General features: G+C 33.9%; 43 protein-coding genes (2 of these 43 cut by a window edge). 26 read left to right on the top strand and 17 right to left on the bottom strand.

Annotated elements, in window-relative coordinates:
* The 6 genes from BIW12_RS00415 to BIW12_RS00385 form a co-directional block, all read right to left on the bottom strand.
* A protein-coding gene (locus BIW12_RS00415; protein ID WP_071186032.1) for an aspartate aminotransferase family protein crosses the window boundary here: on the bottom strand, positions 1–1,017 show its 5' portion. It extends 123 nt beyond the left edge of the window; only the first 1,017 of its 1,140 coding nucleotides appear in the window; it begins with the start codon at positions 1,015–1,017; its stop codon lies beyond the left edge, outside the window.
* Between the two features lie 83 nt (positions 1,018–1,100).
* Complete coding sequence (gene argC / locus BIW12_RS00410) at positions 1,101–2,078, bottom strand: N-acetyl-gamma-glutamyl-phosphate reductase (protein WP_071183297.1); 978 nt, start codon at positions 2,076–2,078, stop codon at positions 1,101–1,103.
* Positions 2,079–2,218: 140 nt separating this feature from the next.
* Positions 2,219–3,412, bottom strand: coding sequence for an argininosuccinate synthase (locus BIW12_RS00405; RefSeq protein ID WP_071183296.1), 1,194 nt, complete (start codon positions 3,410–3,412; stop codon positions 2,219–2,221).
* 84 nt (positions 3,413–3,496) lie between these two features.
* Positions 3,497–4,114, bottom strand: coding sequence for a GNAT family N-acetyltransferase (locus BIW12_RS00400; protein WP_071183295.1), 618 nt, complete (start codon positions 4,112–4,114; stop codon positions 3,497–3,499).
* Positions 4,115–4,563: 449 nt separating this feature from the next.
* The gene (locus BIW12_RS00390) at positions 4,564–5,742 is read right to left on the bottom strand and encodes a hypothetical protein (protein ID WP_071183293.1); all 1,179 of its coding nucleotides are present in this window, start codon (positions 5,740–5,742) and stop codon (positions 4,564–4,566) included.
* A 249-nt stretch (positions 5,743–5,991) separates the two neighbouring features.
* Positions 5,992–7,461 (bottom strand): MFS transporter, encoded by a 1,470-nt coding sequence (locus BIW12_RS00385; RefSeq protein ID WP_071183292.1) that lies wholly within the window; start codon positions 7,459–7,461, stop codon positions 5,992–5,994.
* A 562-nt stretch (positions 7,462–8,023) separates the two neighbouring features.
* Here BIW12_RS00385 and BIW12_RS00380 point away from each other — a divergent pair.
* On the top strand, positions 8,024–8,644 hold the full coding sequence (locus BIW12_RS00380) for a hypothetical protein (RefSeq protein WP_071183291.1): 621 nt from the start codon (positions 8,024–8,026) through the stop codon (positions 8,642–8,644).
* A gap of 388 nt (positions 8,645–9,032) precedes the next feature.
* Here BIW12_RS00380 and BIW12_RS00375 read toward each other — a convergent pair whose 3' ends face one another.
* Positions 9,033–9,572: a hypothetical protein gene (locus BIW12_RS00375; protein WP_071183290.1), complete on the bottom strand. Its 540-nt coding sequence runs from the start codon at positions 9,570–9,572 to the stop codon at positions 9,033–9,035.
* Positions 9,573–10,292: 720 nt separating this feature from the next.
* Between BIW12_RS00375 and rpsA the strand changes: the two genes are divergently transcribed.
* From rpsA to BIW12_RS00345, 5 genes are all read left to right on the top strand, one after another.
* On the top strand, positions 10,293–12,071 hold the full coding sequence (gene rpsA / locus BIW12_RS00365; protein ID WP_071183288.1) for a 30S ribosomal protein S1: 1,779 nt from the start codon (positions 10,293–10,295) through the stop codon (positions 12,069–12,071).
* 289 nt (positions 12,072–12,360) lie between these two features.
* The gene (locus BIW12_RS00360; RefSeq protein ID WP_071183287.1) at positions 12,361–15,012 is read left to right on the top strand and encodes a gliding motility-associated C-terminal domain-containing protein; all 2,652 of its coding nucleotides are present in this window, start codon (positions 12,361–12,363) and stop codon (positions 15,010–15,012) included.
* Positions 15,013–15,043: 31 nt separating this feature from the next.
* Entirely contained in the window at positions 15,044–15,979 is a 936-nt protein-coding gene (locus BIW12_RS00355) for a PorP/SprF family type IX secretion system membrane protein (RefSeq protein WP_071183286.1), read from the top strand.
* 10 nt (positions 15,980–15,989) lie between these two features.
* Entirely contained in the window at positions 15,990–18,113 is a 2,124-nt protein-coding gene (locus BIW12_RS00350) for an OmpA family protein (RefSeq protein WP_071186031.1), read from the top strand.
* A 118-nt stretch (positions 18,114–18,231) separates the two neighbouring features.
* On the top strand, positions 18,232–18,786 hold the full coding sequence (locus BIW12_RS00345) for a fasciclin domain-containing protein (protein WP_071186030.1): 555 nt from the start codon (positions 18,232–18,234) through the stop codon (positions 18,784–18,786).
* 118 nt (positions 18,787–18,904) lie between these two features.
* Here BIW12_RS00345 and BIW12_RS00340 read toward each other — a convergent pair whose 3' ends face one another.
* The 4 genes from BIW12_RS00340 to BIW12_RS00325 all read right to left on the bottom strand — a co-directional run bounded on the left by BIW12_RS00340 (position 18,905) and on the right by BIW12_RS00325 (position 25,953).
* Positions 18,905–20,107, bottom strand: coding sequence for an IS256 family transposase (locus BIW12_RS00340; RefSeq protein WP_071183285.1), 1,203 nt, complete (start codon positions 20,105–20,107; stop codon positions 18,905–18,907).
* Positions 20,108–20,322: 215 nt separating this feature from the next.
* A complete protein-coding gene (locus tag BIW12_RS00335) occupies positions 20,323–20,874 on the bottom strand; it encodes an acyl-CoA thioesterase (RefSeq protein ID WP_071183284.1) in 552 nt (183 codons plus the stop codon).
* Positions 20,875–20,902: 28 nt separating this feature from the next.
* Complete coding sequence (locus BIW12_RS00330) at positions 20,903–22,348, bottom strand: rubredoxin (protein WP_071183283.1); 1,446 nt, start codon at positions 22,346–22,348, stop codon at positions 20,903–20,905.
* A gap of 86 nt (positions 22,349–22,434) precedes the next feature.
* Positions 22,435–25,953 carry a nitrate reductase gene (locus BIW12_RS00325; RefSeq protein ID WP_071183282.1) on the bottom strand — a complete coding sequence of 1,173 codons (3,519 nt, stop codon included), beginning with the start codon at positions 25,951–25,953 and terminating at the stop codon, positions 22,435–22,437.
* 880 nt (positions 25,954–26,833) lie between these two features.
* Between BIW12_RS00325 and BIW12_RS00320 the strand changes: the two genes are divergently transcribed.
* From BIW12_RS00320 to BIW12_RS00305, 4 genes are all read left to right on the top strand, one after another.
* Positions 26,834–28,069, top strand: coding sequence for a CmpA/NrtA family ABC transporter substrate-binding protein (locus BIW12_RS00320; RefSeq protein ID WP_071183281.1), 1,236 nt, complete (start codon positions 26,834–26,836; stop codon positions 28,067–28,069).
* Between the two features lie 122 nt (positions 28,070–28,191).
* Positions 28,192–29,079: a nitrate ABC transporter permease gene (ntrB, locus tag BIW12_RS00315; RefSeq protein WP_083382019.1), complete on the top strand. Its 888-nt coding sequence runs from the start codon at positions 28,192–28,194 to the stop codon at positions 29,077–29,079.
* Positions 29,080–29,182: 103 nt separating this feature from the next.
* Entirely contained in the window at positions 29,183–29,989 is an 807-nt protein-coding gene (locus BIW12_RS00310; RefSeq protein ID WP_071183280.1) for an ABC transporter ATP-binding protein, read from the top strand.
* A gap of 201 nt (positions 29,990–30,190) precedes the next feature.
* Positions 30,191–30,739, top strand: coding sequence for a chlorite dismutase family protein (locus tag BIW12_RS00305; protein ID WP_071183279.1), 549 nt, complete (start codon positions 30,191–30,193; stop codon positions 30,737–30,739).
* Positions 30,740–30,768: 29 nt separating this feature from the next.
* Here the strand turns inward: BIW12_RS00305 and coaD are convergent, their stop codons facing one another.
* Both coaD and BIW12_RS00295 read right to left on the bottom strand, forming a co-directional pair.
* Positions 30,769–31,224 (bottom strand): pantetheine-phosphate adenylyltransferase, encoded by a 456-nt coding sequence (gene coaD / locus BIW12_RS00300; protein ID WP_071183278.1) that lies wholly within the window; start codon positions 31,222–31,224, stop codon positions 30,769–30,771.
* Positions 31,225–31,457: 233 nt separating this feature from the next.
* Entirely contained in the window at positions 31,458–31,820 is a 363-nt protein-coding gene (locus BIW12_RS00295) for a winged helix-turn-helix transcriptional regulator (RefSeq protein ID WP_071183277.1), read from the bottom strand.
* Between the two features lie 121 nt (positions 31,821–31,941).
* Between BIW12_RS00295 and BIW12_RS00290 the strand changes: the two genes are divergently transcribed.
* Together BIW12_RS00290 and ygiD are read left to right on the top strand one after the other, a co-directional pair.
* Positions 31,942–32,820 (top strand): SDR family oxidoreductase, encoded by an 879-nt coding sequence (locus BIW12_RS00290; protein WP_071183276.1) that lies wholly within the window; start codon positions 31,942–31,944, stop codon positions 32,818–32,820.
* Positions 32,821–32,934: 114 nt separating this feature from the next.
* Positions 32,935–33,765, top strand: a complete 831-nt coding sequence (ygiD, locus tag BIW12_RS00285; protein WP_071183275.1) for a 4,5-DOPA-extradiol-dioxygenase — start codon at positions 32,935–32,937, stop codon at positions 33,763–33,765.
* Here ygiD and BIW12_RS00280 read toward each other — a convergent pair.
* Together BIW12_RS00280 and BIW12_RS00275 are read right to left on the bottom strand one after the other, a co-directional pair.
* Positions 33,762–34,547, bottom strand: a complete 786-nt coding sequence (locus tag BIW12_RS00280; protein WP_071183274.1) for a sulfite exporter TauE/SafE family protein — start codon at positions 34,545–34,547, stop codon at positions 33,762–33,764. The genes ygiD and BIW12_RS00280 overlap by 4 nt on opposite strands.
* 70 nt (positions 34,548–34,617) lie before the next feature.
* Positions 34,618–35,253, bottom strand: a complete 636-nt coding sequence (locus BIW12_RS00275; protein ID WP_071183273.1) for a Crp/Fnr family transcriptional regulator — start codon at positions 35,251–35,253, stop codon at positions 34,618–34,620.
* 326 nt (positions 35,254–35,579) lie between these two features.
* Here BIW12_RS00275 and BIW12_RS00270 point away from each other — a divergent pair, with 326 nt between their 5' ends.
* Both BIW12_RS00270 and BIW12_RS00265 read left to right on the top strand, forming a co-directional pair.
* Entirely contained in the window at positions 35,580–35,891 is a 312-nt protein-coding gene (locus BIW12_RS00270; protein ID WP_071183272.1) for a rhodanese-like domain-containing protein, read from the top strand.
* A 43-nt stretch (positions 35,892–35,934) separates the two neighbouring features.
* Entirely contained in the window at positions 35,935–37,515 is a 1,581-nt protein-coding gene (locus BIW12_RS00265) for an NADP-dependent glyceraldehyde-3-phosphate dehydrogenase (protein WP_071183271.1), read from the top strand.
* Positions 37,516–37,587: 72 nt separating this feature from the next.
* Here the strand turns inward: BIW12_RS00265 and BIW12_RS00260 are convergent, their stop codons facing one another.
* Both BIW12_RS00260 and BIW12_RS00255 read right to left on the bottom strand, forming a co-directional pair.
* A complete protein-coding gene (locus tag BIW12_RS00260; protein ID WP_071183270.1) occupies positions 37,588–38,277 on the bottom strand; it encodes an NUDIX hydrolase in 690 nt (229 codons plus the stop codon).
* 194 nt (positions 38,278–38,471) lie between these two features.
* On the bottom strand, positions 38,472–39,047 hold the full coding sequence (locus BIW12_RS00255; RefSeq protein ID WP_071183269.1) for an RNA polymerase sigma factor: 576 nt from the start codon (positions 39,045–39,047) through the stop codon (positions 38,472–38,474).
* Positions 39,048–39,156: 109 nt separating this feature from the next.
* Here BIW12_RS00255 and BIW12_RS00250 point away from each other — a divergent pair, with 109 nt between their 5' ends.
* The 12 genes from BIW12_RS00250 to araA form a co-directional block, all read left to right on the top strand.
* Positions 39,157–40,323, top strand: coding sequence for a FecR family protein (locus BIW12_RS00250; protein ID WP_071183268.1), 1,167 nt, complete (start codon positions 39,157–39,159; stop codon positions 40,321–40,323).
* A gap of 153 nt (positions 40,324–40,476) precedes the next feature.
* A complete protein-coding gene (locus tag BIW12_RS00245; protein WP_071183267.1) occupies positions 40,477–43,776 on the top strand; it encodes a SusC/RagA family TonB-linked outer membrane protein in 3,300 nt (1,099 codons plus the stop codon).
* Positions 43,777–43,806: 30 nt separating this feature from the next.
* The gene (locus BIW12_RS00240) at positions 43,807–45,387 is read left to right on the top strand and encodes a RagB/SusD family nutrient uptake outer membrane protein (protein WP_071183266.1); all 1,581 of its coding nucleotides are present in this window, start codon (positions 43,807–43,809) and stop codon (positions 45,385–45,387) included.
* A 96-nt stretch (positions 45,388–45,483) separates the two neighbouring features.
* On the top strand, positions 45,484–47,097 hold the full coding sequence (locus BIW12_RS00235) for an arabinan endo-1,5-alpha-L-arabinosidase (protein ID WP_071183265.1): 1,614 nt from the start codon (positions 45,484–45,486) through the stop codon (positions 47,095–47,097).
* 359 nt (positions 47,098–47,456) lie between these two features.
* Positions 47,457–49,004 (top strand): alpha-N-arabinofuranosidase, encoded by a 1,548-nt coding sequence (locus tag BIW12_RS00230; RefSeq protein WP_071183264.1) that lies wholly within the window; start codon positions 47,457–47,459, stop codon positions 49,002–49,004.
* A gap of 4 nt (positions 49,005–49,008) precedes the next feature.
* Positions 49,009–49,998, top strand: coding sequence for a glycoside hydrolase family 43 protein (locus tag BIW12_RS00225; protein ID WP_071183263.1), 990 nt, complete (start codon positions 49,009–49,011; stop codon positions 49,996–49,998).
* Between the two features lie 4 nt (positions 49,999–50,002).
* On the top strand, positions 50,003–50,968 hold the full coding sequence (locus BIW12_RS00220) for an arabinan endo-1,5-alpha-L-arabinosidase (protein ID WP_071183262.1): 966 nt from the start codon (positions 50,003–50,005) through the stop codon (positions 50,966–50,968).
* A 103-nt stretch (positions 50,969–51,071) separates the two neighbouring features.
* The gene (locus BIW12_RS00215) at positions 51,072–52,190 is read left to right on the top strand and encodes a glycoside hydrolase family 43 protein (RefSeq protein WP_083382155.1); all 1,119 of its coding nucleotides are present in this window, start codon (positions 51,072–51,074) and stop codon (positions 52,188–52,190) included.
* 117 nt (positions 52,191–52,307) lie between these two features.
* Positions 52,308–54,293: an alpha-L-arabinofuranosidase C-terminal domain-containing protein gene (locus tag BIW12_RS00210; protein ID WP_071183261.1), complete on the top strand. Its 1,986-nt coding sequence runs from the start codon at positions 52,308–52,310 to the stop codon at positions 54,291–54,293.
* A gap of 124 nt (positions 54,294–54,417) precedes the next feature.
* Positions 54,418–56,109: a ribulokinase gene (locus BIW12_RS00205; RefSeq protein ID WP_071183260.1), complete on the top strand. Its 1,692-nt coding sequence runs from the start codon at positions 54,418–54,420 to the stop codon at positions 56,107–56,109.
* An 81-nt stretch (positions 56,110–56,190) separates the two neighbouring features.
* Positions 56,191–56,892, top strand: a complete 702-nt coding sequence (locus tag BIW12_RS00200; RefSeq protein WP_071183259.1) for an L-ribulose-5-phosphate 4-epimerase — start codon at positions 56,191–56,193, stop codon at positions 56,890–56,892.
* Positions 56,893–56,924: 32 nt separating this feature from the next.
* Positions 56,925–57,671, top strand: partial view of an L-arabinose isomerase gene (gene araA, locus BIW12_RS00195; protein WP_071183258.1) — the 5' end (the start) only. The gene runs 762 nt beyond the window's last position; 747 of the gene's 1,509 nt are visible here — the first part of the coding sequence; it begins with the start codon at positions 56,925–56,927; the stop codon falls past the right edge of the window.

Genomic DNA, 57,671 nt, shown 5'->3' with positions numbered 1-57,671 from the left:
AATGTATTTTTCAATAATCATTTTCTTTCTCAAAGCACTCACGTCAAAGTCAAATTCAACTCCTAACATCAATCCTCTTCCTTTTACTTTGATGATTTCAGGAATTACTTTAATCGCTTCAAAAAAGTATTCTGATACTTTGTTGGTGTTTTCTATCAAGTTTTTACTTTCGATAACATCCAAAACGGCAATACCGGCAGCACAAGCCAAATGACTTCCGCCGAAAGTAGTTCCTAATAATCCGTAGCTTGCCTGGAATTTAGGAGAAATCAAAACCCCTCCAATAGGGAAACCGTTCCCCATTCCTTTAGCAGTAGTTACAATATCCGGATTGATTCCGTGGTGTTGGAAAGCAAAGAATTTTCCGCTTCTTCCGTAACCTGATTGTACTTCGTCTAAAATTAAAACTACATCATGGGCTGCACAGGCTTTTTCCAAAGCTTGAAAGAACTCCGTTGTTCCTTGATCTAAACCACCAACACCTTGAATTGGTTCGATGATTACAGCACAAACATCGCCTTTTTTCAATTCTGCTTCTACCAAATCAATTTGGTTCAAAGGCAGGAAAGTAACAACTTGTTGCGCGTTTAATGGTGCTACAATTTTTTTGTTGTCGGTTACAGCAACGGCTGCAGAAGTTCTTCCGTGAAATGAATTGTCAAAAGCAATTACTCTTGATTTGTTCGTGTGGAAAGAAGCTACTTTCAAAGCATTTTCATTGGCTTCAGCACCAGAACTACAAAGGAATAAGCTAAAATCAGTTAAGCCGGAAGCTTTTCCTAATTTTTCGGCTAATTCTACTTGTAATGGATTCTGAATCGCATTTGAGTAAAAACTCAAATTATCCAGTTGCTCTTTCACTTTAGCAACATAATCCGGTTGTGTATGTCCAATAGAAATTACTCCGTGACCAGAGTATAAATCTAAATATTCGATTCCTTTATCGTCTGTAATCGTGCAATCTAAAGCTTTTACAGGCGTGATAGGGTATAATGGGTAAACGTCAAATAAGTTCATTTTTTTATTTTTTAGTTTGTTGTTTTTGGTTTGTCGTTTATAGTTGTTGAATAAAACCAAAAACTATAAACGACAAACTTTTTTTAGAATCCGCTTGGTTTCAAATGCAATCCTGTAGTCTCTTCCAGTCCAAACATTAAATTCATGTTTTGAACAGCCTGACCAGAGGCGCCTTTGAGTAAATTATCAATTATTGAAGTAATTAAAACCCGGTTTCCTTTTTTCAATAAACTAATAATACATTTGTTCGTTTGTACTACTTGTTTCATGTTGATGTTAGTAGTAGTAACCGTTACAAAAGGTTGGTCAGCATAAAAAGCTTCGTATTTAGCAACCAAATCTTCTAAACATTCTTCCGATTTTGTATATAAAGTGGCAAAAATCCCTCTTGGAAAATCCCCTCTGTTTGGTATAAAAATTAATTCATCAGAGTAATCCGCTTGCAATTGATTGATGCTTTGGTTGATTTCGCCCAAATGTTGGTGCTCAAATACTTTGTAGTGAGATAAATTGTTGTTTCTCCAGCTAAAATGTGAGGTAGCAGCTAAACCAACTCCCGCACCAGTACTACCAGTTGTTGCGTTGATGTGAACATCTTCAGTCAATAATCCATCAGCAGCCAATGGCAATAAAGCCAATTGAATAGCTGTAGCAAAACAACCTGGATTGGCAATATAATTGGCGTTTTTAATGTCGGCTTTGTTCAGTTCAGGCAATCCGTAAACAAAAGATTTACCGTTAAAGTCTTTGTCTTTTATTAAACGGAAATCATTTCCTAAATCGATGATTTTTGTATTATCTGAGAATTTGTTGTTTTCCAAGAATGAAATTGATTTTCCATGTCCTAAACACAAGAAAAGTACATCAACATCAGGATTGATAACATCTGTAAAATTCATTTCGATGTCGCCCATCAAATCGTGGTGTGCCACATAAAGTGGTTTTCCAGCGTTTGTAGTGCTGTAAACAAAATCTAATTTAGCATTCGGGTGAAACATTAGAATTCTAATTAATTCTCCTGCCGTATATCCCGAACCACCTATTATTCCAACTTTAATCATAATCTCTTTTTTTTATTTTAAACCATTAAGAAATTAAGATACATTTAGTTTTATGAAACTTAATTTCTTAATGGTTTAAAAAGTGTTTGTCAAAGTCTTTGTGAAAAAACTTTAACTTTTATATTTTATTTTAATGAAAATTACTCGTAAGTTTCATTGTTTACAGATGAAAATATGTTTTGAGCATTACCTAAGATTTTGATAAATCCTTTAGCATCTTCAGATGTCCAGGCATTGTTCATTTCTCCATATTGACCAAAACCGGTATTCATTAAATCATTGTCAGATTCGATTCCGTCTAATGAAAAATGATATGGTTTTAACGAAACAAATACTTTTCCGTTAACTGTTTTTTGAGTATCTTCAAGGAAAGTTTCGATGTTACGCATTACAGGATCTAAAAACTGACCTTCGTGAAATAACATTCCGTACCAGTTTCCTAGTTGTTCTTTCCAGTATTGTTGCCATTTTCCTAAAGTATGTTTCTCTAACAAATGGTGTGCTTTGATGATAATCAGTGGAGCAGCAGCTTCAAAACCAACTCTTCCTTTGATTCCAATAATAGTATCACCTACGTGAATATCTCTACCGATAGCATAAGCACTGGCTAATTTTTCTAAAACAACAATGTTGTTTGAAGGTTTGTCAGCTACACCGTTTACGGCAACTAATTCTCCTTTTTTGAATTCTAAAATTACTTTTTCTTCACCTTCTTTTTGTAATTGAGAAGGGTAGGCCTCACTTGGTAAAGGTTGGCTTGAAGTCAAAGTTTCTTTACCTCCCACACTGGTTCCCCAAAGTCCTTTGTTGATAGAATATTGTGCTTTTTCCCAAGAATAGTGTACTCCGTTTTTAGATAAATAATCTACTTCTTCCTGTCTTGATAATTTTAAGTCACGGATAGGAGTGATGATTTCAATTTCGGGAGCGATAGTTTGGAAAATTAAATCAAAACGAATTTGGTCATTTCCTGCACCAGTACTTCCGTGAGCAATAGCAGTAGCCCCAACAGATTTAGCATATTTTATAGCTTCGATTGCCTGAAAAACACGTTCAGCACTTACTGATAATGGGTAGGTATTGTTTTTTAAGACATTTCCGTAAATTAAATACTTGATGGCTTTGTCATAATATTTATCTAAGATAGTAAGGTTAGCATGCTTAGCACTTCCTAACTCATAAGCTCTGTCTTCGATAGCTTTTAATTCGGCATCATCAAAACCTCCTGTATTAATTAATACGGTGTGAACTTCATATCCTTGTTCATTTTTTAAATATTTAAGGCAATATGAGGTATCTAGACCTCCACTATAAGCTAATACAACTTTTTTCATTTTTCTTGATCTATGGGCTATTTACTATTCTTTTAGAAGTTTCGTATTTAGCTGATTATATATAATTTATTTTATTCGTTTTACTTATTCTAAAAACAATGCTTGCTTGATTTTTTTTAATCTGTTCCAAATCCTAACATTGAATGGATGTTTAGGTGGATCTTTTGGTTTTTCGGCAGGATCATAAAGCATTCCGGTGCACAAACACATTTTATAATCTTTGCTTTTTAGTATTTCAAAATTAGTACAGGTTTTACAACCGGACCAAAATGTAGGATCGCTGGTTAGTTCAGAAAAAGGAACAGGTTTGTATCCTAAATCGGAATTGATTTTCATTACAGCTAAACCGGTTGTGATACCAAAAACTTTGGCACCAGGGTATTTTTTCAAAGAATAATTAAACACAAAGGTTTTAATTTTCTTGGCTAGACCTAGATTTCTAAAATCAGGATGTACAATCAATCCAGAATGGGCAACAAACTTACCGTGTTGCCAACTTTCGATATAGCAGAAACCTGCAAAATCACCGTTTTTATCCAATGCGATAACGGCATCTCTGTTTTCCATTTTTTTCTGGACATATTCGGGAGTTCTTTTTGCTATTCCGGTTCCTCTCAATAAGGCAGACGTTTCTATAGTATCACAAATAATTTGTGCATACTTAAAATGTTCTTCCTGAGCTATAACAATAGAGATATTCATTTCAAAAGATGAATTTTGGGTTAAAAAATGTGAAATAATTATATTTTAATACGGAACCTTTTTTGAAATTGACTGCAAAATTAACATAATAAAACCAACAAGAAAAAATGTAGGAATATAAAATGTGTAAAATTTTGTTTTTAGGATATGTAAATCCAACAAATAATGGCTGTAATTTCAATTTTGGTACTGATAAAAAATAATGAATTGATTTAGACAAAGAGTATTTAGATACTAAACAAGTATCCGTACTTCGGGCGAAGTAACAGGCCTGTCTATCCGTGACAATGAGGTAATATGTACACTTTTGTAATTCATTGATGCAAAAGTACACATATTTTTCAAACTGAACATGGTTTTATAATTTATTTTAACATTTGAGTTTTTGTACTCAAACGTTTGTAAATCAAATAATTGTGTTTTATTCGGTAGGAGAAGTTCTGAGGGTTTTAAATTTTGTTTTTTACCAGAATCCCTTTCAATTTAGATTTCAAATCTTCACCAGTGTTGTAGATCATTTGTTCGTTACTTGGAAACGGAACTAATTTTCGATTAAAATAAGAATAATAAGATTCTTCAGTAGCTCTTTTATCGCCTTTGTAAGTGGCATAATCATTTTTAAAAACAGATTCAGAAGTCAGTGGAAAAGATTGTAAAAGCTGTTTATTTTTAAAATCGATATAATCCACATTAGCAGTAATTTGAGAGGCTTTAAACTGATTGAATTCCCTAATTCGAATCACAATAGTTTTTAAATTATCTACTTTGATTACTTTTCCAAGGCTGTCTTTTACCGGTTTTCCGTTTTTGTCCAAAAGATCTTTGACACCATCTTTGATTATTTTTTCTTTTACAAATTCTTTCTCTTTGATTTGTTCAGGTGTGATGTTGATATCTTTAAAATTAACAACAATTTGATAATCGTATTTGATTTGTTTTTGTAAAGTATTGTGAAAAATTGTCCATTTGTCATTCATTCCAAGGGTGTTGAAATCCAGTAAATCGTTTTGTAAATCCACCGGAATTACCATATTAGTTTGATTGCGCAAGGCTACGGTAACGTAGTATCTTCCTTTAATCAAGGCCTCTTCCTGCAGTTGTAAGGTGTTTTGGTAGTTAGGATTAATTTGGTTTAAATATTCCAAATCGTCATAAGCTTTTCTAATGTCCATTTTGTTAGTTGACTTTAATAAGGCTTTGCTGTTGTCATATAAATATTTAGACAGGGCATTTTTGCTTTCAACGATTTGTTTGTTGTAATTGTCGAAAGAAAATTTAGCATTCTTTCCTTCTTTAAGAAGTTGTAAAGGAAGTAAAGGTTTTATTTTTTCCTGACGACGGTCTAATTGAATATAAGTGTTGTAAATTTTTTCAAGATTAGACGGATTTTTGTCTTGCTCGAGTAAGTTCAAGCTGTTTAAATCTCTTTCTTTGGCTTTAAAAAAAGCTTCTTCAAGAAGATATACATAATCCTGATTTCCTTTTTTGTCTTTATTCGAACGCAAATTATTTACGGCGTTATCAATGGCTTCGTCATAATTTCCTGAAGTCAACATATTGCGGGTTTGTTTTACGCCACAGGCAGTTATGAAAATTAAAGTGATAAGTAAGAGTAGGTGTTTTTTCATGGTCAAAATTTTGGACAAATATATTTTTAAAAAATTAATTTATTCGAATTATTAAGTAGCTGTTTGAATTTATTTTAAATAAAAGAAATTTTCTTTCCCTAGTACCTAAACGGAGGGAAATTTCTTTGAAATTCATTGAAATTACACCCTTTAGGATTTTTGGGAATTAATTTTGATGAATTTTATGCCAAATAAAAAGCCACCAAAAATGAATTTGATGGCTTTCGGAAATATAAAAAGGTTTGTGTGTTAGTGAGCACCGCCTTCGGTTTCCACATAGGAAACTCCTTGTTTTTTGAGGATTTTAGGGCAATAAAAACCATAAAAGGCTAAATAGCCAAATCCTAAAAGAGGTATGATGTAGGAGAAATGTGTCCAGGAAATCCCAAAAATTCCCTCAGGGTTGCTTAGGTCAAAATCGCAAATTCTTCCCTGAACCAGCGGAATTACCCCGCCTCCTAAGATCATCATAATCAGGAATGAAGAAGCTTTTCCGGTATTTTTTCCTAAACCTGCAATGGCTAAGTCAAAAATTGAAGGCCACATTATAGATAAGAATAATCCTCCTGAGATAAAAAAGAATTTCGCAATTTCTCTATCCGGATAAATTAATCCCATTAACATCATTACTAATCCTGAAATACCAAAAAGCATTAATGTTTTTCCGGCATTTTTTCCACCAATGAAACTAATCAGGATAAAAATTAAAATCCAAATAGGATAGATATAGAAAGCATCGACTTCGTGTTCGGCAAAAATATTGGTAGCTATAATAACTCCAAAAGCAAGGGCAGGAACAATAAATTTAAGTGCCATCGTGGTTAGTTTGGAAGTATTAAATACGTTTACCCCTCCATTCCAGCGGCCTATCATTAAGCTTCCCCAATACAAAGCAATAAACGGAGGGATGGATTCTTCTAAGATATTTCCAAATTCGGCAGTTTTTAATAAGGCGGGAAGATTACTGATGATGCTCACTTCGGTTCCTACATAAATAAAAATAGCAATCATTCCTAAATACAATTGAGGATAATCGCTAATAGCAAATTTTTTATTACCTGCTTCTATTTTTATTTCTTCTTCTTTTGCAGGATCTTCAATTTTAGAAAAAAGCATAAAAAGTGCTACCAGAATAAATGCGCAACCTAGGATGATAAAAGGAAGTTTGATATCTTCTAACGAAAGTGCTGTTTCTTTGCTGCTTCCCATTCCAAATAATGCAATTCCTAACAAAATAGCTCCAATAGTGGTTCCGAATGAGTTGACACCACCAGCTAATGTTAAACGATGCGCTCCGGTTGCGGGGCTTCCCATTTTAATAGCCAATGGATTGGCTACAATTTGTTGAATCGAAAATCCCAATCCTACGGTGAATAAAGCGGTTAGAAAGAAAGGAAAACTTTCCATTGTGGCGGCAGGAACAAATAAAAATGAACCAAAAGCAGAAAGAGTTAAACCGGCAGCCAGTGTTTTTTTGTATCCAAATTTTTGTAATACATCTGATTTTAGAGAAACCAGAAAAAAGATAATAGAACCCACAAAATAAGCTGCATAAAACGCCCAAGCTACTAATTGGGATTGTACCTGCGACAGCGTAAAAACCTTTTTAAATACCGGTATCAAAATATCATTGGCTGAACCAACAAATCCCCAGAAAAAAAATACGGTAACAAGGGAAATAAATTGCCCCCATTTGGTTTGTAAATTTTCAGAATTCATAATTTTTTAGTTGATTTTTTTAGTTTAGTGTTTTTTTTATTAGTGATGTTTTGCGTAAATGTATTTTTATTTTTTTTCAGTTCAAAAAGTTTAATTTTCTTTTTTGGAGTAAAATGTCGGTTTTTCGACGAAACGCATAAATATTACATGTTTTCGACTGAATTGTACATGTTTTTGTTTTTATCGAGTGTAAGTTTTTTATTTCTTTTAAATAAAAGATCCTGGTTGGGATTTGATAAACAGTTAATGCTTATGCTGTGGAACCGGCTGTGTATAATGGTTTGGGGGAGTTGTTGAATAAGTAGTAAAATAGAATGATTTTTGTGATTTGAGTTTTTAAGAGCTTTTACCGCAAACTTGTTATCCTGACAGGGAAGGATCTTAGCAAGTTGTTCTGTGTGTGTGTGTTGTACTGTTATAGTTAATCAAGATACCACACGAAAGGATTGGTGCGTGGTCTGGATTCTAGCACAATCTGAAGGAGAGGTACTAGTGGAATACTTTAGAAATAGGAGAATAGTTTTTTTTATAAGATTTTTTTTAATTTTGTAAAAAAAATAAAATGATTAAAAATGTTCTCTTTTTTCTATTGTTTCTTATTATTCTTTTTTCTTCTTCATCTTGTAGTCGTGGTATTTATCAAAAAGAAATAGTAACTCAAACAACTGGAATTGATTTTTCAAATGGTAAATGGCTTTTGGGAAATATAGATGTAGATTATGATGTTAAAGATAAGCTGACACGAAAGGTTGTAAAAGACTTTTCAAAGTATTTAAATAATAGGTTGGTGAATTCGATAAATGAGAGTTCACTTTTAATAGCAAATAATGTTCCTTTAAATCCAAGTAAATCAATGATTTTAGATTTAAAAAAAGGAACAGGTTATGATTATTTTATAAATATTAAGTACTTTAATGAGAAAAAACACTCTTTAAATTCTATTGCGGGAAAATATGTTGACAGGTTTACAGTTGATAAGTATTATTATACGAAAGATTGGAATCATTACATTGTTCAATTAGAAGTTTATGATTTAAATCTCGCGCAGATTATTTATTCTCAAAGAGTGCGGGGAGCATTGGGTGATAATACTGGAATAACTACTTCAAAACCAATTAAAGGAATTGTAATTGGATGTTATCAGATGATTATGAAAGATATCGATAAGAAATCTCGAAATTAAATTTTTTACTCAACGATAGGGGAAGATGTAGAAGAACGCAATTATGTTGATACACACCGAAGCAATTTATCTTTAGTAAAACCCGAAGAAGCTATTGAAATTAATAATTCTTATCTAAACGAGAAGAACAATTTGAACTGGTGTTAGATTTGGTAAAGGAAAAGTGTTAGGAAGCTGAATAAAAGGAGTTGGTGAGTGCTAACTCTTTTTTATTGTCTATTGATGGTGTGATTGAGTGTTGAATTTTGCTGTTTTTTTGCCGTAAACTTGTTATACTGGCAGAAGAACTTTTTGAAAGATTATTTCAAATATAATTTCTAGGATTAAGGATTATAGTTAATCAAGATGCCACAAGAAAGGATTTGTGCGGTAGCGTGGGTTAGTTTTTTTAGTTAGATTCTGCAATTTCAATCCTGAATTTTGCTAATTCAGTTTGTTGATTAAGCGGGTTGCTCATAAAACTCCAAGTCATATATAATAAAAATGTTTTTTCAATTTCTTTACCATGCATATTTGTATATTTTATGTGTAATTCCAATGGAGGATATTCCATATCACTAAAATGGTCATCTTCTAAAATTTCCTTCGCCTTGTATAGCCAATACAAGTCCAAATAACTTGGAGGAATTCTAATCGTGTTTTTTCTGTTTTCAATTGAGTATGGTAAAATGAAATTAAAATAGTTGCCAAAATTTTCATCATCAACCAAATAAAACCAATCAATATTTAACTTTTTCGATGAAATTGAAACTTCATTTTCGTGTAAAACACAATCAATTAAAGGGTTTTTCTTTGATTCTAATACGCTTTTAATTCCATTAAAATTCACAAACCAAGACCAACTAACTTGTTTAGCAGCAGCTAAACCAATATTGCTAATGTCAATTGTGAGTTCATTATATCCTTGTTTAGGATCTGTTTCCAACATTTTTTTCGTTGAATAGTAAAGTGAAAACATATCGTTTTCATCTTCTTCATCTTTATCATATTTATAAACAAAGAACTCAAGATTTGCGATATTTACATCGGGATGATAACTATGTTCTCTTTGTTTTTTTATTTCTCTGACAGTAATGAATGTTACTATTGTTGTCAGTAGAGCTGAAACCGCTGATATGGAATTAATCCAATCTGTAGCCGTAAAATTTGTTTCTGTCGTTATACAATCTATAAAAAAATGTTATCATAATAGTTTTATTTGTGTGATAAAAAAAAACAGAAAACCACCCGTTTTTAGGCAGATAGGAGTAATAGTTGTTGTATTTTCTTTTAAATATATCAAAATATCTTTACAAAATACCTTCTAAAAACAAAACGAACTAAATAGCCCTGATGGAAGCGGCATCCTCTTGTCTCGTCCCAAAAGACGAGACAAGAGATAGAGCGGACAGCAGGAGGGAAGTGCTTTGAAAACGAAGTCGTTATGCTCCTAAAAATGTAAAAAAGTGTACAAATGACGTTGAGTTTGGGTTTAGTGGTGATTATCAGCGGGATTTGTTTTGTAGTTACATAAAAAAGAATTAATTTTGCGCACCTTTTGGTGAATAAGAGTTTCCTTTAGGTATCAACTAATTATACAAACAACTTCTGTTGTTTTCTATCACATCAAGAAACTCGAGAGAATGCAGAATACAAATTTTTTATCAGCATGTCTGAACAAATTAAATCACAAGAAGAGTTTTTAGCAAATTTTAACTGGCACAACTTTGAAGAAGGTATTGATGCAGTAGATGAAAAAAACTTATTAGAGTTTGAAGAACTAGTATCTAAAACTTTCATCTCTACTGACCAAGAAGAAGTAGTTGAAGGAGTTGTAGTTAGAATTACTGATAGAGACGTTATCGTTGATATCAATGCTAAATCTGAAGGTGTTATTTCTTTAAATGAATTCCGTTACAATCCAAACTTAAAAGTAGGTGACAAAGTAGAGGTGTTAATCGACATCCGTGAGGATAAAACAGGTCAATTAGTATTATCTCACCGTAAAGCACGTACTATTAAATCTTGGGATAGAGTTATTGCAGCTAATGAAACTGGAGAAATCGTTAATGGTTTCGTTAAATGCAGAACTAAAGGTGGTATGATCGTTGACGTTTTCGGAATTGAAGCGTTCTTACCAGGATCTCAAATTGATGTTAAGCCAATTAGAGACTACGATGTTTATGTAAATAAAACTATGGAATTCAAAGTGGTAAAAATTAACCACGAATTCAAAAATGTTGTTGTATCTCACAAAGCTCTTATCGAAGCTGATATTGAAGTACAGAAAAAAGAAATCATTGGTCAATTACAAAAAGGACAAGTATTAGAAGGTGTTGTTAAAAACATTACTTCTTACGGTGTATTTATTGACTTAGGTGGTGTTGACGGATTAATCCACATTACTGACCTTTCTTGGTCAAGAATCAACCACCCATCTGAAGTTCTTGAATTAGACCAAAAATTGAACGTTGTAATCCTTGATTTTGATGATGAGAAAACAAGAATTCAATTAGGATTGAAACAATTAAACGCTCACCCATGGGATGCATTAGATGCTAACTTAACTATTGGTGATAAAGTTTCTGGTAAAGTAGTTGTAATCGCTGATTACGGTGCATTTATCGAAGTTGCTGAAGGTGTTGAAGGTTTAATCCACGTTTCTGAAATGTCATGGTCTACTCATTTACGTTCTGCTCAGGATTTCGTAAAAGTAGGTGATGTTGTTGAAGCAGTTATCTTGACTTTAGATAGAGACGATCGTAAGATGTCATTAGGTATCAAACAATTGACTCAAGATCCATGGACTGATATTACTTCTAAATACCCTGTAGGTTCTAAACATTCAGGTATCGTTAGAAACTTTACAAACTTTGGTATTTTCGTAGAATTAGAAGAAGGAATTGATGGATTAATCTACATCTCTGACTTATCTTGGACTAAGAAAATCAAACACCCATCTGAATTTGTAAATGTTGGTGAGAAATTAGACGTAGTTGTATTAGAATTAGATGTTGACGGACGTAAATTATCTTTAGGTCACAAACAAACTACTGCTAATCCTTGGGATCAATACGAAGATTCTTTCGCTGTAGGAACTATCCACAACGGAGAGATTTCTGAAATTGTTGACAAAGGAGCTACTGTAGAATTCGGAGATGATATCGTTGCTTTCATTCCTACTCGTCACCTTGAAAAAGAAGACGGAAAGAAATTGAAAAAAGGTGATTCAGCTGATTTCAAAGTAATCGAATTCAATAAAGAATTCAAAAGAGTAGTTGCTTCTCACACTGCTATCTTCCGTGAAGAAGAAGAGAAAAATGTGAAAGCTGCAACTGAAAATACTTCATCTGCATCTACTACTAATGCACCAGCTGCAACTTTAGGAGATAACAATGATGTATTAGCTGCATTGAAAGCTAAAATGGAAAAATCAGAGAAAAAATAATTTCTTAGATTTTCTAAATATTGAAAGTCCCGATAAAATCGGGACTTTTTTTATGCTCATTTTTTTAAGTTTTTTAGGAGAAAAGAGTTTTATGTAATTTTAGTAAGGATGCTGCGTAATTATAAGGTTTAATGGCTTTGATTTTGAGTTTATTAAAAGTATAATTTCTTAAAAATATTGATTTCAACCGTTTTTTGATGCATTTTGTCGAATTTTTTAGATATTCTTGATGCTTTATTTCTTACATTAGCATTGTGTTACCCCAATAATCTAATCTAAAAAGTACAGTATGGCAATAAATCTACTTTCTTTTATTAAAAATAATCTTCTAAAATTCTCTGTTTTTCTTCTATTTATCTTATCTTCAAATAGTTATTCGCAATGTGCCGGAGAAGATAGCAGTGTGACGATTTGTAATATTCAGGATCCTGCTAACAGCAATATTAATCTTTATAACCTTTTAGGAGGAAGTCCGGCAGCGGGCGGAACTTGGATTGATAACTCAAAACCTCTGGAAGAGAGTATTTTTAGTGGAATATTAAATGCCCAGGCATTACGAAGCAGTGGTATTTATACTTATACCTATGTTCAGGATCCATCAAGTTGTGCTGATAACGAAGCTACGGTTACTTTAAGAATTGGCCCTTATGCGGGTGTTCCCAGTCCTAACGTTTCTACTTGTAATGATGTAGAGTCTTTTAATTTATTTCTTGCTTTTGATGGTACAAAATTAGCTCCACAGCAAAATGGAACATGGAGAAACAGTGTTACTAATGCACTTTTACCAGGAAATACAATTAATCCAAAAGCTTTAGGGGAAGGAAATTATTCCTATACTTATACCATCCCGGCTTTAGACAGCTGTCCTGAACAGTCAGCTACGGTTTTTGTAACCGTTTTTAGAAAACCATTATCCGGAACTCCTTCCAATTTACTATTGTGTAGCAATAATGATTTGACGTTGTATAGAAATGTAAACTTGAATGATCTTTTATCAGCAGAGGATGCGGGTGGGAGATGGACAGATGTTTCTGGAACAAATCAGATAACAAGTCTAGCAGATAATAGAATAGATGTTGAGAGTATTTATAATACTTTTGGAGCGGGAACTTATAATTTTACTTATACCGTTTTGTCCTCAAATCCTATTTGTACTAATTCACAATCAACCGTTCAGATTGTTATTGAAGATCCTTTGGATTTTACAGGAAGCACTCTGGTTGTAAATTCAGATATTTGTGAAAACCTTATTCCTACAGCAACTTACAATGGCATTTTGACCAAGGGACCGCAAGCTATTCCTAATGGTAATTATGATGTTAGTTATAGTATTTCGAATGGAACTACTACAAATTTCATAACTGTTAATGGTAATTTTGTCAATGGCAATTTTGTTTTTGATATAGATGAGGATAATGAGTATCTTCTAGCCGTAGGCAATTATACTTTTACAATAACAAATATTGTCAACACAGCCAGTCGTCGTGCTTGTACTAATATTTTAGGAACTATTTCGGATATTTTAAATATTAATCCTTTGCCAAGAATTAATAATGCTACCGTAACCATTGAACCAATATGTAAAGGACTGGATGCTCTGGTTGAAATTTCAGGAAATACTAATTTAACAAATGGAAATTACAGAATTTCATATAATCTTTCCGGGGATAATGTCGCTGCAAGTCAGCAAACGGATTTTACGGTTACAAATGGAGTGGCACAATTTTCAATTCCGGCTACTCTGATTCCGAATGTTGGAGTGAATTCAGTTTTGAATTTTACTAATATTATTAATTTAACCAGTGGTTGTTCAAATCCTGTGGCTTTATCAAAAGCTTTTACTGTTAAGCCATTGTCAAATGTTGCTGCGGTTGCTTTAAATGCAAATAATATTTGTTTGGGTCAGGATGTCAGTGTTCAGCTTTCCGGATTAGGAACTTTGACCAATATTACCGTTGATTATTCTTTAACAGATGCTAATACTATGGCTAATCAAAATGTTATCCTTACAGTTAGCGCAGGGAATGCCAGTTTTACAATTCCTGCTTCAGCTCTTGTAAATACAGGAAATACAACAATTACGCTCAATTCTATTTTAGATAATTCAAATGGTTGTAGTTCAGTTGTTTTGAATAAAACCAAAACATTTGTTGTAAACAGTATTCCTAATAATCCTGCAGCTAATAGTTTTAGTTTTTGTAAAAATGATGTGAGAACAATAGCTAATTTGACACCAAGCGGAGCGCAATACCAATGGTTTGATTCGGTTTCATCTACCACAGTGCTAAGTGCTTCAACGGTATTGGTTACAGGAACTTATTATGTAAAAGAAGTAAATTCAACTACTACATGCGAATCGGGGAGAACAGCAATTTCAGTAACTATTAACGAATTAGATGCAGTTGTATTGGATACTGATGGTCAAAACTTTTGCGGTTTAGATAATCCTACAATTCAAAACTTAAGTGACAGGGTTTCGGCTAATGAAGAATTAGTTTGGTTTGATGCTCTTGAAAATGGAAATCAATTGATTGCCAATACAGCTTTAGTTGAAGGAAAAACCTATTATGCTTACAATTTTTCAAGTACAACTAATTGCTATTCGGACGCACTAGAAGTTACAGTTTCACTTTCAAACTGTGACGTTCCTGATGATTTCTTTATTCCCGACGGTTTTTCGCCAAACGGAGATCAAAAAAATGATGTTTTCAGAATTAAAGACATTGAATTTATCTATCCTGACTTTACTTTAGAAATTTATAATCGTTATGGGAATTTAATGTTCAAAGGAAATCGTACTAAAACCGAATGGGATGGTCGTAATTCAGATTACAAAATAGGGGTTGACGGAATAGCGCCTAATGGTGTTTACTTTTATGTTCTTCATTTTAATAAAGGAAATAAAAAACCAACTCAGGGAAGACTTTACCTAAACCGATAGCTGATTTTGTTACATTAAAACTAAACTTCGAATGAAAAAAATAATATTAAGTATCAGTTTCTTACTGTTGGTAATAAAAGTAGCTGCACAGCAAGACCCCGAATATACGCACTATATGTACAATATGAATGTTGTGAATCCGGCTTATGCCACCGGAACACAAGCCATGTTAGATTTGGGAGTTTTGTATCGATCGCAATGGGCAGGAGCCATAGGAGCCCCTAAAACGTTTAACTTTTTTGGGCATATCCCTTTGAATAAAAAAGTCGAAATGGGTGCTTCCATAATTTCTGATGACATAGGCGACGGAGCTTTGAAAGAAGATAATTTCTATGCTGATTTTGCTTATGTACTTGATGTGAGTACTAAGGCAAAGCTGTCTTTAGGATTAAAAGCCGGTTTTACTTCGTTTAAAACTAATTTTAATGGCTTTGTGTTAGAAACAGGCGATTCTTCTACCGATGAGGCATTCTCGGAGAATAGGAGTACTGTTTTTCCAAACATTGGTGTTGGAGCCTATTATTTTACCGATAATTATTATTTAGGATTGTCGGCACCTAATTTATTTTCGTCTAAGCATATTGAAGAACGCTCAGGAATTAATGCTTTTGGTTCTGAGAAAATTCATTTGTTTTTTACAGGAGGATATGTTTTTAATTTGTCGGATACCTTTAAGTTGAAACCGGCATTTATGACTAGGATGGTTCAGGGTTCGGCAGTTTCATTAGATCTTTCGGCTAATGTTTTGTTCAATGAAAAATTCGAATTAGGAGCTGCTTATCGATTTGATGATGCGGTAAGTGCCTTAATGAGTGTTAAGGTTTCGCCAAGTATTAGTGTAGGTTATGCTTATGATTATACTACTTCTAATTTTGGACAGTTTAACTCGGGAACGCACGAAGTTTTTGTTTTGTTTAATATCGATTTGTTAGGCAAAGGATTTGATAAATCACCAAGATTCTTTTAATATGATAGAAATGAAAAGAATATATCTTATTTTAATTGTATTGACTTTACAATTTGCTCAGGCGCAAACACAAGATTTACAAAGAGCCAAACGCTTATTTGAACGAACGTATTACAGCGAAGCGATTCCGCTGTATGAGTCTATCATGAATAGCAATCGTTCTTTTGAAGTGGTTAAAAACCTGGCTGATTCCTATTATTATACCAATGATTATGCAAATGCGCAAAGGAACTATCGCTTTTTGATAGCTAGATTTGCCGAAAATCTTGATGCTGAATATTATTTTAGATATTCTCAAACCTTAAAAGCTTCAGGCAATTATGATGAGGCTAATAAAGTAATGCGTGATTATTTTTTGAAAGCCAACAATCAAAAAGCTATTGAAAATCTTGAAAAAGAGAATCTGATTCTTGAGAATATTTCGGCTTTAGGCAATCGTTTTGATATAAAAAATATGCCAATCAATACATCAAATTCTGAGTTTGGAGCAGTAAAATATGGTGACAAATTGGTTTTTTCGGCAGTAATAAGAAAGCCTTATACTTTTGAAAAAGTATATAAATGGAATAACGAAAGTTATCTCGATTTAATGTCGGTTTCGCTTAAAAATCCTAAAGCCGATTCAATTCGAAAATTTGCTATCGAATTGGCTACACCTTTACATGAATCCAATGCGGTTTTTACTAAAAACGGAAACACCGTTTACTTTACCCGTAACAATTCTAATGATGGTGTAAGAGCTAAAAACGAAAATAAGATTTCGACTCTAAAAATTTACAAAGCAGAATTAGTTGATGGAAAATGGCGAAATATAACGGCTTTACCGTTTAACAGCGACAATTATTCGGTAGAACATCCTGCTTTGAGTAATGACGAGAAAACCTTGTATTTTGCATCGGATATGCCGGGTTCTTTGGGGTCATTTGATATTTACAGTGTTGCTATTTTAGGTTCTGATTACGGAACACCAAAAAATTTAGGAGCAACTATTAATACCGATAAAAAGGAGCAATTTCCGTTTATTTCAAAAGATAACAAACTGTATTTTTCGTCTAATGGTCATGCCGGTTATGGTTTTATGGATGTTTTTGTTTCTGAGATTAAAAACAACGATTTTGCGAAGCCGGTGAATATTGGTTTGCCGGTGAATTCAGGATATGACGATTTTTCGTTTGTAATAGATTCCGATACCCAGCACGGTTATTTTGCATCGAACAGAAAAGGCGGAAAAGGCGGAGATGATATTTATGAAATTAATGAAATTCAGCCTTTAGTGGTTGAAAATTGTATGCAGTACATTTCGGGAATTATTACTGATATTGACAGTAAACTTCCTTTAGCAAATACCAAAATAGTTCTTCAGGACGCTAAAAATAAGGAAATAGAAAGCAGTATCACTTCAGCCGATGGACGTTTTTCTTTTACAGTAGATTGTGAAAAAAGTTATTCGGTTCAGGCTTCTAAAGAAATGTACACGAATGCTTCCAAATTCTTGAAATTGTACAAAAACAGAAAGAAAGTGAATGATGCTTCGATGGCTTTAAAATCATTAGAAGTTATTAAACAAGAAGAATTAGCGGTTATAGAACAAAAGAAAAATGAAGCTAAACTTCTTGCTGAAAAACAGAAAAAAGAGGCAGCAATTATTGCCGAAAAGGCAAAAGTAGAAAAAGAAGCTGCGGTTAAAAAAGCTATTGTAGAAGCCGAAATCAAGAAGAAAGAAAAAATAGCAGCTATTGTCGCTGCTGAGAAAGATGTAGTAAAAGACAAAGAAAGATTGTTAATTAAAACCGATCCTATTTACTTTGATTACGATTTATGGTACATTCGAAAAGAATCTAAACCTATTTTAAATCGAGTAATTGAGTTGATGAAAAAATATCCTGATATGGTAGTTGAAATTGGTTCGCATACGGATAATCGTGGAAATGATAAGTACAATTTAGATCTTTCTTCTAAAAGAGCCAATTCGACCAGAGAATATTTCCTTAGTCAGGGAATTCCAGCCAAGCGAATTTTTGCTAAAGGTTATGGTGAAACCGTTCAAATTGTAAAATGTGTGCCAAGTGAATCTTGTACCGAAGAACAACACGAATTGAACCGAAGAAGTGAATTTGTAATCAAGAATTTGTAATAATAAAATACCGTTGATACTAAAGTGAGGTTCTGTGAATCTCACTTTTTTTTAATTTTTTAAAACCAATAAAGAACTACTGTCGTAAATGCTTTTATATAACCTAAAAAAAACATTTATGAAAACTACAAAATTTTTATCAGTAGCCTTTTTTGCCCTGGCATTTGGAGTCGCTTCTTATGCTCAAAAAACAGTAATGGTAGGTGGAGCACCTATGTATCCTACTAAAAACATTGTTGAAAATGCTGTGAATTCTAAAGATCACACCACATTAGTAGCTGCGGTAAAAGCAGCCGGATTAGTTGAAACCTTACAAACATCCGGGCCGTTTACTGTTTTTGCACCTACCAATGCCGCTTTTGAAAAATTACCTGAAGGTACTGTCGAAAGTTTATTAAAACCGGAAAGTTTAAAAACCTTGCAAACCGTTTTGACCTATCATGTGGTTGCAGGAAAAATGAATGCTTCTGATGTTGCTAAAGCCATTAAAGCCGGAAATGGAAAAGCTACTCTAAAAACAGTGAGTGGTGGAACTTTGACAGCTTGGATGAAAGGAAAAAAAATATACATCACAGATGAAAACGGATCAATGTCCGAAGTTACAATTGCAGATGTAAATCAGTCTAACGGAGTAATTCACGTAGTTGATACTGTTTTATTGCCAAAACAATAGTTGTTTGTTAATTTAGATTGTTGAGAATGACAAGTTGGAGTTTATTCACTTGACTCATTCAAAATCAAAAAGACACTATCCCAAAAAGTGTGTAAGTTGAAAAGTTAAGGCTTCGTTTTTATAATCGGAGCCTTTTTTCAAATATAAGGGTAAATTGGTTTAAAACAATTCCCCAATTTTGAATAGGCATTGACCATTTTTTGGTCGCTTCTTTTAAAGCCAAAAATACCGATTTTAATACAGCATCATCTGTTGGGAACGACATTTTATTTTTAGTGTATTTTCTAATTTTTCCGTTTAAGTTCTCGATTAAATTTGTTGTATAAATGATTTTTCTAATTTCAATTGGAAAATCAAAAAATACGGTCAATTCATCCCAGTTATCTCGCCAGGATTTAATTGCATAAGAATATTTGGATTCCCATTTGTCTGCAAAATCGTTTAAAGCCAACTCTGCTGCTTGTTTTGTTGGAGCGTTATAAATATGTTTCATATCGGCAGTAAATTGTTTTCTATCCTTCCAAACAACATATTTACAAGCGTTTCTAATTTGATGAACCACACAGATTTGTGTTTGGGATTCAGGAAAAACACTTCGGATTGTTTGAGTAAATCCATTTAAATTATCGGTAGCTGTAATAAGTATATCTTCAACGCCACGGGCTTTTAAATCAGTCAAAACACTCATCCAAAAGCTACTGCTTTCATTCTTACCAAGCCACATTCCTAAAACATCTTTTTTACCATCTCTGTTAAGCCCTACAGCTAAATAAATAGTTTTATTGATAACTTTCGAACCTTCTCTAACCTTAAAAACAATACCATCCATCCAAACAATTAAATAAAGCTCTTCTAGTGGCCTGTTTTGCCAAGTAACTACTTCATTTGTAATTGTGTTGGTAATACGTGATATAGTCGAAGAAGACACTTCAAAATCATATACCTCCTTGATCTGTTCTTCAATATCACTAACACTCATGCCTTTAGCATAAAGTGAGATGATGACATTTTCAATACCTTGGGCTATATTTTCTCTTTTAGGAACAAGCAGGGGATTAAAGGAAGAATCTCTGTCACGAGGAACTTTGATTTCTTGTTGACCAAAAGAGGTCTTTATTTTTTTAGTTCCGTGTCCGTTGCGATAATTACCCTTAGTGGTTTTATCGTGTTTTTCATTGTCTAAATGAGCATCAAGTTCGGCTTCGAGCATATGTTCAACAGCTCGTTTGTGCATCGTTTGAAAGAATGAGGTTAAATCTTCTGCATTCTTGAAGGATTTATAGAAATCCTTGTTGTTTAATAAGTCGTCTTTGTCAATCATAATTATGTAAGGTTAAAAATAACAAAAAGTTATTTCCGAAAAATATTTTTGAGCTTTTTAAAGGAGCTCAAATATTTTTCAGAATAACTTTTCAACTTACACAGTTAGTGAGACACTACCATCAAAAAGCACAGTATTACACTGTGCTTTTTGCGTTTTAGATGTTGTTTATAGATTCGGCCGTTTTAGTAAACGGTCGAGTTTATAACAACATTTTATTTTTCAAAGTCAACTTTTACTTTGAATTCGTTTGATTTTAAAATATTTTCGATAGAACCAAAAGTGGCAATGGTTTTTTGGTATTCTTTTTCTTTTTTCAGGGCAATTTGTCTCAAGGCATTTTGAAAACGGCTCACTTCTTTCAGCGTGGTTAAAATTAAACCCGGAACGGCTGTGTTTTTTCCTTCTTTATCTTTGGCCACCATTGTAAAATAAGAAGAATTGCAATGTTTAATAACTCCGGTTTGAATGTTTTCGGCTTCTACACGGATACCAATAATCATCGAACTGTTTCCCACATAATTTACGCTGGCTTTCATGGTTAGCAGTTCGCCTACTTCAACAGGTTTCAGAAAGTTTACGGTATCAACAGAAGCTGTAACGCAATAATTTCCTGAAAATTTAGAACCACAGGCAAAGGCAATTTGGTCCATTAGCGATAAAATATAACCACCATGGATTTTTCCACTGAAATTAGTGTGCGAAGGCAACATTAATTCAGAGATTGTTATTTTTGAAGAATCGACAGTTTTATATTCGGTACTCATAAATGTTGTTTTTGGGTAATTTGCGATTTTAAATATCTTGTTTTTCAGCTGTTAAAAGTACAAAATTAGATTTTGGAGATTCGCATAAAGAACAGCAATAATCAACAGGCAAATCATTGAAGAATACTCCTTTTTCAATTCCCTGAACAGCATCGCCATATTCTGAATTGTAAATAGTCAAACATTCTGAACATTGGTAAATATCATGTTCTTGTTTTTCTTTTTTAGTGGCTGCTGCCGCATTGTTTTCAACCGGAGTATTATTTCCTAATTCGTTAAAGTATTTTTTACTTAATTCGATAAGTATACTAGGCAATTCAAGTTTGTCAATATCTTGGGTATGAATGATGTATTCACGGGTGTTAGGATCGAAATGTTTGGCATACAAAACATTGTAAGTATCCCTGATCTTTATGGATTCCAAATCTTTTGGTAAATTATTCTTTTCGATAACAATCGAAGTGAAATAATGTCCCTCGCGGTTGTAATCAGAAATACCAAAGGTGAGTCCGTAAGTACTGATGTCAAATTGATCTAATGTTCTAACCAAAAAAGTTTTCAGATTTAGAGACCAGTCGGTAGCTACAGGAAGATGCCAGTTTAATTCTAAAAGCGAATGACGCACATTAATTCCTTTTTTCCCCAGGAATTTTTCCCAGTCTAATTTTCGGTCTTTTGGAATTCCTTTTATAATGAAGGATTTCCAGGGCGTGATACATATTTTTCCGATTTTACAATCAAAACATAAATCACACATTTCTTTTAGGAATTCTAAATCGTAAAGGTTGTTTCTCCAGTATAATCCAAGCCAGTATTGATCAATTCCCAAGCGGTTCATTCCTTCGTAATACGGAAAAGGATAAAACGGAACATTTAAGGCTTTGTCAATAGTTCGGTTATTGGTGTCTAAATTTTCACTCACAAGGTTGAAAATCATCTCGATACCTATTGTAGGTTCTTCGTTAACAATGCGTTCGATTTCATAATAAATTTTAGAAATATCCCAGCTGTAAATCAATACAGGATACACTTCCATGCGCTGCCAGTTAGGCAAACGAATGTATAAATACCAATAATCTTCATGTTCAGAAGCAATAAAGTTGATATGTCCTGTAAATAGAGGAACAAGCTGTTGTTTTGGGTCGGTTATGTTTACCTTTAAAACCGGCTGTTCTTTGAATTGTTCTAATACATACAGGAATTTATTACCTGTAAGCCAGGGTGTATTTCTGAAAATATCAGTAGAAACATAAGAAGAAACAATGTTGTTTCCGCTTTGTTCATTAGGATAAACGATATGTAATTTGCCATTATTTTCCGTTTCCGAATATTGAAATCCATCAGGAAAAATAATGTCTTGTCGGGAACCAAAAGAAATTGTTTTTAGCCCTTGTGCCATACTCATGTTTACAATATTTCGTAATTCCCCTGGCGAAATAACGCCTCCTTTTACTATTAATCGTGTTAATTCCATGTTCTTGTTTTTTTAGTCCTTAGTCCTTAGTTTTTAGTCCTTAGCTGTTTGAAAAACTAGGGACTAGGTACTAAGGACTTTTTAACTTATTTACACTTTGCTAAAATCTCTTTTACTTCGGTTTTACAGCTACCACAACCTAATCCGGCTCCGGTTGATTTGCACAATTCTGTGAAATTAGTTGTTCCTGCTTTGACAGCTTCTTCGATGTTTCCACTTCCTACCTGGCTGCAAGAGCAAACTAGTTTCCCCACAACAGGCTTGGCAGAAGCACTGCTGCCTCTCAACAACTGATTACGTTTGTCTGATAATTCGATTTTGCTTTCAATCATGGTTTTGAATTCGGCAAATTCATTTTTATCTCCCATTAAAATAGCTCCTATTAACAAATCGTCTTTAACGATACATTTTTTGTAATAACGCTTTTTCAAATCGGCAAAGACAATTTCCTCGTAACTATCGTCATTTTCAGGAATACTAACTTCTCCAATACTACAAAGGTTGATGTCTTCCAGTTTTAGAATATTCATTAATACCGAACCTTTATAGAAACTGCTAATATCTCCGGCTAAAAAGTTAGCCAAAATATCAGCCTGTTCTTCGGCAGCTGAAGTAATTCCGAATAGTTTACCATCAAATTCGGCAATTTCTCCAATGGCAAATACATCAGGATTAGAGGATTGTAAATACTGATTGACTTTTACTCCGCGTCCGCAAGCAATACCGGATTCTTTGGCTAGTTCTATATTTGGAATTGTTCCAATGGCATATACAATAGCATTAGCCGTTAAAATACGTCCACTTTTTAGCGCAATTTCCAGTTCATTAGCATTATCAGTTTCGAAAACTGTACTTACCTCATTATCAAAATAGATTTGAATATCCCGAAGTTGTACTTCTTCAGCTAATAATTTGCAGGAAATACGATCTAACTGGCGCTCCATTAATCGGGAAGCTCTTTGAATTATGGTGATTTTTACTTTTTTATGTTTTAAGGCAGCTGCTAATTCCAAACCTAATAAACCGCCACCTACAATTACTACGTGTTGTTCTTCCGGTGCTAAATTAGTGCTGTCTAAATAGTCCTTCAATCGGTCAGCATCTTCTTTTTTACGCATTGTAAAACGTCCCGGCAAGTGCAATTGCGCATTTTCCGGAACAAAAGGACGGCTTCCTGTAGCAAGGATTAGGTTGTCAAAAGTATGTGTTTCACCACGACTATCCGTTATTGTTTTAGCAGTAGTGTTTATATTCTCTATACCTACTGATGATTTTAAAGTAATATTGAGTTTACTTAAACCTTCCTGATCTTTTACTTTTAATAAGTTTTCCCAGGACAATTCATTGGTAACATATTCGGGTAATAATACACGATTGTAAAACGGATTGGCTTCATTAGAGAAAACAATAATTTCATCCTTAGCATTCAGTTCTCTGTAATTTTGGATGAATCTAAAAGCAGCTGCTCCGGCACCTACAATAGCAATTTTTTGAGAAGGTTTTTCATATTTTGCTACGGCTACCGCAGTATATTTAAAATCAGGTTCTTTAGAAACAGGGTCAATTAGTGTATTGGTCAGGTTATTGGTTCTGTTTAAATCGTTGTCTAATTGTTTCCCCCAGTGCATTGGTAAAAAGACAACTCCTTCCTTGATAGTGTCAGTTACGGTGGCTTTGACACGAACTTCTCCGTTTTTACTGCTCACCACTACAATATCTCCGTTTTCTATTTCGGCTTTAAAAGCATCGATAGGATTGATTTCTAAAAACGGATTCGGAATGTGTGATAGCAATCGGGATACTTTTCCTGTTTTGGTCATTGTATGCCATTGATCTCTAATGCGTCCTGTGGTAAGTATAAAGGGATATTTATCATTAGGTTGTTCTGAAGTATTTTCAATTGATACAGGCAAATTGAAAATAGCTTTTTGAGAAGGCGTATAAAACTTTTTATCAGTAAAAAGGCGAGGTGTTCCCGGGTGTCCATAATCAGGAACAGGCCATTGAAAAGTACCTTCGTGTTTTAAACGGTTGTAATTCAGAAAAGAAATATCAATATTGGTGTTTTTTGTCATTTGACAATATTCCTTATATACTTCTTCTGATGTGTTGAAATTGAATCCGTTGAAGCCCATTTTTTTAGCAAAACGGGTTAGGATTTCAAAGTCAGGCAGTGCCTCTCCTGGTGCGTTAATTCCTTTAGGTAAATAGGAAATACGTCTTTCTGAGTTGGTCATTGTTCCTTCTTTTTCTAACCATCCGGCTGCCGGTAATAATAAATCGGCAAATTTAGCCGTATCAGCATTATGAGATATTTCCTGAACCACTACAAATTTGGCATTTTGCAATGCTTTTTCCACTTTTCGGGAATCGGGTAAACTCACCATTGGATTAGTACAAATAATCCAAACAGCTTTCATTTTTCCGGATTCTAAGGCTTCAAACATTTCGGTAGCAGTCAATCCCGGTTTTTCCGAAATACTATCTACTCCCCAAAAATCAGCAACTTCCTGACGGTGTTCCGGGTTGTTTAATTCCCTGTGAACCGCTAATAAACTGGCCATTCCACCTACTTCTCTTCCCCCCATGGCGTTAGGTTGTCCTGTTAAAGAGAAAGGTCCTGAACCAGGTTTACCAATATGTCCGGTTAATAAAGAGAGGTTTAATAAGGCAGTGTTTTTATCAACGCCCACAGCACTTTGATTCAGTCCCATTGCCCAAAGTGAAAGAAATCCTTGAGCTTTACCAATTAAATCAACAGCTAAATCAATTTCTTTGATTGAAATACCACACAGTTGTGATGCTTTTTCCAGTGAAGTAGAAAGTACTAACTTCATGTAAGCATCAAAATTTTCGGTGTGTTGTTTGATAAAATTAGTATCCATGTAGCCTTTTTCAATAATTCTTTTGGCTAAGGCATGGTATAGTATAATGTCGCTTCCCGGAAGGATTTGCAAATGTAAATCGGCAGTTAGGGCAGTATCGGTTTTTCTTGGATCGATAACAATAACCTTTACTTTTGGGTTTTTCTCGCGGTGTTGTTCTAAACGTCTGAATAGGATAGGGTGGCACCAGGCCGGATTTGCTCCCGTAATCAGGAAAGTATCAGCTAGTTCAATATCTTCATAAGCAATAGGCACGGCATCTTCTCCAAAGGTTTTTTTGTAACCCACCACAGCCGAACTCATACATAGACGAGAGTTGGTGTCAATATTATTTGTTTTCAAAAAACCTTTTACCAATTTGTTTACCAAATAATATTCTTCGGTAAGACATTGTCCGGAGATATAAAAACCTACAGAGTCAGGACCATATTTTTTTATCATTGAAGAAAACACAGCTGCGGCACGATCTAAACCATCGTCCCAGCTTACACGCTCCATAGGGTGCGATTTGCTCCAACGCATTTCAGGATAAAGAATTCTATCAGAAGTATCGTTAGCTACATAATGTAGGTTCATTCCTTTTGAACAAAGCATTCCTCTGTTTACAGGATGGTCTTTGTCTCCTTTTACCGTTACTCCATTGCTGGGATCTTTGCTTACAATGATTCCGCATCCTACTCCACAATATGAACACGTAGTTTTGATTTCTGAATTTTGCATTATCATCGGTATTTTTTAATTGCGAAATCTTTTTAAATAGTAGATACTATTTTTAAAATGTAAAAATACGTATTTATTACGTATAAGTACGTAATTTTTTTAAAAAAAAATGCAAGTTTGCCAAATAACTAAAAGAAGTCTAAAATAATGCTTTTTATCTTTTTTTTGGTTCAAAAAACAATTATTAATTCAAAAAACAAATGTTTAGTCTGCTGTCAATTTTTATTTATTCGAAAGTAAATTCATGATTGTATCGTTTGTGGTAAATCTAATTTTCGATTTATTTATTAGGTAGTTGCAAATAAAAAAGTGTTTTTGAGTATTTTGTTCTATTAGTTTGATAATGTGTGTTTTTTGTTCTGCTTTTGATTGGTTTTTGAGTTTTATATTTATTGTTAGAATAGCATTCTTATAGTTTATAGTAGTCTATATATAATAAGGTGTAATTTTCTAAAAGACGGTTTTTCGTTTTTAGCTTTGAAATTTAAGGATGCTCAATTTTGAATTTTGCCACTTAAAATATTTTATCAGCACACTGATTTTTCTTTATCTATATATTATAGCTAAGCCGTTTCTTTTTTTTGAATATAAATTTGACTGCAAACAGCTATTTCCAGCTGTTATTTTTAATTATACGTATTTTTCTTTTTGCGAATAACTAGTTATTTTTAGTTTTTCGGTGTGTACTTAATTTTTGTTTTTCCTTGTGTTTATTGGGTTTTGTTCTTGTTTCTTGCGTTTTAGCAAGGTTTTGAATGATTTTTAATATTGGATTTACTGTTTTAAAAAGTTGTTTTTGACTGGTTTTTAGATGATTTTTAAGTATTAGTACTTACGTACATTTGCTTCATACAAAACATAAATCATTAAAATTGTAAAAATGGAAAAATCAACTCAAAAAACAGCAAAGTTCTTTTCAAGAGTCCTATTAGCGGCTATAGTAACAGTGTTTTCTTTATCTGCAATGAAAACAAATGCGCAGGCAGGTGAACCAATTAAATTAGGATTCATTCCTTTAACAGATTGTTCGCCTATAGTTATGGCTAAAGAATTAGGTTTATTTAAAAAATACGGTGTAAATGTAGTGGTAACAAAAGAGTCTTCATGGGCTAATGTTAGAGATAAAATCTTAACAGGAGAATTAGATGGGGCACACTGTTTGTATTCAATGCCTTTTTCAGTTTACACAGGAGTAGGTGGAAAGGCTGGTTCAGAAATGAAAATTGCCATGATGCTTAACTCAAACGGACAAGCTATTACCTTATCAAATGATTTTTGTGGAAAAGTAGGTTTTAAAGATATGGCTAAGGTAGCTCCGGTAGTAGCTGCTAAGCTAAAAGCCGAAAAAGAAGTAACTTTTGCGATGACTTTCCCTGGAGGAACGCATGATTTATGGCTTCGTAACTGGTTAGCTGCGGCTGGAGTAAATCAGAAAACATCTAAAATTATCACTATTCCGCCTCCGCAAATGGTGGCAAATATGAAAGTAGGAAACATGGATGGATTTTGTGTAGGAGAGCCTTGGGGTGGTGTTGCAGCTATGCAGGGAATTGGTTTTACACAAATTGCTACTCAAGACATCTGGAAAGACCATCCTGAAAAAGCATTGGTAGTAAACAAAGATTTTAGTGCTAAAAGAAGAGAAGATCTTAAAAAAGTAATGAAAGCCATTTTAGAAGCTTGTATGTGGTTAGATGTTCCTGCAAATCGTAAAAAAACAGCAGATATTATTGGAAAAGCACCTTATGTAAACGCTAATAACGATGTTATCCAAGATCGTTTGAATGGAGAATACAACTTGGGTTGTAAACTAGGACAAAAAATATACAAAGGAGACCAAATGGTTTTCCATAAAGGCGGATTGGTTAATTTTCCTCGTAAATCTCACGCCATTTGGGCTATGGCACAATATGTAAGATTTGGATATTTGAAAGAAGCACCAAATTACAAAGCGATTGCAGATAAACTAATTCTACAGGATTTGTATAAAGAAGTTGCTGCAAGTATGAAAGTAAAAGTACCTGCTGATGATATGAAACCATTTTCACTTACTATGGACAAAACGGTTTTTAACCCAGCAAATCCAGCAGCTTATCTTAAAGTTGTAAAAAGATAATAAAATAAAATAGCAAATAATCCCTCTCGAAGGGGAGGGATATTTGAAAAAGCATCCCCAGAATAAACAAAAACAATTAAAAAAAAACATTACAAGGAAGTTAAACTAAAAAAGATTGAATCATGTCAGAAAGAGAAATAGTAGCAGTAGGAACTTATGAGGAGGTAAAAGCAGCTTCGGTAGCCACTTCTCAAAGTGAAGAAAACAAAAACGAAAGATTAAGTGCATTAGCTGATAAGCTGTTAGAAAAATCAAAATCATTGCTTTTTGCAGCATTAGGATTGTTCATCGTTGGTGGATTGTGGGAGTTATTGAGTAGTATTACAAAAGATGCTCTGCCGGGTCCAATAGCAACATTAACGGTTTTATACGAAATGATTAGTGATCCGTTTTACGATTATGGTCCTAACGACAAAGGAATCGGATTGCAATTGTTTAACTCTATAAAAACCGTATTATTAGGTTTCTTTTTAGGCTCATTAGTAGCTATTCCAATAGGGATATTGATGGGAGCAAGTACTGTTTGCAAACAAATTTTTTACCCTATCGTACAACTTTTAAAACCGGTTTCGCCATTAGCATGGTTCCCAATTGGTTTAGTGGTATTCAAAGACACAGGTTTAGCAACTATTTTTATTGTATTTATTACGTCGTTATGGTCAACATTAATTAATACTTCTTTTGGTATTGCATCTTTGCCTCAAGATCATAAAAATGTAGCCAAAGCATTTGGATTTTCTAAAATGAGATATTTAACTAAAATTTTAATTCCATTTAGTTTACCTCACATCATTACAGGTTTACGTTTGAGTATCAGTGTAGCTTGGTTAGTAATTGTAGCTGGCGAAATGTTATCAGGAGGAGCCGGAATTGGATTTTTTGTATGGGACAGCTGGAATGCTTTAAGTCTTGAAAAAGTAATATCAGCCATTATCATCATTGGTGTAGTAGGATTACTTTTTGATAAATTATTTACTTACATAGAAAACAAAGTGGCTTACAAAGCGTAAAACAAAGTGACTAAGGTACTGAGTTGCTATGACTCTAAGTTTAAAAAAAAAACTTATAACCTGAAATCTAAAATCAATAGTCTAATATCTAAAATTGAATATCATGAGTTATTTAGAAATCAAAGATTTGGAAATTTCATTTCCAACACCAAAAGGAAAATATACAGCCGTAAGAGATATTAATTTATCCATCCAAAAAGGCGAAATCATATCTATAATCGGACATTCAGGTTGTGGAAAATCAACTATCTTAAATGCTATTGCGGGAATGTTAACACCATCAGCAGGTTCAGTAGTACTAAACGATCAAAACATCAAAGGTCCGGGACCTGACAGAGGAATTGTTTTTCAAAACTATTCGCTTTTACCTTGGTTGACTGTTTATCAAAATATATTTCAGGTAGTAGATTCGGTAATGGAAGGTACTGCTACAGAAAAGCATGAAATTGTAGAGAAGAATCTAAAAATGGTAAATTTATTCGAACACAAAGATAAATTACCAGGACAATTATCAGGAGGAATGAAACAAAGAGTGGCTATTGCCCGTGCCTTTGCCATCAATCCGGGAGTTTTATTGATGGATGAACCTTTTGGAGCATTGGATGCTTTGACCAAAGGAACCATGCAATTAGAAGTATTAAAACTATGGAATTTGGATAATCGTGAAAAAACTATTGTGATGATTACGCATGATATTGAAGAAGCTTTATTCTTATCGGATCGAATTATAGTTTTGAATAATGGGCCATCCTCAACTATCAAAGAAATCGTTGAAGTGCATTTGCCAAGACCAAGAAACAAAATCGAAATTGTAAAAATGCCTGAATATATTGAGCTTAGAGATAAGTTGTTGCATTTATTAACAGATCATTTCTCTATTGAAGATATGGGAATGAAATATAAAAATTAGTTTAATTTGTTTTGTTTGTTTTTTAAATCCCTATTGTAATCCAGCAATAGGGATTTTTCAATAGAATTAATTTGTTTCCAATGTATAACTTAACCCAAATTCAGCATTAAAGAATGCTAAATCGGGGTTTACCCCTTATGGAATCATTAGTTTGCTTTTGCAAAGCTTTTAATGGTTAATTCGGGTTTAAAATAATTTCAGATGAATAACACAATTTTTGACTTTGTTGGCGGAACAATAGGAGAATGGAAAGTAATAAAAATGACAACCATAAAAGGAGATAATTTGCCTGATATTTCCTATATTAATAAAATTTCAAGTTCTCTGATTAAAAATGATGAGGGGATTTGGACCTTAAAAGGAATTGTCAGTAACCTAAGATACACGGAGAAAGCCGAAAAAGAGCAATTAGTAGCTATTCAGGAAGATTTAGGCAGGCCATTGGCAACTCATGCTGCATTTATTCCTTTGCGAAAATCGGCTGAATGGTGGAATCTCGCTCAGGATGAGAGAAGAAAAATCATGGAAGAGAGTTCTAAACACACTCAAACAGGACTAAAATATTTACCCGCCATAGCTCGAAAATTATTCCACAGTAGGGATATTGGTGAAGCTTTTGATTTTTTAACCTGGTTCGAATACGCTCCTGCTGACGAAGAAGCTTTCGAAGAATTATTATATGCACTAAGAAAAACGGAAGAATGGAATTATGTCGATAGGGAAGTAGATATCCGATTAATCAAAGTTTAAGTTCGAACTCCCATCTCCCATCTCCCATCTTACTTTGTTCTTACAGCTTTTGGAACTAATAATTCATATTCTCCGCCATTTCGAAGTACATCTCTTACTATGCTTGAACTAATGTAGGAAGTACTGGCTGCGGTTAGTAAAAATACCGTTTCTATTTTTGATAATTGTCTGTTGGTGTGCGCTATGGCTTTTTCAAATTCAAAGTCGGCAGGATTACGCAAGCCTCGAAGAATGAAATTAGCGTTGATTTTTTTACACAAATCAATAGTCAGACCTTCATAAGTTATTACAGAAACCTTTGGTTCGTCTTTGAAAGTTTCTTCAATAAAACGTTTTCTTTCTTCCAGAGGGAACATATATTTTTTCTCAGCATTCACCCCAATGGCAATAACAATTTCATCAAAAAGTGGAATTCCTCTTTTGATAATATCTTCATGACCTAAGGTAATTGGATCAAACGATCCCGGAAATATGGCTTTTCTCATTTGTGAGAGTTTAAGATTCTGAGCTGCTAAGTTACAAAGTTTTTTAGGAGTTAATTTAGGTTTTTATGACTTCAATGTTTTAGGATTTAAAAAAATACAGGAGAAAAGATTGTTTTTTGTTTATTTTCTATTGAGTAATCTCGAAATAAAGGTTTTATGAAAAGTCTTGATATTGATAAAAAAAGATAAAACTTTAATTGTGGTGTTTTTAATTACTAAAAACAGACTTTTTATTAAACTTTAGTTAATGTTGCTTCCCGATGTTGCAAACCCCATTCCAGCATTTTGTCCAATACATCACTCAATAATTTTCCTGATTCGGTCAACTCGTATTCAACCATAATTGGAGTCGTATCATAAACGGTGCGTTTGACCATTCCGTTTATTTCTAAATCTTTCAATTCTTTAGATAACATTCGTGGAGTAATTTTTGGAATATTACGTTGAATATCTGTAAAACGTCTTTTCTCAAATAATAAGGAACCTATAATAGGTAACTTCCATTTACCGCTAATCACATTTAAAGTATCATTAACGGCTAATACAAACTGAATCGGGCAGGCTTTGGCTTCTTTGAAACTGATTGTACTTTCCATAATCTGTTGATTTTGTTATTACTATACAAAAGTATATCGATATATTTTAGTACTTTAGTATATTTTGTATAGCAAATGTAGTTAACTTTGAATAAAAATTAATCATAAAATCTTAAAAATAATGAGTGCAAAAATTTTAGTTACTGGGGCTACGGGAAATTTCGGAAGATTAACAATCGATTTTTTATTGAATAAAGGAATTGCTGCAAATACTATTTCGGCTTTGGTTAGAGATGAAGCAAAAGCATTAGATTTAAAGCAAAAAGAAATCAACCTGAGAATAGGGGATTATGATAATTATGACTCTTTGTTAGCAGCATTTCAAGGAATCGATAAATTATTATTAGTTTCAGGAACTGATTTGGTAAACCGTGGTAAACAACAATTAAATGCGGTTAAAGCAGCAAAAGAAGCCGGAGTCAAACACATTTTATATACTAGTTTCGAACGTAAAAATGAGACTGAAACATCTCCGATTGCTTTTTTAGCCCAATCGCATATTGATACAGACAATGCAATTAAAGCAAGTGGAATCAGTTATACTATTTTTAGAAATAATTTATATTTGGATGTACTACCGATGTTTTTAGGAGAAAAAGTATTGGAACAGGGAATCTTTTTTCCTGCCGGAGAAGGTCAGGCCGCTTATGTTTCGAGAAATGATTTAGCCGAAGCAGCTGCCAATGTATTGATTTCTGGTAAACACGAAAATAAAGAATATGCTATGAATAATGTAGAAAATTATTCGATGAAAAACGTAGCGGATACTTTGAGTGAAATTACGAATTCAACGGTAAGCTATACAAGTCCAGGTGTTGAAGTGTATTCAGATGTTTTGACTAAAGCTGGTGTTCCCGGAGAATATGTTGGAATGTTTGTAGGTTTTGGGGAGGCCATCAAACAAGGAGAATTTCAGGCTGAATCCAGTGATTTAGAAAAACTATTAGGTAGAAAACCAGTAAGTCTAAGTGATTTTTTGAAACAGCTTTATGGTAAATAATATATTTAGACTAAAAAGTTTGTAGTCATTAATCAAACACAGATTACACAAATTGCACCAATTTAATTAGTGCTAATTTGTGTAATTTGTGTTTAAAATAAAATATATTTGTTTATGAACACACTCAACGACCTACATAAAATTTCAAGTACTTTTTCGAATACCGAAAAAATGCCCGTTTTGTTTCTGGGGCATGGAAGCCCGATGAATGCGATTGAAGAAAATCAATTTGTGGCGGGTTTTAGAAGTATGGCTAAAACGTTACCGCAGCCGAATGCTATTTTGTGTATTTCGGCACATTGGTTTACCAAAGGGACTAAAGTCACCGCAATGGAAATGCCAAGAACGATTCATGACTTTGGAGGTTTTCCTAAAGAATTGTTTGCCGTACAGTATCCTGCCAAAGGAAATCCTGATTTAGCCATTGCTACCAAAGAATTATTATTGCCTGCCGAAGTTGAACTCGATCACGAATGGGGTTTGGATCACGGTGCCTGGAGTGTAATCAAACATTTGTATCCTGAAGCGAATGTTCCGGTGATTCAGTTGAGTATTGATTATTCAAAATCGCCACAATACCATTTTGAGTTGGCACAAAAATTAAGTGCTTTGCGACATAAAGGTATTCTTATTATAGGTAGCGGAAATATTGTACACAATTTACGCTTGGTTGATTTCTATAATATGGATGTAGATAATTATGGTTTTGATTGGGCAATAGAAGCCAGAGAAAAAGTGAACTCCTATTTATTAGACGGTAATTTCCAAGCTTTGATTAATTATGAAAAACAAGGACAAGCTTTGCAATTAGCCATTCCTACACCGGAACATTATTTGCCTTTAATTTATACTTTAGGATTAAAAGAAAAGCAAGAAGAACTGAGTTTGTTTAATGATAAATTACTGGGAGGTTCTTTGAGTATGACTTCAGTGAAGATTGTTTAAAAGAAAAGCTCCTTAGTAATAATATAAATTCCCATAATCAATACAAACCATCCAAAAACAGGTTTTAGTTTGCTGCCGTCTATTTTTTTAGAAAGAAGAATTCCAATAAACATTCCTATAAATGCCATGGCTGAAATCAGTAACAGGAAGCCATAATCGATAGGAGTGTTAAGGTATAAATCGCCGGCGAAACCGATGGCTGAATTGATGAAAATAATTAATAGTGAAGTTCCTACGGCTTGTTTCATAGGTAAGTTGGCAAAAAATAACAAAGCAGGAATAATTAAAAATCCGCCACCAGCTCCCAGAAATCCAGTTACAATTCCTACTAAGGCACCAATAATAGCCAGCTGACTGTAGTTGATTTTATGGTTTGTAATCTCAGTTTTGTTCTTTTTTATCATTGATATCGATGCTCCGATCATTAGAATGGCAAAGACAATCATAATTAATAAATCTTTGGAAACAGCATAAGAAGCAACCGTAAATAGTGTAGAAGCAATTTTTGGAAAGATCACTTCTCTAATAATCAATATCGAAATAACAGACGGAACTGCAAAATATAATGCCGTTTTTAATTTAAGATTACCTAATTTATAATGACTGTAACCGCCATAAAAAGCAGTTATTCCAACAATAAATAATGAATAACTTGTCGCTAACTCAGGATTGATTTTAAATAAGTAAACCAAAATAGGTATCGTGAGAATTGATCCTCCGCTGCCAATTAATCCTAATGAAAGTCCAATGATAATAGATGCAAAATAACCGAAATATTCCATGTTGTAATTTTTTTTACAAAGGTTGGAACTATTTAGGCTAGTCACAGTAACATTTGTCACATGGATTTTTTTACATCAATAATTCAATTTGGTTACGGTGTAAGTTGACTAATCCGCGCTGTTCCATTTTTTTTAATAAACGCGAAATGACTTCTCTGGACGTATTTAATTCAAGGGCAATTTCCTGATGCGATAAGTTGATTTCTTTACAACCACAAGCTTTTGCATGACGTTTTAGATAGAATTCCAATCGTTCGTCCATAGCTCGAAACGCAATGTTATCAATGACTTCCAGAACTTCTTCAAATCGGGTGCGGTAGGTGTAAATTACAAATTCGTACCAAGTGCGATGATTCATCATCCATTTATCCATTAAAGCAAGCGGAATACTGATGGCTTCGACATCTTCAACTACCTTAGCGGTAATTTGGCTCGTTTGATTTTTTGTCGAACAAATTAACGAAATTGCGCAGGCTTGCCCGGGTTGCAGGTAGTACATTAAAAACTCTTCGCCATCTTCGCCTTCACGATAAATTTTTAATTGTCCTTTAAGGATTAAAATGGTGTTTTTGATGTATTGTCCTGTTCGCATAATGACATCTCCGGCTTTAAAATATTGATAGCTGGAATTGGCTTCAATTTCCTGAATAAGTTCATTAGAGAAATTTGGAAAGGCTTTTTTTATTGTAATGGTTTCTTCTGACATGATGGTGAAATTTTAGGCTACATCTTATTAATATGATGGATTTTTGTGCAAAATTCTAAGACTTTGGTAAAAGTAATTAAAAAAACGTGACATTTATTAGTTGATATGCTAAGAATAGTTGGCTGAAATTTAAAATAGCAAATTGAAGATATTGCATTTCTAATGGGAATAACGCGTTGTTTTTTAACAAAATATTAAGTGATTGTAAAATTTGTTGATTATTGTAAGCTCACTAAAACGTTTTCTTTAAAATATTCTCTAAATCAAATTTGAGGAGTCATTTTTTTATAAAAACATCGTATTTTTACAAAAAACACAACATTATTATGAATTTAACACAAGAAGATTGGATTGCTCAACTCGAAGAAGATGAGAATGCAGTAATTTTAGATGTCAGAACAGAAGACGAATGTGACGAAGGAATTATTCCTAATGCTATCAATATTGATATTCATAAAGGTCAGGGTTTTATTTCTGAAATAGAGAAATTAGACAAAAGTAAAAATTACTATGTCTATTGTCGTTCTGGTGCCAGAAGCGCAAAAGCATGCGAAATCATGAATGAATTAGGATTTGAAAATGCCTATAACTTATTGGGAGGTATGTTAGATTGGGATGGAGAAGTAGTTGCTCCCTAATCACTAATACATTTTTTAACACTAACTAAAATATTAAAACTAGATGAATTCAATACCGGAAGAGTTTAAGATAAAAACATTATTACACCAGGATACTTATTTAGTTGATGGCGAGTTGAAAAAATGGACAGGAAAGACAACCGAGGTTTTTTCTACTATTTCTTCTACCGAAGAATATGCTCCTACTTTGTTAGGGACCATTCCGTTTATGGGTGAAGAAGAAGCGGCAGAAGTGGTGAATTCAGCTAAAAAAGCGTTTAATAACGGTCAGGGTTTATGGCCTACTATGAAAGTAGCTGATCGTATTAAGTGTATGGAAAATTTCGTTACACAAATGAAAACTACCCGTCAGGAAGTAGTAAAGTTGTTAATGTGGGAAATTGGAAAAACCTTAGGCGATTCTGAAAAAGAATTCGACAGAACGGTAGATTATATTTACGATACTATTGAACATTACAAACAATTAGACAGAAGTAATGCTCATTTTACAAAAAGCCAGGGGGTAAATGCGATGATTCGCCGTGGGCCTATTGGAGTGGTTTTGTGTTTAGGACCTTACAACTATCCTTTGAATGAAACTTTTTCATTACTGATTCCTGCTTTGATTATGGGAAATCCGGTAATTTTCAAGCCTGCTAAAAACGGAGTATTGTTAATTTCACCTTTATTAGAAGCTTTTAAAACCAGTTTTCCAAAAGGTGCTATAAATATCGTTTACGGTAGAGGTAGAGAGATTGCTTCTCCAATTATGAAATCAGGAGTGGTAGATATTTTGGCTTTAATTGGAAACAGTAAATCAGCGATTGCATTGCAAGATCAGCATCCAAATAAAAACAGATTGCGTTTGGTTTTAGGATTGGAAGCTAAAAATCCAGCTATTATTTTACCGGATGCCGATTTAGATTTGGCAATTTCTGAATGTATTACAGGAACTTTATCTTTCAACGGTCAGCGTTGTACAGCTTTGAAAGTGTTGTATGTTCACGAATCGATTGCTGAAGAGTTTAATAAGAGATTCTCTCAAAAAGTGGATGAACTTATTTTTGGAAATCCTTGGGACAAATCAGTTTCATTGACTCCGCTTCCGGAAACTGAAAAACCGGCTTACATTCAGGGATTAATTGATGATGCTACTGCAAAAGGAGCTAAAATTATCAACCAAAAAGGAGGAGAGCATTCTGAAAATTATATTTTTCCAGCAGTTTTATTCCCTGTGAACAAAGAAATGCGCGTATATCATGAAGAGCAATTTGGACCTGTTGTGCCAATTATGACTTTCAAAGATATTCAGGAGCCATTAAACGATATGGCTGAATCTAATTACGGTCAACAAGTAAGTTTATTTGGTAAAAATATCACAACTATTGCACCGCTTATTGATGCTTTAGTAAATTTAGTATGTAGAGTAAACCTGAATAGTTCTTGCCAACGTGGACCAGATGTGTATCCGTTTACAGGTCGTAAAGACTCTGCAGTAGGTACATTAAGTGTTTTTGATGCCTTACGTTCATTCTCTATTAGAACCTTTGTGGCTTCTAAAGACAATGCTTACAATAACGAAATATTACAAGAATTATTAAATAGTAAAGAATCAAACTTTATTAATACTGATTATATCTTGTAGTACTAACTAAAACTAACTAAAAACAAGAAAACCGTTTCGATTATTTTCGGAACGGTTTTTTTATGTTTTGGATTATAAGTTTAAAACAAAATGATTGAGTAATTTAGCGTCGTATTTTTCTTTGTCAAACATATAAAGATAAGAGCCTTTTCGGGACGATAACATGTCTTTTTCGTTGAGTTTTACCAGAATATCTAAAGAATTGATTTTGCTGATAAAATTACGTTTGTCTAATTCTTTGTCTAAAATGGCTTCGTACAATTCCAGTAATTGACGCATGGTAAATTTTTCAGGTAAAAGCTCGAATCCTACCGGTTTTGTTGAAGTTCTGTAACGCAATCTTCTTACTGCATGAGCAACCATATCATCGTGATCAAAAATTAATTTGGGCATTTTTGATATATTAAACCATTCGGCATGGTAATTCCTGATTAATTCAGTATTGTGATTTTCAATATTGATAAGTGCATAATAAGCTACTGAAATAGTTCTCTCTTCAGGATCCCGATCTACTTCGCTGTAAGCATAAAATTGTTCCATGTAGATGTTTTGTAATCCCGTATAATGATTCAAAACCCTTATAGCGGCATCATTTAAAGACTCACTTTTCTTTAAAAACCCTCCCATTAAAGACCATTTTCCTTTTTCGGGAGCAAAATCTCGTTTGATTAGCAGGATTTTTAATCCCTCTTTGTCAAAACCAAAAATGATACAATCAACTGATAATAAGACTTTGTCTTCGGTGCTATAATTATTTAACATCTTAGTTGTTTATTTTGGGGTAAATATACTTACTTCTAAAAAAGTATCATAATTAATATAGAATGAATACTTCCTGATTTTTTAAAGAAATCGTTGGATTTTACTAAAAACCATTTGAATTCAATATTAATTAGCATAAAAAATGCCTGAAAACTTCTATTTTTTAAAGATATAAAACTAAATCTTGATAACAATTATCCAAACATCAAAAACAAATAGATATTTGTGTTTTCTCCCAAAGAATTACGCAATATAGCATAGGCTTTTGTTATATGAGCTTCAACTGATTTGATAGAAAGGTTTTTATACTCGGCAATTTCTATATTAGTGAGTCCTTCTTCTTTACTTAATAAAAAGATTTCCTTACATTTAGGTGGGAGATTTTGAATTTCTCTTTTGACCAATTTGATGATTCGTTCAAGTGAATGTTCATCCTCATTTTCTACAATAGCATTAAGAGCATCAATATATTTTTTTTCCAGAGGATAAACCGCTTTTTGACTTCGATATTGATCAATAAACTCATTGTAAACGGATTTATACAGAAAACTGATAAGTACAAAATCTTCTTTTAGATTTTCGCGTTTGTTCCAGATACGCATGAATACATTTTGAACAATATCTTCAGACAGACTACGATCATGAGTAAAATTATAAGCATAGACGCATAGTTTATGGTGGTAAGTATTTACCAAATAAGTGTATGCTTTTGGATCTCCCGTCTTTAAAGCATGAATAAGTTCAGTATTGTCAGAATAAACCTCTTGCATTGGGGTAAATAGAAATAATTAGCTTAATTTTTATGCAATGTATAAAAAAAAATATAAAAAAGTTAGGGTAGTGTAAAAACCACACGTATTAATAAAAAATAGTATTGCGATGATAAGTAGTAAAATTGAAAATATAATAGCCAAATTTTTAACTAATCAGGCTTCAGCATCCGAGTTGGGCGTGTTAGAAGTATGGATAGAAGAGGCTAATAATCTTGAATTATTTAATCGGTATGTTAAAATTAATTATGCAATTGAATATAATATGAGAGAATTTGATTCGAACAAAGTAAAAAATAAATTGCTGGAAGCATTTGCCAGAGAGAATAAAGTGAGAAAACTTAAAAAGTTACGCAAAACAATTTATTATTCGGCAGCGGCAGTTGTTTTAGGAATAGTAACTACTGCTTTTTTATACAATTCCGGTTTGTTTGATAAACCTGTAGCTCCAGTGGCAATAGTAAAAAACACCATTGAAGCAGGAACAGACAAAGCCATATTAACTCTCGAAGACGGAACGGCTGTTGTATTAGAAAAAGACAAAACCTATCAAAAAAATAATGTAGTCAGTAATGGTAAAGAATTAGTTTATGATGACCAAAGTAAGACCAAATCAGGAATTGCCTATAATTATTTAACGATACCAAGAGGAGGGCAGTTTCAAATAAAATTATCTGACGGAACAAAAGTCTGGTTGAATTCAGAATCGAAATTAAAATTTCCGGTAGCTTTTAAAGAAGGCAGCACACGTCAGGTAGAATTAATATACGGAGAAGCTTTTTTTGATGTATCACCAAGTTCAGAACATAATGGAGCAAAATTTAAAGTATTGAATAAAAGTCAGCAAGTAGAGGTTTTAGGAACAGAATTTAATATAAAAGCCTATGAAGATGAAGATAAAATTTATACTACTCTGGTAGAAGGAAAAGTAGCGGTAAGCAATTCGAATTCAAAAAAGCAATTAATTCCTAATCAACAATCGATTATTAATCTTAAAGGAGGAGACATAGTTGTTAATCCAATTGATGCTTATAACGAAGTATTGTGGACCAAAGGAATTTTTAGTTTCAAAGGAAAAAAATTAAAAGAAATTATGAATGTAATGGCTCGTTGGTATGACTTTCAGGTGGTGTTTCAAAATCCGGAACTTGAGAAAGTGAAATTCAATGGAGTACTGAGTAAAAACGATAATATCAAAGAGATCCTGTCAATAATTAAGAAAACTAACTTTATAAATGAATATGAGATAAAAGACCAGAAAATTATAATAAAATAAGAAAAAAAGGGGAGTAAAGTAATACCTGGACAGTACCCTACTTTATCCCCTAATGCGATTATTAATTAACATTTAACCAATAAACACAAATATATGAAAATTGAATTTACTAACCATTTTTTCTTTTTTAAGAGAAAATTTTTACTAACCAGTATGAAAGCTTTTATATTGTTTTTTTGTACGACCGCTTTTAGTTTTTCTTCAACTAATGTTTTTACCCAAAACGTAAAAATAGTTGTAGATAAAGATAAAGTTGTAACTATTGATGAAGTTTTTGACCTTTTAAGGGAGCAAACCAATTTTACATTTATCTATCAGGAAGATATGTTTAAGAATGCACCTAAAGTAAAACTTAAAAAAGGAACTATTAGTGCCAATAAGTTACTCACAGAAAGCCTTTCTAATGAAGGTTTCAATTATGAACTGACCGGAAAAAATAAAATTATAATAACCAAAGCCAAAGCAGAAGAAAAACCGCAACAGAAAAAAAAGGTCTCGGGAGTTATTAATAACGCTGAGGGTTTCCCCATTCCGGGAGTAAATATTTTGATAAAAGGATCTGCAGTAGGTGTGCAGTCTGATTTTGACGGAAAATTTGCTATAGATGTAGAAGGACCTAATTCAGTATTGGTGATCTCTTATATAGGCTATGTAAATCAGGAAATTACAGTGGGTAATCAAACCAATATTACAGTTAAACTTTTAGAAGATTATGCTAAGTTAGAAGAAGTTGTTGTAGTAGGGTATGGGACTCAAAAGAAATCAGATTTAACAGGTTCTGTTTCTGTTGTAAATGTAGAAAGTGCCAAAAAAGCAGTTACTTATGATGTTGCAAAAATGCTGCAAGGTCAGGCACCGGGTGTTAGCGTACAATCATCAGGAGAGCCGGGCGGATTTGTAAATATTAAAATTAGAGGAGTGAATTCCTTTAGTAACAACAATCCATTATTTGTTATTGATGGAGTGATTGTAGATTCTCCATTTGATTTTGCACCTGGAGACATCGAGTCGATGCAAGTTTTAAAAGACGCTTCTTCAGCAGCTATTTATGGGGTTCGTGGTGCCAATGGAGTAGTAATTATTACTACCAAGAAAGGAAAAGTAGGCGCAATGGAGGTTAAATACAAATCACTATATGGTGTTCAAAATGTAGCAAAACAATGGTCAGTAACCGATAGAGTAAGTTATCAAAGAATTACCACAGCAGCTGAACAAAATGATGGTTTGGGAGTAGCTCCAGGTAATGATCCTACAAGCCCATTTTACATCAATAATGTAAATACCAATTGGCAAAAAGAAGCTTATGGTACGGGTACAGTTCAAAATCATTCGCTTACATTCAATGGTGGAGCAGAATCTCTTGGGTACAATTTGAATGTTGATTATTTCAAAAACACTTCATATTTAGAGACTCCACAGGATTACGAAAGGTATTCTATGAATTTGAATTTGCATGGAAAAAAAGGAAAATTCAAATACGGTTCAAAAATAGCTTATACAGAATCAGACAAAGAATCATTTAATAGCTGGGTAGGAGAATCGGCTATTCAGGCTTTGGTAACTGCTATTCCTACAATGCCGGTCTATGATGATAATTGGATAGGTGGATATGGAGGAACTTATAGTGATACGCAAAAAGCAATTTCACTTAATGTTATAGGATACAATAATTTAATTTCAAACTCAGGAAAAAGAAACCATTTTATTGGTGACATCTGGGGAGAACTGGAAATAGTTAAAGGACTAAAATACAAACTGGATGTAAGTTATGATAAAGTACACTGGTTTGACAAACGATATACTCCGGAATTTGAACTGGGATGGTATTATAAAGTACCAAGTACCAGAGCAACTCTTAACATTGCTACCGGAAACCAAATCAAAACCTTTGTAAATAACATTCTTACTTATAATGTAAGTTTAGGAAAACATAATATTGATGCTTTAGTTGGTTCTATTGACGAAAGAAATGATCATTACAATCATTTTTCTTCCGGAGTAGGATATGAAGCTAATGATATTAAAAAATTACAATTTGCTGATAATACCAACACCAATGAATACGAATATACCATTACCGGAAAATCGTATATCAGCAGATTGAATTATGGTTTTGATGATCGTTATTTGCTTACAGCTAACTTTAGACAGGACAAAACCTCTTTGTTTAGTCAAAAATACAATTCGGCTAATTTCTACTCTTTTTCAGGTGCCTGGAAATTAAGTAATGAAAAATTCATTCATTTACCGGAATGGGTTAGCAATGTGAAGTTAAGAGGAGGATATGGAATTATTGGAAACAACACCATTCCACAATATTTCTTTGCCACTACAATGAACAGTTTTGCCAGCTATACTTTTAATAATGAATTGGCTCCCGGTGCAACAGTTGTGAGCGCCTTAGATCCAAATGTACATTGGGAAGAAACTAAAACAACCAATGTAGCTCTTGAATTAGGAATGTTTGACAATGATTTGCAGTTGACAGCAGAGTATTTTATTAAAAAATCAAATGATTTATTAATTAGAGTTCCGTTACCTTTTTCTTCAGGAGCTTTTCCATCAGATGTTACAACCAATGCAGGAGCAGTAGAAAACAGAGGGGTTGAATTCTCGTTGATTTATAATAACAACAAGAATGAGTTCAAATACAGTATTGCGGCTAATATTGGAACTTTAAAAAACAAAGTAACACAAATAGGTTTTTCTGAAAATGGAAATCCTATACCGGGTCTTGCCGCTATGACAGAAGTAGGAAGATCGATAGGCGAAATTTACGCATACGAAACAGATGGAATTTTCCAATCTCAGGAAGAAATTAATGCTGCACCTTCACAAACAAATGTTCAGGTAGGAGATATAAAATTCAAAGATCAATTAACAGTCGATACTGATGGTGATGGCGTTTTTGATGCCGCTGATGGAGTTATAACTGATAGAGACAGAGTGTTTCAGGGAGTTACTATACCTAAATACAATTATGGTATCAATCTAAGTGCTTCTTATAAAAACTGGAACGCTACTATGTTTTGGCAAGGAAGCGGCGGAAATAAAGTATTTAATGGTTTGTACCGTGACTTAATGGTTGGAAAATATGGAAACCATCATACAGATATGTTAGATTACTGGACTCCAACAAATACAGATACTAATGTGCCAAGACCATCAATACAGGATGCTAACGGAAACAGCCGAGATTCGAATCGTTTTATAGAAAGTGGAAACTATATAAAATTACAAACAGCCGAGATTAGTTATAACATTCCAGTTAGTAAAACGAGTTTTATTCAAAACGCAAGAGTATATGCTAATGGACAAAACTTATGGATTATATCTAAATACAGAGGCTACGACCCTGATTTCATTAGTGATGGATTATTCTCAAGAGGATATGACGGAGGCTCTTTCCCTAATCCAAGAACCATCTCTTTAGGTATTGAAGTGAATTTTTAAAACCAAGAAATCAATTTAAAACAAATCAAAATGAAACATAAAATATATAATTATTTAGCTGGTTTCTTTTCGCTGGCAATAATAACAACAAGCTGTGTTAACGATGAAGATTTAATTCAGGTTGACCCTAATAATAATGCTGTTGACTCTTTTTGGAAAACCGATTCAGATGCTTTACAAGGTGTCAATGCTGCCTACGGAAGTTTACTTACTGACGGAACTTATATGCGTAGTACACCTTTATTATTAGATTTAAAAGGTGATGATTGCAGAAGTAACAGCCCTTGGCCAGCTATGGCTAATGTTGGAAAATTTAATTCTAATGTTAGTGATGCCGCCATTTACGGCTGGGCTTATGAAACTTATTATCAGGGTATTTTTAGAGCAAACCAGGTTTTGACCAATGTACCTGGAATTAATTTTGAAGATACAGCATTAAAAGATAGAATTTTAGGACAGGCGTATTTTTTAAGAGGATTGTATTTGTTTCATGCCGTTAACATGTTTAAGAATGTACCAGTTCCAACAGAGCTAGCTGCTATTTATCCTCAAAAAACAGAAGCCGAAGGTTGGGCACAAGTCATAGCTGATTTTAAAAAAGCAGCTGAATTATTGCCTGTATCTTATCAAAATCTGTCAGGAATAGATGCTAAAGATTCACAAGGAAATCCAATAAAAGGTCGCGCAACTAAAGGTGCTGCATTGGGATATTTAGGAAAAGCCTATTTGTTTACCAAAGATTTTACAAATGCCAGAGATACTTTTAAAGAAGTTATTGATTTAGGAGTTTATTCATTAGTGTCTAATTACCGTGATAATTTTACGGAAACCAATGAAAACAATTCCGAGTCTTTGTTTGAAGTACAATTCAGCAGAGAAGCTGGAGGTGTTGACTTAGGATGGGGAGGTGCTCCTGCTTCGGGATGGGGAAAAACTTCTGCCAGAGCAATTACTTATGGTCCTAGAGATTTTGGATTTACGGATGTTCAGCCAACCAGAGCTTTATTTGACGAATTTCATCAGGAATTAACTCTATCGGGAGCGATAGATCCACGTTTAGATGCAACCATGTTCTATAACAAGCCAGGCGGAATGCAATTGTATGGACAGGATTTTGCTACTAAATACGCTTCAAATTCGGGAGATTTAAATGATTTATTTTGCAGAAAATATCAAAATTCTGATGGACAAAAAGTAAATGAATTTGACTGGAGATCAGGAATCAACGAGCGCTTATTGCGTTATGCTGATATTTTGTTAATGTATGCGGAATGTCTAAACGAAACTGGAAATACAGCCGGTGCTTATACTTACATCCAAATGGTTAGAGACCGTGTGAATTTACCAGTTTTGAGTGTTGTGAAACCAAATATGACAAAGGAACAAATGCGTGAGCAAATAGGTCACGAAAGATTCTTAGAATTCCCATTGGAAGGACACCGATTTGATGATATCCGTCGTTGGGGATGGTTACAGGATCCTGTTAAATTGGTTTGGTTAAAAGCCAGAGATGCTGAATTTAACTCTTATGCTGCAGGAAGAGAATTTTTCCCGATTCCGCAATTAGAAAGAGATAATAATCCTGGAACGATTCAAAATGACAGTTATTAGTATTTGCTGAATCAGTTTTCTAATACAATTAAAATTCTAAATAATCATGTGGTAAATTTTAAAGAGTTTACCACTTGATTTTATATCTGAATAAAAATGAAAAATTCAAATTCCATTTTAAAAATAGCTTCTTATTTAGGGCTTTCCTTATTTGTGCTTGCTACAGTAAGTTGTTCTAAAGATGATCCTACAACTGATGAGACCGACCCTCCCATTGTTGTTCCACCAGTAGTAACACCTACATTTAATGGGCCTAAATATGCTGATAATTACACCTCGATTGCTTCCTGGAGTAGCAGATCACAATGGAATTTAGCTAATGTCCATGATCCTACTGTTGAAAAATCAGGAGAGTATTATTATATGTATCAAACCGATGCTTCTTATGGTAATGCGCATGATGGACATGGCCATTTTCCTTACAGACGTTCTAAAGATTTGATTACTTGGGAATTTATGGGAACGGCTATGGCACAGGCTCCGGCATGGGTAAAAGATTCTTTGAATAACAAAAGAGCCAGAATGGTTCCTGCTTTGCCACCAATAACTAATCCCAGATACGGATATTGGGCTCCATTTGTGAAAAAGGTTGGTAATAAATACCGAATGTATTACAGTATTGTGGTCGATGAACCTATTACTGGAACTAGTTTTGACACTTCGTGGTCAGAAAGAGCTTTTATTGGATTAGCAGAATCAGATGATTTAGCATCTAATGTTTGGGTTGACAAAGGAATGGTTGTGTGTTCAGAACCTGATGGATTAAAACCTTATTCTTATACAGGTTCAAGAAATTGGGAAAATGCTTATTTTAAATTCAATGCAATCGACCCCACTTTTACAATCACTCCGGAAGGTGAACATTATTTAATTTATGGTTCCTGGCATTCGGGAATTGCAGCTTTGAAATTGAATCCAACTACAGGAAAACCAGACCAACTCAAAACCTTAAGCGATTATGGAACCCGAATTGCTTCCCGTCATCCTACTAGCCGTTGGCAGGCTTCAGAAGGTCCTGAAATAATCTACAATCCGGATACACAATATTATTATTTGTTTTTAGCTTATGATGAACTTTCGGTGGCCTACAATACCCGTGTGGCACGTTCCAGAAGTATAACCGGACCCTATTTAGGTATTAACGGTGCTAATATTACTAATGGAGCCGATTGTTGGCCAATGCTTACACATCCTTATGGGTTTAATAATCATACGGGTTGGGTAGGTTTTTCTCATTGTTCTGTATTTCAAAATCCAGATACTAAAGAATGGTTTTATGCTTCTCAGGCACGTTTGCCTGAAGGTGTTCCCGGCATCAATGCGTCTAATGCTGTTATGATGGGACATGTTCGAGCCATTCAATGGACAGAAGATGGCTGGCCTGTAGTGGATGCTGAGCGTTATGCCGGAGTACCTAAAACGACTATTACCGAAGCTTCGTTTATAGGTCAATGGGAACAGATTACTATGAATTACCAATATAAAACGATTCAAAAATCAGTGAACATTTTTTTGACTGCCGATAAAAAAGTAAGCGGAGCTCTTACAGGAACCTGGTCTTATGATAGTGTAAACAAGACTTTAATTGTAAATGGTATTAAATGTAAAGTTAGTGATGCCTGGGATTGGGAAGCTTCAACAAGAAAAGTAACGCTGAGTTATTCCGGACTAACCGCTGATGGAAGACCTGTTTGGGGTAAAAAAAAATAAATTAAAATAAATGCCCCATTAATTTGGGCAAATGCATAAGTTTTGTTTTTAACCACGACCCGAGTAATAGCGAATAGGCAAAGCAATTACACTAATTAGCACCAATTTGAAGCCTAAAAAAATATACTAATCAATAGATTCGTGTAATCAATGACATCTCAATTTGTGTTATTTCGTGTAATTCGTGGCTGTTTTTTTTATTCCTGAAACTGATGCGTTTATCTTGCCCTTTCGATTTCAGAAAGGGTTTTTGTTAAAATATAAGTTGAGTTTATTTATAGCTTGCTTTTATCTTTTTATTTTACCTATATTTACAAATGTTAAACATACACTTATAACCAATAAAAAATGTAATTAGAATGAAAAAAAATCTGTTCTTATTGTTGGCTTTTACTTTTTGTAGTCAACTAATTTTTTCACAAAAAGAAACCACAGTCATTAGTATTAAAAAAGAAGAAAAACCGATAGTAATCAATAGAAATATCTATGGTCACTTTGCAGAGCATTTGGGGAGATGTATCTACGGCGGTTTTTTTGTGGGTGATACTTCTAAAATTCCAAATACAAACGGAGTTAGAAATGATATCATTGCAGCTTTGAAAGAATTAAAAATACCAAATTTAAGATGGCCAGGAGGTTGTTTTGCGGATACTTATCATTGGAAGGATGGTATTGGTCCAAAAGAAAACCGACCAACAATTGTAAATCAATGGTGGGGAGGAACAACTGAAGATAATAGCTTTGGAACTCATGATTTTTTAAATTTATGCGAAGTATTAGGAGCTGAACCTTATTTGGCTGGTAATATTGGAAGTGGAACGGTTCAGGAATTGGCTGATTGGGTTCAGTATGTGAACTTTGCAGGGAAAAGTCCAATGAGCGATTTACGTAAGAAAAACGGAAGATTAGAGCCTTGGAAAGTGAAATTCTGGGGTGTTGGTAATGAAGCATGGGGATGCGGAGGAAATATGACGGCTGAATATTATGCAGGTGAATATCGCAAATATGCCACATTTATGTCAGATTGGGAAAATACAGGTGGAATCACTCGTATCGCATCTGGATCAAATGGTGCTGATTACAACTGGACAGAAGTGTTGATGAAAAACATTCCTACCAATATGATAGGAGGATTAGGAGTACATCATTATGCTGTTATTAATTGGAATAAAAAAGGAGATGCTGTAGATTTTAGCGAAGATCAATATTTTGAAACGATGAAATCAGCGTTAAAAATGGAAGAATTGGTGACGAAGCACGCTGCCATTATGGATAAATATGATCCTGCTAAAAAAGTAACTATGGCTGTAGATGAATGGGGTGGCTGGTATGAAGTACAAAAAGGAACTAATCCTGGGTTTTTGTACCAACAAAACACTATGCGTGATGCTATGATTGCGGGTACAACGCTGAATACTTTTAATAACCATGCCGATAGAGTGCGTATGGCTAACTTAGCACAATGTGTAAATGTATTGCAAGCAGTTATTTTGACTGATGAAGCAAAAATGATTTTGACGCCAACGTATCATGTTATGAAAATGTACCGTGTGCATCAGGATGCTGAGTTGTTGCCTGTTAACTTTACTTCGCCAATGTACACTTTTGAAGGTAAAAGTTTGCCTGCTATTTCTGCTTCGGCATCAAAAGATAAAAGCGGTTTAGTACATATTTCATTAGTAAATGTTGATTCTAAGAAAGAAAATAAAATCGAAATCGATTTGGCTGAATTAGGTTTGAAAAATGTTACTGCAACCATTTTGACTTCTAAAAAATTACAGGATTATAATTCATTTGATAAACCAAATGCAATTGAACCTAAGGAATTCAAAGGTTTTAAAAATGCTAAAGGGAAATTAGAAATAACTATTCCTGCGTTTTCTGTTGTAGTATTTGAAGGGAAATAAATTTATGAAAATCACAACTCTATTATTTAGTGTGAGTCTTTTATCAGCAGTTGTTTCTTGTAAAACAGCTGCTGTAAAAGATACAGCTACTACCGAAAATCAGCCTTCGCTGAAAATGAATAATCCTATTATTACCGATAAATATACTGCTGATCCAGCTGCCATTGTGTACAAAGACAAGGTGTATCTTTATGCAGGACACGATGTACCGCCAAAAGATGTGAATTCCTATCGAATGAACGAATGGCTGGTATATTCTTCTTCGGATATGGTCAATTGGCAGGAATATCCAGTGCCTTTAAAACCTACGGATTTTGCTTGGGCAAAAGGAGATGCCTGGGCAGGACAAGTGATTGAAAGAAACGGAAAATTCTATTGGTATGTAACCGTTTCTCACGGATCTATTCATGGGAAATCGATAGGAATTGCAGTTTCTGATAGTCCAACAGGGCCTTTTAAAGATGCTTTAGGAAAAGCATTAATTACTAATGATATGACTACCAAAACTAAAATCAGTTGGGATGATATTGATCCAACAGTGATTGTAGATGATGATGGTCAGGCTTATCTTTTTTGGGGAAATACTGTTTGTAATTATGTAAAATTAAAAGAAAACATGATTGAAATGGATGGGCCAATGCAAACTATAGATTTACCTAATTTTACCGAAGCGCCTTGGATTCATAAAAGAAAAGACTGGTATTACTTGTCTTATGCTTATCAGTTTCCAGAAAAAATTGCTTACGCTATGAGTAAATCGGTTAATGGACCTTGGGAATACAAAGGCATTTTAAATGAAGTAGCTGGAAATTCGAATACTAATCATCAGGCAATCATCGATTTTAAAGGCAAGTCGTATTTTATTTACCATAATGGATCAATACCTACTGATGGAGGAAGTTTTAGAAGATCGGTTTGTGTGGATCGTTTGTATTATAATCCAGACGGAACTATGAAACGTGTGGTGATGACATCAGAAGGAATTCAAAAATAAAAAGATGCTATTTTTTAAAACCAAGTTTAAGCTAGTAATTTTGCTGTTTTTGATTGTTTTCGAATCAAAAGCACAAAATATTTCGGTTCATGATCCTGTAGTTATTAAAGAAAAAGATATTTATTATCTATTTTGTACAGGAAAAGGAATTAAAACGTATAGTTCTAAGGACTTGAAAAATTGGAAGTCCGAACCCGCTGTTTTCAAAGAAAAACCCGTTTGGACGGAATCAGTGGTACCTAATTTTGATAATCATATTTGGGCTCCCGATATTATTTTTCATAACAACGTGTATTATTTGTATTATTCCGTTTCGGCTTTTGGTAAAAATACTTCGGCAATTGGAGTGACTACTAATGTTACTTTAAATCCAGAAGACAAAAATTACCAATGGATAGATCAGGGAATTGTGGTGGAATCTTCGCCAAATAGAGACGAATGGAACGCCATTGATCCTAATGTAATTATTGACGAAAATAATACAGCTTGGTTGTCGTTTGGTTCTTTTTGGGATGGAATAAAATTGGTTAAATTAAATCCCGATTTAAAGTCTGTTGCAAAACCTCAGGAATGGCATACTATTGCAAAACGAAGAAATACAGTGCTTTCTGAAGGAAGTTCAGCTATTGAAGCACCATTTATTTTTAAGAAAAACGGATATTATTATTTGTTTACTTCCTGGGATTTGTGTTGTAAGGGAAAAGAGAGTACCTATAAAGTAGCCGTTGGAAGATCAAAAGATGTTATAGGACCTTATAAAGATAAAGAAGGTAATTTATTAAGTCAAGGTGGCGGAACTATTGTAGCAAAAGGAAATGAGGATTATTTTGGCGTAGGCCATAATAGTGCTTATACTTTTGATGGTGTAGATTATTTGTTTTATCATGGTTATGATGCGAAACAAAAAGGAAAACCTGTTTTAGTAGTTAAAGAAATAAAATGGGATGCTGATTTCTGGCCAAGTTTATAAGTACTCAACATTAACTTAATAGTTTGGTTTATTCCAATGTGCTTTGGGAGGGCAATCTTTTGGGGATGCTCAAATAAATTTAATTCACACAAACAAATATAACATGCAAACAAACAGATTAAAAAGCCTAGTATTTTCAGCCGTTGTTTTGGTAAGTGTCGCTTCCTGTACAGATAAAAAAGTACAAAAAGATAAGCATAAAGAAGAAGTTACTACAAGTACAAAAACAACCTTGTCTAACAAGCCTATTGTGTTGCAAAGAGCTGATCCGTTTATCTACAAACATACAGATGGGTATTACTATTTTACAGGATCGGTACCAACTTATGACGCTATAGAGTTAAGACGTGCAAAATCTATTGATGAACTTCAAAATGCCGAAACTTTTAGAGTATGGGAAAAACACAAAAGGGGACCAATGAGTCGTCATGTTTGGGCTCCGGAAATTCATTATTTGGATGGAAAATGGTACGTTTATTTTGCAGCAAGCGAGGAAGAAGATATTTGGAAATTAAGACCTTATGTTTTACAGTGTACAGGTCAGGATCCTTTACATGACAAGTGGATTGAGCTTGGACAAATGCAGGCAGCTGATGCAGATCCAAAAAGCTTTACTGATTTTTCTCTGGACGGAACTGTATTTGAACATAAAAATAAACGCTATTTCTGTTGGGCAGAAAAAACGGGAGGACAGTTTGCAGCTTCTAATTTGTATTTAGCCGAAATGGAATCACCTATAAAACTAAAAACAGTTCAATTTATGCTAACGACTCCAGATTATGATTGGGAACGCATAGGTTTTTGGGTAAATGAAGGTCCGGCAGTTATTAAAAACAAAGGGAAAGTTTACATTACTTTTTCGGCAAGTGCTACAGGTGCATGTTACAGTATGGGCATGATGGAAGCAGACGAAAATGCAGATTTACTAGATAGAAATTCTTGGAAAAAATCCAGACATCCAGTATTAAAAACCAATGAAGCAAAAAAAATTTATGGTCCAGGACATAACTCCTTCACAGTTGATGAAAACGGAGAACCTTTAGTAATATATCATGCAAGGGATTACGAAAAAGCTGTTGGTGATCCAAAAGTAGTACCAGCGACTGATAAAAGACCGTTGAAAGAAATTATTGCAGATCCGTTATATGACCCGAATCGCCATGCGAGAATGATGAAATTAAAATTTGATGAGAACGGTAGGCCAATATTTGAATTTAATTAAAAGTGTAAAATAAAAACTTGTCAAAAGAACTTGTGAAAAGTATTATTGATGTGGTCAACTGAAATTTATAGGATACTTTTACCTTATTGACCGACAAATAAAAAGAAAAATTAAAATATGAAATTGAATTTAATAACAAAAAGTACCGTTTGCAGTTTGTTACTTAGTAGTTTTTTGGCAACAGCCCAAAAAACGAATCTGGAAGTAGATTTAACAAAATCAATTACTAAAATCCAACCAACGATGTATGGTATCTTTTTCGAAGATATCAATTTTGCTGCCGATGGAGGTTTATATGCCGAAATGGTTAAGAATAGAACTTTTGGGTTTGATGCTCCGCTTATGGGCTGGTCACAACCTAATAGTAATGTTCATTCTTTGAATAAAGAATCAGGGATGGCAACTCCAATGCGTACTTCTGAAAACACCAATAATCCTGATTTTTGTAGAATTATCATCAATAATGATAAAGGCTACCAGATTTTAAACGAAGGGTTTAGAGGAATGGGTATTAAGAAAGATGCGAAATACAATCTTTCATTAAAAGCAGCGAACCACAACAATGCTATAAAAAAAATAATTGTACAATTTGTTGATGCTGACAAAAAGGTTTTGGGAGAGACCGTTATTGTTCCATCATCGACTAGTTGGAAAGACTATTCAGCTCAAATTATTGCTACAGGAACTGAAGCAAAAGCACAATTGAAAATTACTTTTGAAGGAACAGGAACAATAGATTTGGATATGATTTCGTTATTTCCACAAGAAACCTGGAATAATAGAAAGAATGGTTTGCGTAAAGATATTGTTCAGTTGTTATACGATTTAAAACCTGGATTTATCAGATTCCCTGGTGGATGTATCGTTGAAGGAAAAACATTGGAAAACAGATACCAATGGAAAAAAACAGTTGGTGCTGTTGAAAACAGAGAGACGATGATTAACAGATGGAATGTGGAGTTTAAAAACAAACAAGCACCTGATTATTTCCAGTCTTTTGGTTTAGGATTTTTCGAATATTTTCAACTTGCAGAAGATGTGGGAGCACAGCCATTACCTATTTTAAGTTGTGGAATTGCTTGTCAATATAATTCAGGCGAATTAGTTCCAATGGAAGAATTAGATCCTTATGTTCAGGATGCTTTGGATTTGATCGAATTTGCTAATGGTGCTGTAACTTCTAAATGGGGAAAATTAAGAGCCGATATGGGACACCCAAAACCATTTAATCTTAAATTTATTGGGGTAGGAAATGAGCAATGGGGACCTCAATATATTGAAAGATATAAGGTTTTTGCAAAAGCGATTAAAGAAAAATATCCAACTATGACAATTGTTTCGGGTTCAGGACCTTCGCCTGACGGAGCAATGTTCGATTACGGATGGGATGAGTTAAAGAAATTGAATGCAGAAATCGTTGATGAACATTATTATAAAAACCCGGAATGGTTTAAAGAAAATGCTGCAAGATATGATAAGTACGACAGGAAAGGACCTAAGATTTTTGCAGGAGAATATGCGTCACATCCTAAAGGTGTAGAAGACGGATTGAAAGAGAATAACTGGTTGTCAGCGCTTACAGAATCGGCATTTATGACAGGTTTAGAGCGTAATGCCGATGTGGTTCATTTAACTTCTTATGCGCCTTTAATGGCTCACGTAGATGCTTTTCAATGGGCTCCGGATATGATTTGGTTTGATAACTTAAACTCTTACGGAACAGCGAATTATTATGTTCAAAAATTATATTCAAACAATAAAGGAACTGATGTTTTGTCAATAACTAAGGATGGAAAAGCCTTAACGGGACAAAATGAGTTGTATGCTACTGCAGCAAAAGATGTAGATAAAAAAGAGTTGATTTTGAAACTGGTAAATACATCTGACAAAGCTCAGGATCTTGAAGTTAATTTATCTGGACAAAGTGTCGATTCTAAAGGAAAGATGATTTTGTTGACTCATGAAAATTTAGAGGATTACAATACATTGGCTGAGCCAACTAAAATTGTGCCTGTTGAAAAAGAATACAAAGTAAGCGGAAAAAAAGCATCAGTAACTTTACCGGCTTATTCTTTTGTAGTATTGAAATTGAAGATGAAATAATATTTTTTTTCGAAAAAAAAATTATAACTAAAAAAATTAAAATTTAATAAAATTATATGAAGTGTAAGTGTTACACTTCATATAATTTTATCCTATATTTGTAGCCATATTTTAAATAATGAAGATGAAAAATTATGTAATAGGTTTAGATTACGGATCGGATTCAGTTCGTGCCGTATTAATTGATACCGAAAACGGGCAAGAATTAGCCTCAGATGTTTGCCATTACAAAAGATGGAAAAACAAACAGTATTGCAATCCGTCAATCAATCAATTCCGTCAACATCCTTTGGATCATATCGAAGGATTGGAATCAACAATTAAAAATATTGTATCAGCAAGCAAGGTAGATCCTTCGTTGATAAAAAGTATCTGTATTGATACAACAGGTTCTTCGCCTGTTCCTGTTACTGAAGACGGAACTCCGTTAGCTTTAACAGCTGAATTCGCTGAAAATCCAAATGCAATGATGGTTTTGTGGAAAGATCACACAGCTATCAACGAAGCCAATGAAATTAACGAACTTGCCGCTACTTGGGGAGGTGAAGATTTCACTAAATACGAAGGAGGAATTTATTCTTCGGAGTGGTTTTGGGCAAAAATATTACACATTGCCCGTGAAGATGAAGCAGTTAAAAATGCCGCTTATACTTGGTTAGAGCACTGTGATTTAATGACTTATTTGTTGATTGATGATAAGGATTTAAAAACATTCAAAAGAAGCCGTTGTGCAGCAGGACATAAAGCAATGTGGCACGAGGACTGGAATGGATTACCACCAGAAGAATTTTTAGGTAAATTACACCCATACTTGGCTCAGCTAAGAGGAAAATTATATGATGAAACGTATACTTCAGATCTAGTTGCCGGAACTTTAAACAAGGAATGGGCAACAAAATTAGGTTTAACTACTGATACAATTATTGCTGTTGGAACTTTTGATGCACATTCAGGAGCTGTTGGTGCTAAAATTGACGAGTACGCTTTAGTTCGTGTAATGGGAACTTCAACTTGTGATATTATTGTTTCTGCTAAAGAAAACGTAGGAAGCAAAACCGTTAAAGGTATTTGTGGACAGGTAGATGGTTCAGTTATTCCGGGTTACATCGGTTTGGAAGCAGGACAATCTGCTTTTGGAGACGTATTAGCTTGGTTTAAAGATACGCTTTCCTGGCCATTGGATAATTTGGTTTACAACTCAACTATTTTATCTGAAGAGCAAAAAGCGCAATTAAAAGAAGAAGTAGAATCTAATTTCATCAAGACTTTAACAGAGCAAGCTGAGGCAATTCCGTTGTCAGAAAGTATCCCAACTGCTTTGGACTGGGTAAATGGTCGTAGAACCCCGGATGCTAATCAAGGATTGAAAAGTGCGATGACTAATTTATCATTAGGAACAAAAGCACCACATATTTTCAAAGCCTTAATCAATTCAATCTGTTTTGGTTCTAAGAAAATTGTAGACCGTTTCGAAGAAGAAGGTGTTCGTATTGACAGCGTTATTGGAATTGGTGGTGTAGCTAGAAAATCACCATTTATCATGCAAACTTTGGCTAATGTATTAAACAAGCCAATTAAAGTTTGTGCTTCTGATCAGGCACCGGCTTTAGGAGCTGCTATCTATGCTGCTGTTGCTGCAGGAATTTATCCAAACGTGATTGAAGCCGCTAAGAAAATGGGAAGTGATTTTGAAAGCGAATATTTCCCTCAGGCAGATAAAATTGAGAAATACCAGGAATTGATGGATTCGTATTCTGAATTAGCTCAATTTATAGAAAACCAGATCGAAAAAAAATCTCTTGTAACGATAGAATAAAAAGTGTCCCGATAATTATCGGGATGACAACCTAAATTTAAATATTTTTTAGGAAGAATCTATAACAAAATAATAAGTAATATGAGTTCAAAATACCAAGCATTAAAACAAGAATGTTACGAAGCTAATATGCAACTGAACGAGTTGAATTTAGTAGTGTACACTTTTGGAAATGTAAGTGCAGTAGACAGAGAAAATGGCGTTTTTGCTATTAAACCAAGCGGTGTGCCTTATGAGGAATTAAAGGCGGAAGATATTGTTATTGTTGATTTTGATAACAATATTATCGAAGGAGATAAACGTCCTTCTTCTGACACGAAAACACATGCTTATTTATACAAACATTGGCCAAATATTGGAGGAATAGCGCATACACATGCTACTTATTCAGTAGCTTGGTCTCAGGCGCAAAGAGATATTCCAATTTTTGGAACAACTCATGCCGATCATTTGACTTCAGATATTCCTTGTGCTGCGCCAATGGCTGATAACCTTATTGAAGGAAATTATGAGCACAATACAGGAATCCAAATTTTAGACTGTTTCAAAGAAAAAAATCTTTCTTATGAAGAAGTGGAAATGGTTTTGTTAGGAAATCACGGTCCATTTGCCTGGGGAAAAAATGCAGCTAAAGCGGTTTATAATTCTAAAGTATTAGAAGTTGTGGCCCAAATGGCTTATTTGACTTTGCAAATTAATCCTGCTGCTCCAAGATTGAAAGATTCTTTGATTAAAAAACATTACGAACGTAAGCACGGAAAAGATTCGTATTACGGACAATAAACTCAACAATAAACAATAAAATAAAATATAAAATGATTGATATTTCTAAAAAAGAAATTTGGTTCGTAGTAGGAAGCCAAAACTTATATGGTGAAGAAACTTTAAAGCAGGTTGCTGTGCATTCTCAGGAAATTGCAAAAGGTATTGATGCTTCTTCTCATGTTCCTGTAAAAGTGATTTACAAATCAGTAGCAAAATCACCTAGTGAAATTACTGATATTTGTTTGGAAGCCAATACGAACAAAAACTGTATTGGAATCATTGCCTGGATGCATACTTTTTCTCCGGCTAAAATGTGGATCAATGGTTTGAGTATCCTTAAAAAACCATTATGTCATTTACATACACAATACAATGCTGAAATTCCATGGGCTTCTATCGATATGGATTTCATGAACTTGAATCAATCAGCTCACGGAGACAGAGAGTTTGGTTATATTATGTCTAGAATGCGTAAAAAACGTAAAGTGGTTGTAGGTCACTGGGAAGACGTGCGTGTTCAACAAAAATTAGGAAACTGGTCTAGAGTAGCTTTAGGTTGGGATGAAATGCAAAACTTAAAAGTAGCGCGTTTTGGGGACAACATGCGTGAAGTTGCTGTTACTTGTGGAGATAAAGTAGAGGCTCAAATTCGTTTTGGTATGTCTGTAAACGGATACGACTCTTCAGATATCGTTAATAAAATGAAATTAGTTACTGATGCGCAAGTAGATGCTTTAGTAGCGGTTTATGAAGAATCATACAATTTAGCTCCAAAATTACAAGTAGGAGGAGAGCAA

The organism is Flavobacterium commune, from assembly GCF_001857965.1.
In the GTDB taxonomy this organism is placed as follows: domain Bacteria; phylum Bacteroidota; class Bacteroidia; order Flavobacteriales; family Flavobacteriaceae; genus Flavobacterium; species Flavobacterium commune.
Note: the sequence above shows the minus strand (reverse complement) of the source record. Positions and strands in the feature narration are given on the sequence as shown.

Bases quoted from the DNA above. Each gene is read 5' to 3' on its own strand.
- argC (WP_071183297.1), bottom strand. From the start codon at position 2,078: ATGATTAAAGTTGGAATAATAGGTGGTTCGGGATATACGGCAGGAGAA.
- BIW12_RS00405 (WP_071183296.1), bottom strand. From the start codon at position 3,412: ATGAAAAAAGTTGTATTAGCTTATAGTGGAGGTCTAGATACCTCATAT.
- BIW12_RS00400 (WP_071183295.1), bottom strand. From the start codon at position 4,114: ATGAATATCTCTATTGTTATAGCTCAGGAAGAACATTTTAAGTATGCA.
- BIW12_RS00390 (WP_071183293.1), bottom strand. From the start codon at position 5,742: ATGAAAAAACACCTACTCTTACTTATCACTTTAATTTTCATAACTGCC.
- BIW12_RS00385 (WP_071183292.1), bottom strand. From the start codon at position 7,461: ATGAATTCTGAAAATTTACAAACCAAATGGGGGCAATTTATTTCCCTT.
- BIW12_RS00380 (WP_071183291.1), top strand. From the start codon at position 8,024: ATGATTAAAAATGTTCTCTTTTTTCTATTGTTTCTTATTATTCTTTTT.
- BIW12_RS00375 (WP_071183290.1), bottom strand. From the start codon at position 9,572: ATGTTGGAAACAGATCCTAAACAAGGATATAATGAACTCACAATTGAC.
- rpsA (WP_071183288.1), top strand. From the start codon at position 10,293: ATGTCTGAACAAATTAAATCACAAGAAGAGTTTTTAGCAAATTTTAAC.
- BIW12_RS00360 (WP_071183287.1), top strand. From the start codon at position 12,361: ATGGCAATAAATCTACTTTCTTTTATTAAAAATAATCTTCTAAAATTC.
- BIW12_RS00355 (WP_071183286.1), top strand. From the start codon at position 15,044: ATGAAAAAAATAATATTAAGTATCAGTTTCTTACTGTTGGTAATAAAA.
- BIW12_RS00350 (WP_071186031.1), top strand. From the start codon at position 15,990: ATGAAAAGAATATATCTTATTTTAATTGTATTGACTTTACAATTTGCT.
- BIW12_RS00345 (WP_071186030.1), top strand. From the start codon at position 18,232: ATGAAAACTACAAAATTTTTATCAGTAGCCTTTTTTGCCCTGGCATTT.
- BIW12_RS00340 (WP_071183285.1), bottom strand. From the start codon at position 20,107: ATGATTGACAAAGACGACTTATTAAACAACAAGGATTTCTATAAATCC.
- BIW12_RS00335 (WP_071183284.1), bottom strand. From the start codon at position 20,874: ATGAGTACCGAATATAAAACTGTCGATTCTTCAAAAATAACAATCTCT.
- BIW12_RS00330 (WP_071183283.1), bottom strand. From the start codon at position 22,348: ATGGAATTAACACGATTAATAGTAAAAGGAGGCGTTATTTCGCCAGGG.
- BIW12_RS00325 (WP_071183282.1), bottom strand. From the start codon at position 25,953: ATGCAAAATTCAGAAATCAAAACTACGTGTTCATATTGTGGAGTAGGA.
- BIW12_RS00320 (WP_071183281.1), top strand. From the start codon at position 26,834: ATGGAAAAATCAACTCAAAAAACAGCAAAGTTCTTTTCAAGAGTCCTA.
- ntrB (WP_083382019.1), top strand. From the start codon at position 28,192: ATGTCAGAAAGAGAAATAGTAGCAGTAGGAACTTATGAGGAGGTAAAA.
- BIW12_RS00310 (WP_071183280.1), top strand. From the start codon at position 29,183: ATGAGTTATTTAGAAATCAAAGATTTGGAAATTTCATTTCCAACACCA.
- BIW12_RS00305 (WP_071183279.1), top strand. From the start codon at position 30,191: ATGAATAACACAATTTTTGACTTTGTTGGCGGAACAATAGGAGAATGG.
- coaD (WP_071183278.1), bottom strand. From the start codon at position 31,224: ATGAGAAAAGCCATATTTCCGGGATCGTTTGATCCAATTACCTTAGGT.
- BIW12_RS00295 (WP_071183277.1), bottom strand. From the start codon at position 31,820: ATGGAAAGTACAATCAGTTTCAAAGAAGCCAAAGCCTGCCCGATTCAG.
- BIW12_RS00290 (WP_071183276.1), top strand. From the start codon at position 31,942: ATGAGTGCAAAAATTTTAGTTACTGGGGCTACGGGAAATTTCGGAAGA.
- ygiD (WP_071183275.1), top strand. From the start codon at position 32,935: ATGAACACACTCAACGACCTACATAAAATTTCAAGTACTTTTTCGAAT.
- BIW12_RS00280 (WP_071183274.1), bottom strand. From the start codon at position 34,547: ATGGAATATTTCGGTTATTTTGCATCTATTATCATTGGACTTTCATTA.
- BIW12_RS00275 (WP_071183273.1), bottom strand. From the start codon at position 35,253: ATGTCAGAAGAAACCATTACAATAAAAAAAGCCTTTCCAAATTTCTCT.
- BIW12_RS00270 (WP_071183272.1), top strand. From the start codon at position 35,580: ATGAATTTAACACAAGAAGATTGGATTGCTCAACTCGAAGAAGATGAG.
- BIW12_RS00265 (WP_071183271.1), top strand. From the start codon at position 35,935: ATGAATTCAATACCGGAAGAGTTTAAGATAAAAACATTATTACACCAG.
- BIW12_RS00260 (WP_071183270.1), bottom strand. From the start codon at position 38,277: ATGTTAAATAATTATAGCACCGAAGACAAAGTCTTATTATCAGTTGAT.
- BIW12_RS00255 (WP_071183269.1), bottom strand. From the start codon at position 39,047: ATGCAAGAGGTTTATTCTGACAATACTGAACTTATTCATGCTTTAAAG.
- BIW12_RS00250 (WP_071183268.1), top strand. From the start codon at position 39,157: ATGATAAGTAGTAAAATTGAAAATATAATAGCCAAATTTTTAACTAAT.
- BIW12_RS00245 (WP_071183267.1), top strand. From the start codon at position 40,477: ATGAAAGCTTTTATATTGTTTTTTTGTACGACCGCTTTTAGTTTTTCT.
- BIW12_RS00240 (WP_071183266.1), top strand. From the start codon at position 43,807: ATGAAACATAAAATATATAATTATTTAGCTGGTTTCTTTTCGCTGGCA.
- BIW12_RS00235 (WP_071183265.1), top strand. From the start codon at position 45,484: ATGAAAAATTCAAATTCCATTTTAAAAATAGCTTCTTATTTAGGGCTT.
- BIW12_RS00230 (WP_071183264.1), top strand. From the start codon at position 47,457: ATGAAAAAAAATCTGTTCTTATTGTTGGCTTTTACTTTTTGTAGTCAA.
- BIW12_RS00225 (WP_071183263.1), top strand. From the start codon at position 49,009: ATGAAAATCACAACTCTATTATTTAGTGTGAGTCTTTTATCAGCAGTT.
- BIW12_RS00220 (WP_071183262.1), top strand. From the start codon at position 50,003: ATGCTATTTTTTAAAACCAAGTTTAAGCTAGTAATTTTGCTGTTTTTG.
- BIW12_RS00215 (WP_083382155.1), top strand. From the start codon at position 51,072: ATGCAAACAAACAGATTAAAAAGCCTAGTATTTTCAGCCGTTGTTTTG.
- BIW12_RS00210 (WP_071183261.1), top strand. From the start codon at position 52,308: ATGAAATTGAATTTAATAACAAAAAGTACCGTTTGCAGTTTGTTACTT.
- BIW12_RS00205 (WP_071183260.1), top strand. From the start codon at position 54,418: ATGAAAAATTATGTAATAGGTTTAGATTACGGATCGGATTCAGTTCGT.
- BIW12_RS00200 (WP_071183259.1), top strand. From the start codon at position 56,191: ATGAGTTCAAAATACCAAGCATTAAAACAAGAATGTTACGAAGCTAAT.